Origin of the sequence: Clostridium sp. MB05, from assembly GCF_046581255.1 — a bacterium.
Lineage (GTDB): Bacteria > Bacillota > Clostridia > Clostridiales > Clostridiaceae > Clostridium.
In genome coordinates this window covers 317,844-372,500 of record NZ_CP174370.1, presented here as the reverse complement: position 1 = coordinate 372,500, position 54,657 = coordinate 317,844, and the positions used below count along the sequence as shown (strand labels likewise).

Below are 54,657 nucleotides of genomic sequence, written 5' to 3'. Positions count from 1 at the left end.
TCATTACTTTTTCTATAGAAGTCCTTCTTTCATCGTTATATTTATTTTTTATTTCTGTTAATTCTTCTTTGATTACAGATAATAATTTTTCTTCGCTTGCTAGTATTGAATTTAGATATTCTATTAACTTCATTAGTTCAGAGTACTCTTCTTCTATTTTTTCTCTTTCTAATCCAGTTAATCTTCTTAATCTCATTTCTAAGATTGCTTGTGCTTGCTTATCACTTAATCCAAATCTATCTATTAATGTGTTTTTAGCAATTTCACCAGTTTTCGATGATCTTATTATGTTTATTACTTCATCAATATTATCAAGTGCAATTCTTAATCCTTCAAGTATATGAGCTCTTGCTTCAGCTTTATTTAATTCAAAAACTGTTCTTTTAGTTACAACTTCCTTTTGGAATTCTATATAATAATTTAATACTTGTTTTATATTTAATACTTGTGGTTCATTATTAACTAGAGCTAACATTATAACACCAAAAGTATCTTGCATTTTAGTATGTTTATATAACATATTTAGAACTACATTAGGATTTGCATCTTTCTTAAGCTCTATTACAATTCTCATACCTTCTCTATCAGATTCATCTCTTAGATCAGATATTCCAACTATTCTCTTATCCTTTACTAAATCTGCTATATTTTCTATAAGCTTAGCCTTATTAACTTGATATGGTATCTCTGTCACTATTATCCTATGTCTATTGTTCTCTTCTTCTATCTCAGCTTTAGCTCTAACTATAATTCTTCCTTTTCCAGTTTCATACGCTGCTCTAATACCAGCTTTACCCATTATAGTAGCACCAGTTGGAAAATCCGGTCCCTTAATTACAGTCATTAATTCTAAAATAGTTGTTTCAGGGTTATCTATAAGCATTATTGTTCCATCTATAACCTCGCCTAAATTATGAGGAGGAATATTTGTTGCCATACCTACAGCTATACCTGATGATCCATTTACTAAAAGGTTTGGATATCTTGATGGTAATACAACTGGTTCCTTTTCTTCACCATCAAAGTTAGGAATAAAATCTACCGTGTTTTTAGTTATATCTCTTAACATTTCGGCAGCAATTTTATTCATTTTTGCCTCAGTATATCTCATAGCAGCAGCGCTATCTCCATCTACTGAACCAAAGTTCCCATGACCATCTACCAGCATGTATCTCATTGAGAAATCTTGAGCCATTCTTACAAGTGCATCATAAACAGATGTATCACCATGTGGATGGTACTTACCTAAAACTTCCCCAACAATTCTTGCGCATTTTCTATATCCTTTTTCTGGAGCTAAACCTAGCTCATGCATAGAAAATAATATTCTTCTATGTACTGGCTTTAGTCCATCTCTAACATCTGGAAGTGCACGACCAACTATAACACTCATTGCATAGTCGATGTAGCATCTCTTCATTTCTTTGTTTATATCAATAGATATAACTTTTCCCTCGTTTAAACTCATGTACCTCACCTCGTTTTAGTACTAAATATCTAAATTGCTTACTTTCTTAGCATTCTTTTGAATAAATTCTCTTCTTGGTTCAACTTTATCGCCCATTAATATAGTAAATATTTCGTCTGCTGCTATAGCATCTTCTATAGTAGCCTTTAAAAGTACTCTTTTATCTGGATCCATAGTTGTATCCCATAATTGTGTTGCATTCATTTCTCCAAGACCTTTATATCTTTGTATAGCTGTTGAATTATCTTTTCCACCAACTTCATTTAATAATCTTTCAAGCTCTGAATCGGAATAAGCATAGTATTCTTTTTTATTTTTCTTTACTTGATAAAGTGGTGGTTGCGCTATATATACATGGCCTCCATCTAGTAAGCCTCTCATATATCTAAAGAAAAATGTTAATAATAGAGTTCTAATATGCGCTCCATCTACATCGGCATCAGTCATTATTATTATTCTACTATATCTTAATTTATCTTCATCAAAGTCTTCTCCTATTCCGGCACCAAATGCTGTAACCATAGACTTTATTGAATCAGCTGTTAGTATTCTATCTAATCTTTGTTTTTCAACATTTAATATTTTACCTCTTAACGGTAATATAGCTTGGAATCTTCTATTTCTTCCTTGTTTTGCTGATCCACCTGCTGAATCTCCCTCAACTATATAAATTTCACATTCTAATGGATCCTTAGATGAACAATCAGCTAATTTCCCAGGTAATGATGAACGTTCTAATACTGATTTTCTTGTTAATTCTCTTGCTTTTCTGGCCGCATCTCTGGCTCTTGCTGCCATTAATGCTTTCTCAATTATTATTTTTCCAACGTTAGGATTTTCCTCTAGGAATATTGATACTCCTTCTCCAACTATTGAATCAACTATTCCTCTAACCTCTGAGTTACCAAGTTTTGTTTTTGTTTGGCCCTCAAATTGCGGTTCAGATATCTTAATAGAAACAACTGCTGTTAAACCTTCTCTAATATCATCTCCTGATAAATTCTTATCATTATCTTTTAAATGATTAAACTTTTTAGCGTAATCATTTATAACTCTTGTTAAAGCTGTTTTAAATCCCGCTAAATGAGTTCCACCCTCTATGGTATCTATATTATTAGCAAATGAATATATATTCTCATTATAGCCATCGTTATATTGAAGTGATATTTCTGCTATTATTCCATCTCTTTCTCCCTCAACATATATTGGCTCTGCATGTAAAACTTCTTTATTTCTATTTAGATATGATATAAACTCCTTTATACCACCCTCATAGTGGTATATCTCTTCTTTGTTATCATCTTCTCTTTTATCAGTTAGTACTATTTTAATTCCTTTATTTAAGAAAGCTAATTCTCTTAATCTATGAGATAGTATATCGAAATCATATTCTGTTTCCTCAAATATTTCAGTATCAGGCTTAAATGAAACCTTTGTACCATGATTTTCTGATTCTCCTATTTCACATAAATCAGTTACAACAGCTCCTCTTGAATATTTTTGTTGCCATATGCTACCTTCTCTATTTACAGTTACTTCACACCACTCTGACAAAGCGTTAACTACTGAGGCACCAACTCCATGTAATCCACCAGATACCTTATATCCTCCACCGCCGAATTTTCCTCCAGCATGAAGAACTGTCATTATAACCTCTACAGTTGACTTACCTATCTTAGGATGTATTCCAGTAGGCATTCCCCTACCATTATCTATTACAGTTATAGAATTATCCTCATTAATAGTTACACTTATTTCTGTACAAAATCCAGCTAAAGCCTCGTCTATACTATTATCAACTATTTCATACACAAGATGATGAAGACCTCTTGAACTAGTACTTCCTATGTACATTCCTGGTCTTTTTCTAACAGCTTCTAAGCCTTCTAAAACCTGAATTTGACTTTCATCATAACTTTGCTTGTTATTTTCCAACCTAATCTCCTCCTAAAATGAAATTTTATTATAATCACATGAAGATTTAATATTGGAACTATGGATTATAATCTATATTAGTTCTTTTTGTTAAAGTTGAAGATGAAATTGGAGATAAATAAATTTTACTCTTTTTATTAACTTCAGCTATAACAAATGATTTTGGTTTTTCTTTAGAAATCCTCTCTACAAACCCATCTTCTTCTGCCATTCTTAGAAAAGCACTAGTATCTGAGCTGTACATCGTAGTTTTCAAATCAAAAATTCCAATTACATCTTTAATTGGAACAACTACATTTTCTCCTAAATGTAAAAACATAAGAATTCCTCCCTTAATTTAGGATTTCTCCATCTTTAACTTTAAAGACTCTGGAGCTACTATCTAAATAATTAGTCAAATCTTCTATCCCAGTACACGTTATTACAGTTTGAATTTCTCCAATAGTACTAAGAATATATCTCTTTCTATTAAAATCTAACTCAGATAAAACATCATCTAATAACAATACTGGATATTCTGATGTCATTTCCTTTATTATTTTTAAAGATGAAAATTTTATTGTAAGAACAGAGCTTCTCTGCTGTCCTTGTGATCCAAAACTCTTCGTATCTATGTTATTTATAAGAATAACAAAGTCATCTCTATGTGGCCCTACACTGGTTGTTCCTTTTTCAATATCCTTTTTTCTGTTCTTTTTTAAGATATCATAAAAGTTAGATTCTATATTTTCTAAATCCTTTATTGTACTTATATATTTAAATTCTATATTTTCTTTTCCTGAAGATATGTCTCTATGTATATCTTTTCCATAAAAATTTAATTTGTTAATATATTTAAGTCTATCTATTATTATATGATATCCATAATTTGCTAATTGTATATCATATACATCTAAAATTTCTTTATCTAAATTCTTATTTCTTAAAATAACATTTCTTTCATTCAGAACTTTATTATATTGAACTAGGTTATAGTAATACTTAGAATTTAACTGACATAACTCCATATCAATAAATTTTCTCCTTACTCCTGGAGAATCTTTTATAATCTTTAAATCTTCAGGCGAAAACATAACAACGTTAAAGTTCCCAAACAGCTCACCTATTTTAGAAACCTTAACTTTATTAATCCGTATTGCCTTTTTCCCATCCTTTAGTATATTTATATCAATATTTTTATCGAGTCTATCCTTGCCTACTAATAAACTTACATATGCGCTATCCGAATTCCAATTTATTAAATCCTTATCTTTTGATGTCCTATGAGATTTTGCAAACGCACAATAATAAATTGCTTCAAGAATATTAGTCTTACCTTGAGCATTATCCCCCATAAATACATTTACATTTTTACCAAGTGTTATATTTAAAGATTTATAGTTTCTATAATTTAACATTTGAAGTCTTTTAATATACATTTTTAACACCTATTTTAATTATAACATATTAGAGGAATAAAAGTAATTATAAGGTTAATACAAATAGAATATAGTTACTCTTTAAATAACTCTGTATTTTTCACCGTTAAATTCTACTATATCCCCTTGTCTGATTTTTTTTCCTCTCTGAACGCAAATCTCACCATTTACTTTAACCATTTCATCTAAAATATACATTTTAGCTTCAGAACCTAATGAGGCTGCTCCACACCATTTTAAAAAAGAATCTAATTTAATAAATTCTGTATTTATTTCTATATCAATCATTTCCAATTTCATGCATATTAATTCACAATTTATGCACGAATCTCCTTTCTTATCTTATTAACCTTACTGGTAAAACAAGATATTTTGAGTTATCTGTATTTTTACACTTTATAACACATGGGCTAACACTTGATGTCATTTCCATTTTAACTTCATCATCATCAATATTTTTTAATACATCTAATAAATATCTAGAGTTAAATGCAATTTGTATTTGATCTCCTTGCAGATTTATATTTAATTCCTCTCTTACTTTTCCCAATTGAGAATTAGACGTTATTATCATAGTATCTTCTTGAACATCTAATTTTATTAAATTACTATTACCATCCTTAGCCATTAAAGATGCTCTTTCTATACAATTCTGTAGTTGTTGTTTATTAACATCCACTAAAATTTTATATTCTTGGGGTAGTAACGAAGAATAATTAACAAATTTACCGTCTAATAATCTAGAAATAACTTTAGTATTATTTAAATTAAATAATATATGGTTATTTGTGAAAGTTATTTTAACTATATCTGATACATCTTCTAATATTTTTGAAACTTCATTTAATGTTTTTCCTGGTATTACAACTTCTATATTATTATCATTGCCTAAAAATTCACTTCTTACAGCTAATCTATAACCATCTAGAGCTACTAAATTTAATACTTTATTATTAACCTCAAATAAAATTCCTTGAAGTATCGGCCTTGTTTCATCTTGAGCTACAGCAAATGATGTTCCCTTTATCATATTTTTAAGTATATTTTGAGGAACTTCAACTGATAAGTTTTCATTTATATTTGGTAAAGCTGGATAATCTTCACCACTCATATATACTAAGTTAAATATTGATTTTTCACATGTAATTTGTATTATGTCATTTTCTAAAGTTTCTATTTTTATATCTGAATTAGGTAATTTTCTTATAATTTCTCCAAAGATTTTTGCATCTATAACAATCATACCTTCTTCTAAAACATTTGCTTCTACTTTTGTTTCTATAGATACATCCATATCAGATCCTATTAAAGTTAATCCATCTTTTTTAGCATTTATGTAGATACCTTCTAATATAGGCATTGTCGTTTTTCCTGTTATAGCTTTGTTAGCAATTGATATACCTTCTTGTATTTTTTGTTTTTCACAAATAAATATCATATAAAAACCTCCTTAAGTTATAAACATTTTGATTTTTTAAATATAGATAATATATATAAATATATAGATAAAAAATAATAATAGTAGTAGTAGGGGCTGTTAATATGTTGATAAGTGGCTTTAGCCGTTGAAATCACTAAATTGTTTATAAAAAAATATTGTGGATAAGTGAAGCAAAAATTACATGTCTTATCCACATTATTAACAAGTGATATTGTCTTACATAGTTATCCACAAATAATTCAATATATTTATGTACAGTTGTTAGTTAATTTTGAGTTAGTTTTTTTGTTATATCATTTACTGTGTGTTGTAGACTTTCATCTGTGTTTAAATTATCAGATATTTTTTCATAGGCATGTATTACAGTAGTATGGTCTCTACCCCCGAACTCTTCTCCGATTTTGGGCAGAGACATATCAGTTAACTTTCTACTTAAATACATTGCAATTTGCCTAGGATATGCTACATTTCTAGTTCTTCTTTGAGATTTTAAGTCTTCTATCCTAAGATTAAAATATCCAGCAACAACATCTTGAATAACATCTATAGTTACATTTTTATTTTGTTTATTTGATATTATATCCTTAAGAGCTTCGCTAGCTAATTCGACAGTTATTGGCCTATTCGTCAATGATGAATAAGCTACTATTCTAATTAAAGCACCTTCAAGTTCTCTAATATTAGATTTAATTTTTGTTGCAATATAAACCATAACCTCATTTGCAACATTTAATTTTTCTACATCAGCCTTCTTTTTTAATATTGCCATTCTTGTTTCAAAATCTGGAGCTTGAATATCAGCAATTAAGCCCCATTCAAATCTAGAGCGTAATCTATCCTCTAAAGTAGGAATTTCCTTTGGAGGTCTATCTGATGATAAAATTATTTGCTTATTTGCATCATGTAATTCATTAAATGTATGGAAAAATTCTTCTTGAGTTCTTTCCTTTCCAGCTATAAACTGAATATCGTCTATAAGAAGAATGTCAACATTTCTATATTTATTTCTAAATTCTTCATTTTTATCATCTTTTATTGCATTTATAAGCTCATTTGTAAACTTTTCAGAAGACACATATACAACCTTGGCACTAGAATTATTTTGCAGCACATAATGTCCAATAGCATGCATTAAGTGAGTTTTTCCAAGTCCAACTCCTCCATAAATGAATAAAGGATTATATGCCTTGGCTGGAGATTCAGCAACTGCTAATGATGCTGCATGAGCAAACCTATTACTATTACCGATAACAAATGAATCAAAAGTATATTTAGGATTTAATGTACTAGACATTTCATCATTTACGGTAATAGATACTTTATCATCAAAATTTGATTTTTTTTCTTCCCTTTCTTCAGCTTCCTGAACATCAGATGCTACAATAAATTCTACTTTATATACTTTGGCGCAAGCTGCCTCTATAGAATTTACAACCAAATCCTTATAACGTTTTTCCAGTATATCTTGAGTAAAGGAATTTGGAACACTGATTTTTATTGTATTGGAAGATATAGAAATAGGCTCGCAGCTTTTAATCCATGTATTAAAACTAACTTCGCTCATTTCACCTTTTATTATATTTAATGTTTTTTCCCATAATGATTTTAGATCATTATCCATCTTATATCCTCCATAAAATAAATTTTATATTTAATTATTAAATAGTTAATAACAATATATCAACACACTTATTAACAGATGAAATTTCGTGTTAATAAATAAGAATAAAATTATTCACATGTTAATAATTATGTTGATGCTAAAGATATATAAAAATTATCCACAGTATAAGTATGGACCTTTTTTAACATTATTAACATGGTATAAAAGCAATATTTTAGCTAAAAATATATATAATTATAAAAATAATAAAGAAAATGCAAACAAGTTATACACAATTTAATCCACAAGTGTGGATAAGTTGTTTTCTAAATAAAGTTATTCACATTCAATATTAATAATAACACAAGTCAAATAGAGTATTCAAGAAGTTATCCACAAAAAAATGTGGCAATATTTTTATATTTATCAACATAATTTGAAAATTATAGTGTATTGACATAAAATGCTGATGTATATATAATAATAAGGTAAATTTAAAATAGAGATTATAGTTTTTACTATAGAAATTACAATTTAAAGGGGGTGTAGTGAAATGTTCATGACATACCAACCAAAAAAGAGACAAAGAAAAAAAGAACATGGATTCAGAAAAAGAATGAAGACTTCATCAGGAAGAACTATTCTTAAGAAAAGAAGACAAAAAGGTAGAAAAAGATTAACAGCATAAGGGCCGCAAATAGTGGCCTTTTTTCTGCAATGCAGGAAAAAAAGGAGTAGAGAGTTTCCAATGGTGTACAGATTAAGAAAAAATAATGAATTTAAATTAGTATATAGAAGGGGAAAGTCTTTAGCTAATAATCTTTTGGTTTTATACATTTATAATAATAAGAAAAACAAATCAGAAGACAGGCTTACTTATAATAAGGTAGGAATTTCTGTTAGTAAAAAAGTTGGGAATAGTGTAGTTAGAAGTAGAAGTAAACGATTGATAACCGAAAGTTATAGACTTAATGAAAAAGACATTAAAACAGGTTATGACTTTGTGTTTGTAGCAAGAAGTGCTATAAAGGAGAAAAGTTTCGTTGAAGTTGAAGACGCAATGAAAAAACTTTTTTTAAAGGCAGGCTTATATAAGTAATGAAGAAATTAATGATAAAATCTATACATTTATATAGAAAATATATTTCACCAATGAGACCACCAACATGTATTTATGTTCCAACATGTTCACAATATGCAATAGATGCTATTAATAAATATGGAGCAATAAAGGGTGGTTTTTTAGCTATAAAGAGAATTTTAAGGTGTCATCCATTTTCTAAAGGTGGATATGATCCTGTAAAATAAGGAGGTTACGCATAAAATATGATGAAATTTTTATCGCCAATAACAGACTTTTTGACGGTTATATTTAATAATCTTCATAATGTTATTCTTACAGTATTTAATATGGAACCAAGTGGTGTTTCATATATATTAACAATTGCAATATTTACTATAATAATAAGACTGTTAATATTACCATTAAATATAAAATCTAGTAGATCAAATGCTAGAATGCAAGAGATTCAACCTGAATTAAATGCAATACGTAAAAAATATGCAAATGATCCTCAAAAGATGCAAATGGAATCATCAAGGGTTATGAAAGAAAATAATGTAAGTATGTTTGGAGGATGTCTTCCTACATTACTACCTTTACCAGTTTTATTTGCTTTATACTATGTATTTTATAATATAGACAAGAGCCTTGTAGTTGATCCATCATTTTTATGGATTCCAGATGTATTTGTAAAGGATCCATATTTCATATTACCTGTATTGGCTTTCTTAAGTACTTATTTACCAAGTTTACTTTTAACTAAGTCAATGCCTAAAAATGAAGATAGTCCAATGAATATGGGAAGTATGAATATTATGATGGCTGGTATGATGGGGATAATGGCAATTAACTTCCAATCAATATTAGTTATTTATTGGGTAATAGGTGGAGTTATACAATTAGCACAAACTTATTTTATAAATTACTTACCAGCTAAAAAGAAAAAAGAAGCAAAAGAAGAAGATGAAAAGTTAAAAACTATTCAAAATGCAAAAAAAGCAACACCAAAGACTAAGAAGAAAAATTAAAATATGTTATTATTGAGTATTTACTAGGTGGTGAATAGGGTATGAAAACATTAGAAATGACGGGTAAAAGTGTAAGTGAAGCTTTAAAAAATGCTCTAAAAGAGTTAAAGGTTACAGAGGATAAGGTCGAATATGAAGTTATAGAGGAAGGTTCTAAAGGATTTTTAAATCTCATAGGAACAAAGCCAGCAAAGATATTAGTTAAGGTTAAAAGAGATTATAAGGAAGATGTAAGAGTATTTTTGAGAAGTATTCTTGATAACATGGGAATACAAGCAGAAATAAGAATTAAAGAAACTGATGATATACTTTATATAAACTTAAATGGTCCTAAAATGGGATTAATAATTGGATATAGAGGAGAAACACTTGATTCTCTTCAATATCTAGCATCATTAGTAGTTAATAAAGAACATGATATTCCTTATAAAAAGGTAGTTTTAGATACTGAAAATTATAGAAAAAAAAGAGAAGAAACCTTAATAAGAGTGGCTGAAAAAACTGCATATAAAGTTAGAAAAACTGGAAGACCTTATAAACTAGAACCAATGAACCCTTATGAAAGAAGAGTAATACATTCTGCTTTACAGGACAATGACTATGTCTATACATTTAGTCAGGGGGATGAACCTCATAGAAGAATTGTAGTAGATATAAAGAAATAAAGGTGGGAAGGCCAATAGGCTTTCTTACCTTTATTTCTTTTGACTTAATTTAAATAGTTCTGTAAAATGAATATTAGTTAAAATGGGATATAATATAAATACAAAGTATATTGAACAAAAGAAATTTTATCTAATATACATTAAGGAGGATAGAAGATGAAAGAATTTGATACAATTTGTGCAATATCAACAGCCATAGGTGAGGGTGGAATTGCAATTATAAGAGTATCTGGAGATAAAGCTTTAAATATAGTATCTAAAATTTTTAAAGCAAAAAGTGGAAAAGATATAAGTGAAATGAAAACTTATACTATGAGATATGGACACATAGTTGATATAGATACAAATGATTTAATAGATGAAGTAATAATAAGTTATATGAAGGGGCCTAAAAGCTTTACAGCAGAGGATACAGTAGAAATAAATTGTCACGGTGGAGTAACATCAACAAACAAAGTTTTAGAAATGGTAATAAAAGCTGGTGCTAGGCTTGCAGAGCCAGGTGAATTTACTAAAAGAGCATTTTTGAACGGTAGAATAGATTTATCTCAAGCAGAAGCTGTTATGGACTTAATAACAGCTAAAACTGAATTAGCAATGAAGTCAGCATTAATGCAAAGTACTGGGTCGCTATCAGAAAAGATAAATAAGCTTAGAGAATATCTATTAAATGTATTAGCTTTAATAGAATATGCAGTAGATTTTACTGAAGATGATGAAGAGGTTGATCCAAGTATTCCTTTAAGAGTTAAGGATAGCCTTGAAAAGGCTTATGAAGATATGAATAAGCTTCTTAAGAGTGCTGATGAAGGTAAAATAATAAGGGATGGATTAAGCCTGGCAATAGTAGGTAAACCAAATGTAGGAAAATCATCTTTATTAAATGTACTTCTTAAGGAAAAGAGAGCAATTGTTACTGATATTGCTGGTACAACTAGAGATGTAATAGAAGAATATATAAATTTAGATGGAATACCAGTAAAAATAATAGATACGGCAGGCATAAGAGAAACGGAAGATGTAGTTGAAAAAATAGGTGTAGAGAGATCTAAAGAAAAAATAAATGAAGCTGATTTAATTTTATTAGTATTAGATTCATCTAGAGAATTAGATAAAGAAGACAAAGATATAATAGAGGCTATTCAAAATAAAAAATCTATAGTTTTATTAAATAAAATGGATTTAGAAAGCAATTTAGATTACAATTTATTAGATAACTTTGAGAATATAATAAAAATTTCAGCCAAAGAAGATGTTGGAATAGATGGATTAAAAAATGAGATTAAAAATATGTTCTTTGATGGTAAAATAGATAGCGAAAGTTTAATAATATCTAACTCAAGACATAAGCAAGCTTTAATAAGAGCTAGGGAGAATTGTAGTGATGCTCTTATAAGAGTTAAAAATAATGAATTCCTTGATTTAATTTCTATATATGTTACTGCAGCATTAAAAGCTTTAGGAGAGATTACAGGTTCAGAATTAGAAGAAGATTTAGTTAATAAAATATTTAAAGAATTTTGTTGTGGAAAGTAGGAGAAATAAATATGAAATATAATGCGGGAGAATACGATGTAGTAGTTGTAGGTGCTGGTCATGCTGGTTGTGAAGCAGCACTAGCAACAGCTAGAATGGGATTAAAGACATTAATTTGTACAACTAATCTTGATTCAGTAGCTATGATGCCTTGTAATCCTAATATAGGAGGTACTGCTAAAGGTCATTTAGTAAGAGAAATAGATGCATTAGGTGGAGAAATGGGAGTAAATATAGATCATACCTATATACAATCAAGAATGCTTAATACATCTAAAGGACCAGCAGTTCATTCTTTAAGAGCACAGGCAGATAAGAAAAAGTATCAAAATAGAATGAAGAATGCTTTAGAGAATCAAGAAAATCTTAGTTTAAGACAACTAGAAGTTATAGAATTAGATGTTGAGGATGGAAAAGTTAAAGGTGTACTTACTAAAAACGGAGGCTATTTTCAATGTAAGGCTGTTATATTAACAACTGGAACTTACCTTAGAGCGAGAATAATCATAGGTGATGTTACATATAACAGTGGTCCAAATGGATTAGCAGCAGCGAATGAATTATCACAATCATTAATAGATCTAGGAATATCATTAAGAAGATTTAAAACTGGTACTCCAGCAAGGATAAACAAAAGATCAGTAGATTTTTCTAAAATGATAGAACAACCTGGTGATGAAAAAATAGTTCCATTTTCATTTATTAGTGGAGACATTTCAAGAGATCAAGTTTCTTGTTGGTTAACTTATACTAGTGAAGAAACTCATAAGATAATACAAGAAAATATATCTAGATCACCAATGTATAATGGATTAATAGAGGGGGTAGGACCTAGATATTGTCCATCTATAGAAGATAAAGTTATGAGGTTTCCAGATAGAGAAAGACATCAATTATTTATAGAACCAGAAGGTGAAGATACTCAAGAAATGTATATTGGAGGAATGTCATCATCATTACCAGAAGATGTACAATTACAAATGTTAAGAACAGTTCCAGGTTTAGAGAATGTAGAGATAATGAGGACTGCATATGCAATAGAATATGACTCAATTGATCCAACTCAATTAAAGCCAACTTTAGAATTTAAAAACTTTGAGGGTTTATACGGTGCAGGACAATTAAATGGAAGCTCAGGGTATGAGGAAGCAGCAGCTCAAGGAATAGTTGCTGGCATAAATGCTGCATTAAAAATTAAAAATAAGGAATCAATGATATTAACTAGATCAGATGGATATATGGGTGTACTTATAGACGATTTAGTTACTAAGGGAACAAATGAGCCTTATAGAATGATGACCTCAAGAGCCGAATATAGGTTATTATTAAGACAAGACAATGCAGACTTTAGATTAACTGAAATCGGATATAAAGTAGGACTTGCAACAGAAGAAAGATATCAAAAGTTTTTAACAAGAAAAAACAATATAGAAAATGAATTAAAGAGATTGAAAGAGCTTCAAATAACTAACAAAAAAGAAGTAAATGAGTTTTTAGTTTCTTTAGGATCAACAGAGCTTAAAAAGCCTATTAGTTTTTATGAGCTTATTAAGAGACCTGAGTTAGATTACTTTAGCTTAGTAAGTCTGGATATAGACAGATATGAATACGAAGATGATATTGGTGAACAAATAAATACAATTGCCAAGTATGAAGGGTATATAGAAAGTCAATTAGATCAAGTAAAACAATTTAAGAAGTTTGAAAAAAAATTAATTCCTGATGAATTAGATTATAAGGATGTAAAGGGCTTAAGAACTGAAGCAATACAAAAATTATCTAACATTAGACCTGTAAGTATAGGTCAAGCATCAAGAATATCAGGTGTTTCACCAGCAGATATATCTGTTTTACTGATTTATTTAGAACATCAATATAAGAAATAAATTTCTTTGGAGGAAATTATGGAATATTTTCAATTAATGAAAGAAGCTTCTTTAGAAGTTGGATTAGAATTATCAGAACATCAGTATAATCAGTTCATAAGTTATATGAAATTACTTCAAGAGTGGAATGAAAAGATAAATCTTACGGCAATAACACAGGATGAAGAAGTAATTAAAAAACATTTTATAGATTGTATTAAAGCTTTTAAGTCAGAAGCAATCAAAAATGCCAAGACTATAATAGATGTAGGAACAGGAGCAGGGTTTCCTGGGCTTCCTATAGCAATAATGAATCCTAATGTACAAGTAACATTATTAGATTCATTAAATAAAAGAATTAACTTTTTAAATACAGTTATAAACAATTTAGAGTTAAAGAATGTAACTACAATTCATTCTAGGGCAGAAGATGGATCAAGAAAACCCGAATTAAGAGAGAACTTTGATGTAGCTACATCAAGAGCTGTAGCTAATATGGCAGTATTGTCAGAACTTTGTATGCCTTATGTAAAAATAAATGGCCATTTTGTTGCTTTAAAAGGACCTGCTATAGAAGAAGAACTTAAGGAGGCCCAAAAAGCTATAGCTGTTTTAGGTGGAGAACTAAATGGTATAATAGAAGTTAATATTGAAGAGTCTGACTTAAAACATAATATAGTTGAAGTTAAAAAGATAAGTAAATGCCCTAAGGCATATCCTAGAAAAGCAGGAACAGTAAACAAAAAACCTATTAAATAAAATTATATTCTACAATATATATTAATGAAAAAAGTCGATTAATAAATTTTTAAAAAAGTATATAAATTCATTTGTAAATAATTAAGTTTTAATAAATAAATTTGTCTTATAATATTAAGGAATAAAAAGAAGGAAATTAGAGAAGAAAATAGAATTTTTAATTTATTGAATAAAAGTAATTTAATTGAATAAATGGTAACTTATAATAATAGGGGATGGTTGGGTGCATATGAATAGAGAAATTAATAATATTAGCGTAGATAAGATATTTCCAAATACTTATCAGCCGAGAAGATTTTTTAACGAAGAAGCATTAGAGGAGTTATCTCAATCTATAAGAGAGCATGGAATAATACAACCTATTACTGTTAGAAGAAGAGGAGAAAATTTCGAGTTAGTAGCAGGTGAAAGAAGATGGAGAGCTGCTAGAATGGCAGAGCTAGAAAGTGTACCATGCAATATTATTGAGATTACAGATACACAATCTGCAGAAATTGCTTTGTTAGAGAATTTACAAAGAGAGGATTTAAATTTTATTGAAGAAGCAGAGGCTTATTATAATCTTATAAATGATCATAAATTTACTCAAGATGAATTGGCTAAGAGAATGGGTAAAAAACAATCAACTATAGCTAATAAACTCAGATTACTAAAGCTTAGTTCAGAAGTTAGAGAGTCTTGTATAAAGAACAAACTAACAGAAAGACATGCTAGAGCGTTACTATCTTTACCTAACGAAGATTTGCAGTTAATAGTTATAGAAAAGGTTGTTAAAAATTCACTTAACGTTAAGGCCACTGAGGAAGCTGTTAATAAGGAATTATTAAAACTAGCTGGAGAAGAGTTAAATAATAAAGAAAAGAAAAAAATAAAAAGTGTTTTTCCAGCGAAACTATATGTGAATACTATTAAGCAAGTATTTGATAAATTTAATATACCAGCTGAGTATAAATTTAAAGATGAGGAAGAATTTATACAAATAACGGTATCTATACCTAAGAAATAATGAAAATAAGTATATTCTTAAATTTATTAAGAGTATACTTATTTTTTTGAAAAATAAAATAGTTAATTTAATTACTTTTTATTATGTTAATCTTTTAATATTAAGGAAAACTATATATAATATTATTATAAGAAGGGGGGTGAAGCTCTAAAGTAGAGCTTTTATATGAAGAAGGTTTGCATATTCAATCAAAAGGGTGGGGTAGGGAAAACTACCACAAATATAAATTTATGCGCATATCTAGCTATGGAGGGTTATAAGGTACTAACAATAGATATAGATCCCCAAGGAAATACAACAAGTGGGTTAGGCTTAGATAAAAGAAATTTAGAATTATCAATGTATGATGTATTAACCTCAGATGCCTCATTAAGAGAAGTGATTTTGAAAAGTGAGTTAGTACAAAACCTGTTTATAGCGCCATCAACCATGGAATTAGCAGGAGCAGAGGTAGAAATTATAGGAAAAGAAAATAGGGAATTAATTTTAACTAATAAAATAAAAGAAATTGAAGATGAGTATGATTTTATTTTTATAGATTGTCCACCATCGTTAGGGGTTTTGACAATAAATGCATTAACATCAGTTGAATCAGTTTTAATACCAATTCAATGCGAATTTTATGCGCTTGAGGGAGTAGGTCAGCTTATTAATACTGTTCAATTAGTGAGAAAATCTTTAAATAAGGATTTGGAAATTGAAGGTGTTGTAATGACTATGTATGATTATAGAACAAATTTAAGTAATGAAGTTTTTAATGAAGTTAAGAATTTCTTTAATGATAAGGTTTATGAAACAGCAATATCAAGAAATATAAGGCTAGCAGAAGCACCAAGCTTTGGGTTGCCAATAATGCTATATGATGAAAAATGTAAGGGTGCAGAATCTTATAAGTCTTTAACAAAAGAATTTTTAAGTAGGCAATAAGTAGGTGATTAAATATGAATAAAAAATCAGCTTTAGGTAAGGGGTTAGGTGCACTAATACCTAACGATGTTACAACTAAGGAAAATAATAAGCCATCTGTTATATCAATAAATTTAATTAAAAGTAATAATGATCAACCAAGGAAATCTTTTGATGATGAAAAGATAGCTGAATTATCGCAATCAATAAATGAACATGGAATAATACAACCAATAATATTAAATAAACAAGATAATTATTACATGATAATTGCTGGAGAAAGAAGATGGAGAGCGGCAAAGTTACTAGGATTAAAGGAAGTCCCTGCAATAGTAATGGATTTAACAGAAAAAGATGTATTAGAAGTATCATTAATAGAAAATATTCAAAGACAAGACTTAAACCCTATAGAAGAGGCAATGGCTTACAAAAAACTATTAAGTGATTTTAACTTAACTCAAGAAGAACTTAGTAAAAGAGTAGGTAAATCTAGAGTTGCTATAAGTAATACTATAAGATTAACTAATCTTTGTGAAACAGTTAAACAATATTTAATAGATGAAGTTATATCAGAAGGTCATGGAAGAGTATTATTGTCAATAGAAGATGCTAAAGTTCAATGTGAAGTTGCACAAAAGGTAATAGATGAAAAACTTTCAGTCAGAGAGTTAGAAAGATTAGTAAAGAATTTAAATACTGAGAAAAAAGAAAAAGAGAAAGCTAGAGACATGAATCCATATTATAAAGATGTAACTGAGAGATTGCAGAATTACTTTGGAACTAAGGTTAACATAAGTAATAAAAATAACAAGGGAAAAATAGAAATAGAATATTATTCAAATGAAGATTTACAAAGGATACTAGAAATAATTAATTTATAGATGTTTCACGTGAAACATTTGTAAGTTAATTAAATTGGATGTTTCACGTGAAACATTAAAATTATACTTTATTATGAATTCTAGAGAGGAGCATTTAATTTGGAGAACATTATAAGTATGATAAATGACTATTCATCATTTATTGTTATTGGACTATTAATTATAATGTTATTACTTTTCATAATAGTAATTTCATTAGTAAGATCTATAAATAAACTTGAAAAAAAGTATAGAAGAATTATGAGAGGTTCTAATAATAAAAATTTAGAAGAACTTATAAATTCAAAATTAGAAGAAATAGATGCATCTATTGAGAAGTCTCAAGAAGCTCTTAACAAATGCGAAGTAATAAAAGAGGAAATGAAGGGTTGCGTAAATAAAATAGCTATAATGAGATATAAGGCATTCCCTGATGTCGGAAGTGATTTAAGTTTTTCAATAGCAATATTAGATTCACATAATGATGGAATTTTATTAACTGGAATTTACTCTAGACAAGATAGTACTACCTATGCAAAACCTGTAGATAAAGGAATTTCAAGGTATGAACTATCAGAAGAAGAAACATATGTATTAAATGAAGCTATTAATAAGAAATAATATATTAAAACAAAAAATGAGAGTTTAAAAGCTCTCATTTTTTTGTAGGTAATTTACCTTTGATGATTTATTAAGATATTTAAATTCTTTAGATACTTTTAATATAAAGTGGTATATTCCTTTAGATATACAGTCAGCTAGAGCCATTACTGTATATAATCTAGTATTTTGTAAAACTATAAATTCAAAATTTCCTCCAATATTAACAATTCCAGTTATACTTAAATCACCTATAGGTGGTAAGTCTTTATTTACAGCTAAGCCTGGGCGAATGGGTTCTTTATTCATAAAAACTTTACCTATATTACTAATTTTCCCTAAACAAGAGTCGATTGCTACTATATATGGATTATCAAAATTACAATTTATCTTATTGATAATGCCATTAATATTCTTAGAGTGGACGGGGCTTTCTAGAGAGCCGTAAATATGGATTTTATTATTAGAAATAAATTTTAATTTATATCCAATTAGTGGACCTAATGAATCCCCAGTACATCTATCTGTACCAATACAAACAAATATTATATCCCTATTATCAGCAAGTACATTTTTTAAATTTTTATATAAATAATCTCTAACTTCTAAATAAGCATTAGAAGATAATGAATCAATTGAAAAATTTTTATTCATAATAAAACCTCCCTCATTGAAATTATTGACAATAAGGAAGGTTGATATTCATAAAAAGCTATTTAGCTTTATTTATTTTATTTATAGAGTTTATAGTATAGTCTATTTCAGATTTCGTATTAAAGTAGCTAAGACTTAATCTTACTGTACCCGATGGAAAACTTCCTATAGTTTTGTGTGCGAGTGGTGCACAGTGTAATCCAGATCTATTTTTAATACCAAAGTCATTGTCAAGTGTGAAAGAAAGTTCTGCTGTATCCATATCCTTAATATTAAATGAAATACAAGAAGTGTAGTTATCACTATATATATCCTCATAAACAATGATATTATTCATATTAATAAGTTCATTAAGCAAGTATTTTCTTAAGAATCTATTTTTTTCATATATAGTATTTATACCTTCATCATTTATAAACTTAATTCCCTCAGTTAAGCCAACTATTCCAGGCATATTAATGGTTCCAGATTCAAACTTATCAGGTAAGAAATCCGGTTGAAATAATGAGTGAGATAAGCTTCCTGTTCCACCCAAAGTGTAAGGTTTACATATGTTGTTAAGTTTATCATCAATTATAAAACCACCAATGCCCTGAGGTCCAAATAAGCTTTTATGACCTGTGAAAGCTAAAGCATTTAAATTAAAATCTTTAAAATTTATATCTAAGACACCAGCCCCTTGAGCCGTATCTAATACAAATAAGATATCATTATTTTTACAAATAGCACCAATGTCCTTTATAGGCTGAATACTACCGACTACATTAGAAGCCTGATTTAAAACAATCATTTTAGTATTAGGTCTTATAAGTTTTTTTATGTCAACAGGAGAAATAAAACCGAATTTATTAGCATTAACTATATCTAGATCTATAAATCCATTTTCTTTTAAGTTATATAATGGTCTTAAAACTGAATTATGTTCCATTGAAGAGGATATAACATGGTCACCTAAAGAAAGTGAGCCATTAATTAGTATATTTAATGATGTAGTAATGTTATTAGTAAAAATAACATTTTCTATAGAATCAAATTTAAAAAAATCAGCAATTATGCTTCTAGCATCAAATAGAAGCCTATTAGTTTGAAGCGCATTATCATGATTTGATCTGCCTGGATTACCTCCAATATTTGTAAGGAAATTATATATAGAGTCAGCAACATTCTTAGGTTTAGGAAATGTTGTGCTTGCGTTGTCTAAATATATAGTCATAATTTACTCCTTTTATATGTAGTTATAACTAAATTATAAAATACTTTAATAGTATTTACAAAGTATTAAATTACATTATAAATATAATACTATTTAAATATAAAAATATATATAATATAATTAAAGGAATTAAAACTTACAAAATAGGAGGACACTATGAAATATTATATTATAGTTTTTAAAAATACTCTTGATGCTATGAGCGCAGAAAAGATATTGAAGGATGAAAATATTATTTTTAAAATGATGCCAACACCTACTGCAATAACTCAAAGTTGTGGTATTTGTGTTAGAATTGAGGAAAAAACATACATAGATAATATTATATCAAGAGATATTATAAGATATAAAAATATATACGAGAAAGATAAAAATGAATTTCAAGAAATTATTTAATATTTTTTTAGAGGTGAATTATGCAAAATTTCATGACTTTCGTTAGCCCGGTAATAGATAAAAATGGAAAATTAACTTTAAATGTAGATTGGGAGGCTGCGTGGGAAACTTCAATAAACACCTTAGAGTTTATATTAAACAAAGGTATAAGGCTTATATTGCTGATTGTTGTTATGTACTTAACTATAAAAATCGGTAATAAAATAATTGATAAGTTTGTGCAAAAACAAATCAAAAGCAAATTAAGTTTTTCTATGAATAGTCAAAAGGCTATTACTGTTGGTGCAATTTTAAAAAGCTCATTAAAATATGCAGTGTATTTTTCAAGTGGGGCAATAATAATTGGTAGTACATTTAAAGTATCAGCGGCTGTATTAAGTGCAGTAGGATTTGTAGTTGGTATAGGAGCTCAAAGTTTGGTAAAAGATATAATTAATGGGTTTTTCATACTGTTTGAAGATCAATATGGGGTCGGAGACCATGTAACAATAGGAAAGCATAGTGGTATAGTTGAAAACATAGGAATTAGATCTACTGTTTTAAGAGATTTTAGTGGGGATACTCATATTTTACCTAATGGAGTTATATTAGAAGCAACTAATCATTCAAGAGGAAATATGAGATTTATGGTGGATATTGAAATTGCATATGAAGAAGATGTAGATAATGCAATAAAATTAATAGAAGATACATGTAAGAAGTTTAAGAAGAAAAATAAAGATGAAGTTACAGATGATATTGAAGTACTAGGAGTAACTTCCTTAAATGCTTCAAGTGTTACAATAAGAGTAGTAGGAAAAGCAAAACCATTATCTCAATGGAAAATGGAAAGAGAATTAAGAAAAGATATAAAGAAAGCATTAGATGAAGAAGGGGTAGAAATACCGTATCCTAAGACTCAAATAGTAAATAATATAAATGATAATAAATATATTTAGCTTTAATTTAAATGGTTGGAGGTTTGAAATGGTAGAGACTTTTGATTTAGGGGATCTAGTAGAAATGAAAAAGCAGCATCCTTGTGGAAGTAAAGAATTTGAAGTAATAAGACTTGGAGCAGATATTAAGATAAAATGTACAGGTTGTGGAAGAATAATAATGTTACCAAGAAGTAAATTTCAAAAAGAAGCAAAAAAAATAGTTAATTTGTAGTAATTTAAATTTAAAACTTGCAAAAAAAAATGAATAATGCTACAATATTTAATTGTAATCCCTGCTGTGCAAAGCACAGCCAAGGTCCGAGGGGAGGAGGTGAAAATGATGAGAAAGTACGAAACTATATTCATACTACACCCATCATTAGACGAAGAAGCTTGTAAAGCTGCTATCGAAAAGTTTAAGGGTGTAATAGAAAACGGTGGAGGAACTATAGAAAATGTTGACGTTTGGGGTAGAAGAAAGCTTGCTTACGAAATTTCAAAAGTTAACGAAGGTTTCTATACATTAATCAACTTTAATGCTGATTCAGAACTACCTAAAGAATTAGACAGAGTATTCAGAATTACTGATGGTGTTTTAAGACACATCATAGTTAAACAAGAAGCGTAAGAGGTGATATTGTCATGAATAAGGTAATACTTATTGGAAGACTAACAAAAGATCCAGAGCTAAATTTTGCTGCTGGTAGTGGAACTGCTGTAACAAGATTTTCTTTAGCAGTAACAAGACCTTTCAAGAAGGATGAAACTGATTTTATCAACTGCATTGCTTTTGGTAAAACTGGTGAAACAATAGCACAATATCTTACAAAGGGCAGACAACTAGCTGTTACTGGAAGCATTAGAACTGGAAGTTATGATGCTAAGGATGGAACTAAGAGATACACTACTGATGTAGTTGTAGATTCTTTTGAGTTCATTGGATCAAGTAACAATGGTGGTGCTGGAAGAGATCAAGGTTCATTTAATAATAATGGATATGGCTCTTCAAATACGGGTTCTGATTATTCCAATCCATCAGGTAACTTTGGTGGAATGAATTTTGAGGAAGACATGACTCCTGTAGATGACGGAGATATGCCTTTCTAATAGTCTATTAAGAAGGAGGAAATTAGCATGAGAGATATGAAAAGATCTGGAAAAATGAGAAGATCTAAGAGAAAAGTATGTGCTTTTTGCGTAGAAAAGGCTGAAGCAATAGATTACAAAGATATTACTAAGCTAAGAAAGTTCGTTACAGAAAGAGGTAAGATATTACCAAGAAGAATTTCTGGAACTTGCGCTAAGCACCAAAGAGAATTAACAAGTGCTATAAAGAGATCAAGAAATATAGCATTATTACCATTCACAACTGAGTAATATAATAAACCCCTGACATATCAGGGGTTTTTTGTTATATTCATATAGAAAAGTTTTACAAATATTGTAATTGAGCTGATAATTTGTTGCATTAAGGGCAAATTATAATTAAAATATATATACAAGGGTTTAGTATAGGGGTGAGCATTGTGAAGAGGGATGATTTAAATATAATGGCTAATATAAAAATGATAGAAAAGTTAAAGGCAAATTTATTATGCATAATAGGGGAGTTCTATCATTTACTTACTAAGGGAAGTAATGTAGCTCAGGATGCAATTCTAAATTGCATATCGGGTGCTATACTTGTATTATATGTATTAGCTCAAAAATTAGGTTATTCATGTCAAGATGTAGATGATGACATGAAGAAAAAATTACAAGTAGGCATAGCAGAAGGTCATGAATATGAAAAAGATGGTAAGAGTTTAAGTAAACTTCAATTATATTTAAAGGAGCACCATTAATCTTATGATATGGAATGATTTAATTAAAAAAAGGCTTAAAACTATTATGGCTATAATTACACCACTGATGTTTGTAGGAGCTTGCATAGGATTTTATTATATAAAAAGTACTCTTTTAGGAACCATATTACTTCTTATATTCATTATATTCAATATAAGTGAGTATATGATTAAGGGAAAAAATGAAGATCATATTGAAGAAATAAAGGAAAATATAAATAGAGATATAAGTAGTAATATACTAAATTTGATATTTCCAGTTGCTTTAATAAAAGAATCAGGAGAAATTTTTTGGTGTAATAAAGAATTTGAAAAGTTTATACCAAATGAGGATCCTATAGGATTAAATGTAGTAAGCATAGCAAGAGGATTAAATTTATCTAGACTACTAACCTGTGATAAAGATTTACATCAAAAAATAAAAATAGTAGATTATTTATATAAGGTCTATGCAAGTAAAATAGAAAATTATGATATAAATGAAGATTTATATATAGTTTATTTTAACGATATAAGCAATTTGAAAAATATAGATAATACTAAAGAGAGTATAATGCTTATAGAGGTAGATAATCTTTCAGAATCCTTAGAAACTACAATAGATAGCGATAGACCTATGTTAGTTGCAGAAATTGAAAAAACAATAAACCTATATGCACAAAGACTTAAAGCTATGATAACAAAATATGATTCTAATAAATATGTACTCTCAGTACAAGATAAGTACATAGATGAAGAAATAAATAATAAGTTTAATATATTAGATGAGATATCTAATATTGATAGAGGAAATAAATTTGAAGTTACTTTAAGTATAGGAATTGGAAGAGGGGGCACTTGTCCTCTTGAAAATAATAATTTTGCAGTAACAGCAAAAGAGCTAGCCTTAGGTAGAGGTGGAGACCAAGTTGTTATTAAGAGTAATGAGAAAATAAAATTCTTTGGTGGTAATACAAGGGAAATAGAAAAAAGAACTAGAGTAAGAGCAAGAGTTATAGCACATGCATTAAAAGAATTAATATATGAAAGTAGCAATGTTTTTATTATAGGACATAAAAACCCTGATATGGATTGTTTTGGGTCATCAGTCGGTCTATCTTCTGTTGTAAAACAACTAGGTAAACCATGTAATATTATATTAGGTAATGAAACAACAGCAATCGATTATTTTATATCTAAATTAAAGAAAGATTCAAAATATGATAAATTGTTTATTTCACCAGAGGAAGCTTATGAACAAATTAATGAAAAGACACTTCTAATAATAGTTGATGTCCATAATAAGGGTTATATGCTAGATTTAGATATAGTAGAGAAGGCTCAAAGGAAAATAATAGTAGATCATCATAGAAGAAGTCCGGACATAGTAGAAGGTTCAATATTAAATTATATAGAAGTATATGCATCTTCTACATCTGAGATGGCAACAGAATTAATTCAATATATGGTTCAAAAGCCTAATTTATCAAGATTAGAAGCAGAAGGGTTACTAGCTGGAATATTTATGGATACAAAAGGTTTTTCAACTAAAGCTGGTGTCAGAACATTTGATGCTGCATCATTCTTAAGAGGATTGGGAGCAGATACAATTGAAGTTAAAAAGATGTTTATGGATGATCTTGATGATTACTTAATAATAGCAGATACTATAAGGTCAGCAGAAGTAACTAATGGATTAGCCATTGCAGTTGCACCTAAAAGAATGAAAAAGGGATTTATGGCAGCTAGGGCAGCAGATGAGCTTTTAAATATATCGGGCATAAATGTATGCTTTGTATTAGCAGAAATAAATGGAGATATAATTATAAGTGGAAGATCTATTGGAGAGGCCAATGTACAGGTAATATTAGAATCTATGGGTGGCGGTGGTCATATGAATATGGCAGGAGCACAATTAAACAATATATCAATAGATAATGCTATAAAAATACTTAAAAAATCAATAGAAAAACATTTAAAGGTGGGTGAATAACATGAAAGTAATTTTATTACAAGATGTTAAAAAGTTAGGAAAAAAAGGCGATGTTTTAGAGATATCAGATGGATATGCAAGAAATTTCTTATTTCCAAGGAAATTAGCAGAAGAAGCAAATAATAATAATATGCACATATTAAATACTAAAAAGGAAAATGAAAGAAAGAAAAAGTTAGCTGAGATAGAAGCCGCACAAAAGTTAGCTTCAGAGTTAAAAGGAAAAGAAGTTAAAATTGAAGCTAAAAGTGGTGAAAGTGGAAGATTATTTGGAGCAATAACAAGTAAAGATGTAGCAGAATTAATAAATAAGCAATTTAATTTATCAATAGATAAGAAAAAAATAGTTATGGATACAATAAAGGTTGCAGGTGGTTATGATATAGAAATAAAACTATATCCAGAAGTATCAACTAAGATGAAGTTAATAATTGTACCGCAATCATAAGGAGGACTAAGTTTGAAGACTTATGACGAAACAAATATAGAAAGTATATTAGATAGTGAGTTATCTTTAGATGCACAAGTAAATGTTATAAATCAAATATTAAAGAATGTATTAGATGAGGGCGCAGTAAGAGCAAGAACAGTTAGGTTTAAGCTTCAGAAGTATGCGAATTCTCCTAATATATGTGAAAGAGTATATGCTCTTAATGTAATAGCTTCAGATGGAAAAGGAATAAAGGCTGTTCCAAGTGAGAGTGAATTAAGAGGTGTATTAGAAGATACAATTTATTATATATCAGAAAATATAGCGAGAAAGTATGTTCAAAACAAGGTTGAAACCCAAGTTGAAAAGGCACTTCAAGAAAGACAAGACAAATTTATGGATGATATTAAATTATCTATAATAAAAAAACAAAAGGGGCCTGAAAGTGCTAAAACTACTAAGAAGCTAGAAAGATTAGAAGAGTTAGATTCGAAGAAGATTAATAAAAACGTAATGAGTCTTTTAAGACCAGAAAACTTTGAAGAAATAGTTGGGCAGGAAAGAGCTATAAAATCTCTAATATCAAAAATGTCATCACCATATCCACAACATATAATTTTATATGGACCACCTGGAGTTGGTAAGACTTCAGCAGCTAGATTAGCTTTAGAAGAAGCTAAAAAGTTAAATTTTACACCATTTGATAATGATTCAGAATTTGTTGAAGTTGATGGAACTACATTAAGATGGGATCCAAGAGAAATAACGAACCCATTATTAGGATCAGTTCATGACCCTATATATCAAGGTAGCAAAAAAGATTTAGCTGAAATTGGTGTTCCTGAGCCAAAAACAGGATTAGTAACAGAAGCTCATGGCGGAGTTCTATTTATAGATGAAATTGGTGAGTTAGACGAAATACTTCAAAATAAACTATTAAAAGTTTTAGAAGATAAAAGAGTTGAATATTCATCATCTTACTATGATCCAGATGATGAAAATACACCTCAATATATAAAATATCTTTTTGAAAAAGGAGCACCAGCTGATTTTGTTCTAATTGGTGCAACTACAAGAGAACCTGGCAAAATAAATCCAGCATTAAGATCAAGATGTACTGAGGTTTACTTTGAACCATTGTCAGCGAAAGATATTAAAGGCATAATAGAAAATGCAGCTAAAAAATTAAATGTTGAATTAGAAGATGGAATAGCTGAGTTTATTAGTAGATATACTATAGAAGGAAGAAAAGCAGTTAATATATTAGCTGATGCATATGGCTATTCATTATATAATTCAAAAGAAAATAAAAATAATATAATTACACTTAAAGATGTAGAAGAGGTTATTTCTATAGGAAGATATGTACCATATGAAATAATAGAGGATATAGATAAATCTGAAATAGGCCATACTTATGGATTAGGAGTTAGTGGCTTTATAGGATCAACATTAGAAATAGAATCAGTTGTATTTGAATCTAAAAAGCCAGGAATGGGTACTGTGAAGTTTAATGATACAGCAGGATCTATGGCAAAGGATTCAGTTTTCAATGCTGCATCAGTTATTAGAAGAATAACTGATAAAGATATAAAAGATTACGATATACATGTAAATGTTGTCGGTGGTGGTAGAATAGACGGACCATCAGCTGGTGCCGCTATTACTATTTCAATAATAAGTGCATTATTAGAAAGACCTATAAGACAGGATATAGCAATAACGGGAGAAATATCTTTAAAAGGAAATATAAAGCCGGTAGGTGGAATATTTGAAAAGATATATGGAGCAAGAAGAAAAGGTATAAAACTAGTAGTAATTCCTAAGGCTAATGAAAAGGAAATACCATTAGAATTAAATGATATAGAAGTTAAAGCTATAAGTAATATAGAAGAATTAATGGATATAGTATTTGAAAAATAAACTAATTAATTAAGCTTCCTTTATTGGAAGCTTAATTTTATTTTATATAATCTAAAAGTTTGATATAATATATTATTATGAAGAGGAAGGAGGTTACATATGGAAGCACCAATAATGAGAAGTTTACCTCAAAGTTTAGAGGCAGAGCAATCAGTAATAGGATCTATGATAATAGATAAAAGTGCTATTGCAAAATCATTAGAAAAATTAAATGAAGATGACTTCTATAGAGATGGGCATAAGGTTATATTTAAAGCTATTAGAGAAATGTTTTCGCAAGATATGGCTGTTGACCTAGTAACCTTATTAGAATACTTAAAATCAACGGATAAGTTAGATAAGGCCGGCGGAGTTACATACATATCAGAAATAAGTTCATCTGTAATTACTACAGCAAATCTCGAAGCCTATATAAAAATAGTAGCAGACAAATCATTACTAAGAAAACTAATAAAATCATCTACAGCAATTATAGAAGAAAGCTATAACAAACAAGATAAAGTAGATGATGTGCTAGATTCTGCTCAAAAAAAGATTTTTGATTTAGCAGAAAAGCAAGGATCAAATGATTATGAACCTCTATCAAATGTATTAGAAAGAGGATTCTTAGAGATTGAAAGGCTATTTAATAATAAAGGATCTATAACTGGAGTTGGATCAGGAATAAGAGACTTAGATGCTAAAACATCAGGTTTTCAGAAGGGGGATATGGTTCTTATTGCAGCTAGACCTTCTATGGGGAAAACTACATTTTCACTAAATATAGCTGAAAATGCTGCATTAAGGGAAGGAAAAAGTGTAGTTGTATTTTCTCTGGAAATGTCTAAGGAGCAGTTAGCTTACAAATTGCTTTGTTCAGAGGCTAATGTAGATATGCTAAAGCTTAGAACAGGTAATTTAGATGATGAGGATTGGGAGAGAATAGCAAGGGCAACAGGACCTTTATCTAAAGCAAAGATATACATTGATGATACTGCAGGTCTAAGTGTAATGGAAATGAGATCTAAGTGTAGAAAAATAAAAATGGAACATGGCATAGATATGATACTTATAGACTATCTACAGCTTATGAGCGGTAGTTCAGGAAGTGAAAGTAGGCAACAGGAAGTTTCAGAAATATCTAGGTCTATAAAAGCATTAGCTAAAGAGATGGAATGTCCTGTAATAGCCCTATCACAGTTATCACGTGCTCCTGAACAAAGAGCTGACCATAGACCGATGCTTTCGGATTTAAGAGAATCAGGGTCAATAGAGCAGGATGCTGACGTTGTTATGTTCCTATATAGAGATGAATACTATAATAAAGAAACAGAAGAAAAAAATATAGGAGAATGTATTATAGCAAAACAGAGAAATGGTCCAGTAGGAACTGTTAAGATGGCATGGATAGGTGCTCATAGTAAGTTTGCTAATTTAGAGTTAGTTTATAAAGACTAAATAAAGCTATGCAAATGCATAGCTTTATTTTATAAATTTAATTTTAAATTTTTGGAATTTTAAAGTAAATTAAATTAGCGCAAACGATGTTTTTAATTTTGTCTATATCTACATTTTCCAAATAGAATACTCTTTTTAAATTTACTTTATTATTTTTATTTTTTAAGGAGAGATTTAATATAAGAAAATTATTTACATATTTTATTAAAATTTCTTCCTTAGTTAAATCTCTAAGATAAATATAGATATCATAAAACTTATCTTTATTGACTAATTTAATAATAGGTTTTACATTTTCCTCTAAAGGATTAAAGTTTAATAAGTTATCTATTTTACTTTCTAGATCAATAAGCAATAAAGTATCTTTCATAACTAATCCCTCCTTACAAATAGTTTGTAACTATAATATAAAGCTATTCTATGAGTATAATGGGGGAATTTATAAATAATAATTAATTAAGAAAATTATTAACAATGATTTTAATAAGAAGGTGAATATATTGAATAAAAAAATAGGATTTATAGGCTGCGGAAACATGGGAAAAGCAATGCTTAAAGGGCTTTTAAGTTCAGAAGAGATAAGCAGTAAAGATATAATTATTTCAACAAGAAGTGAAGAATCTAGGGATAAAATATTAAAGGAGTTTGAAGTAAAATGTACCCTTAGTAATATAGAAGTAGCAAAAGAGTCAGAAATATTATTTTTAGCTGTAAAGCCAAATATGTATAAGCAAATCATAGAAGAAATTAAAAACTTTCTAAAGGATGATGTTATCATAATATCTATAGCAGCAGGAATAAGTATATCAGATATAGAAAATTTCTTAGATAAGGATTATAAAATTGTAAAAACTATGCCAAATACTCCAGCATTAGTAGGTGAAGGAATGTCTGCTATATGTCCAAATTCAAATTTAAAAAAAGAAGAACTTAAATATATATGCAATCTTTATGAAAATTTTGGGGAATATGAAATTTTAGAAGAAAAATATTTTGATGCATTTACAGCTTTATGCGGATCTTCGCCAGCCTATGTATTTATGTTTATAGAAGCTATGGCTGATGCTGCTGTAAAGCTTGGGATACCAAGAAATAAGGCATATAAAATGGCTGAACAAAGTATATTAGGATCAGCAAAATTAGCATTAGAAACAGGAAAACACCCAGGTGAACTTAAGGATATGGTTTGCTCACCAGGAGGAACAACTATAGAAGCGGTAGCAGAATTAGAGAAAAGTGGATTTAGAAGTTCAGTAATAAAAGCTATGGAAGTATGTGCTGAAAAATATAACAATATGTAAGTTAAAGGGAGTAATTTAATTACTCCCTTTAACTATAAAAAATTATATTTCGGAAAATTTACTTTTGTAGAATAATTAAATTCATTTTAATAGAAACTAAAGATTGATAGACAATTATACAAATATTAATACGAATTATATAAATAAAATATAAAAAAATATTCGCGAAATGGTTGAAACTTTATTTTTACTTTGCTAATATGGTAGGTGGAAATTAATATTAATTAATTTATAAATAAAGGACTTATGAGTCCTTTTATAAGGAGGCAATATAAATGTCAGCATTTGTTGTTCTAGGAGCTCAATGGGGAGATGAAGGTAAAGGTAAAATGACTGATTACTTAGCAGAAGAAGCAGAGGTAATAGTTAGGTTTCAAGGTGGAAATAATGCAGGGCACACTGTTGAAGTTGGAGAAAAGCAATATAAACTTCATTTAATCCCTTCAGGAATATTATATGATAATAAATTAAATATTATAGGAAATGGTGTTGTAGTAGATCCAAAAGCTTTATTTACAGAAATAGATTATTTAGAAGGTGAAGGAGTTAAAGTTACTCCAGAAAAACTTATAATAAGCGATAGAGCACATGTTATAATGCCATATCACAAAGTTTTAGATAAACTAAAGGAAAAAGCAAGAGGAAAAAATGATATAGGAACAACTGGTAAAGGTATAGGACCTTGTTATACAGATAAGTTTGAAAGATGTGGAATAAGAATTTGTGATCTTATAAATGAAAGAATATTAAAAGAAAAATTAAAAGAAAATATAGAAGTGAAGAATGAATACATAACAAAGGTTCTAGGTGGAGAAGCTTTAAATTATGATGAGATTCTTTCAGAATATTTAGAGCTAGCAGAAAGATTAAGAGCATATGTACAAGATACATCTGTTAGATTATATGATGAAATAAAAGAAGATAAAACAGTACTATTTGAAGGAGCACAAGGAATGCTTCTAGATATAGATTATGGTACATATCCATATGTAACATCATCAAATACTACAGCTTGTGGGGTTGCTAGCGGGTCAGGGATAGGACCTACTATGGTAACAAACGCAGTTGGTATTGCAAAAGCATATACTACAAGAGTTGGTAAGGGTCCATTTCCAACAGAATTAGATAATGAAATAGGGGAATGGATAAGAGAAAAAGGACATGAATATGGTGTTACTACAGGCAGATCAAGAAGATGTGGATGGTTAGATGCTGTTATATTAAAAACTACAGTAAGAGTATCAGGATTAACTTCTTTATGTGTAACTAAAATTGATACTTTAGCAGGATTAGAAAGCCTAAAAATATGTGTTGGATATAAGTTTAATGATAAAGTTATAGACTATTTTCCAGCAAGCTTAGAAGACTTAGCTAAATGTGAACCAATATATGAAGAATTCGAAGGTTGGGGAGATGAGGTAGCTGAGGCTAGAAGTTATGAAGAGTTACCAGAAAATGCGAAAAAGTATTTATGTAGAATAGAGGAACTTACTGAAACTAAAATATCTATAGTTGGTGTAGGTCCAAGAAGAGATCAAACTATAAGAGTAACAAAAGAATTATAATATATAAGAGATTACTATAAATTTTTTGTAGTAATCTCTTCATTTATATTCAAATAAAAAATAATAGTAAATAATTTGAAATAAATTATTAATTATAATAAAATATAATGTGTAAAAAAATATATTTACTTAAAATAATGTAAATAATTCTAGTCTAAGTTAATATATTAATATGGAATTATAAAATATAAAATATAAAAGAGGTGAAATTGTGGAAGAGAAAAGAAGTTATTTATCAGTTTCTGAAATACTATCAAAAGCTTTTTATATATCTAAAAATAATATTACAGAAATTTTAAAAGTTATAGGAATATTTATTTTACCTACAATGGTAATACTTATTGGAACGATATTCGCTATCGCTTTATCGAGTTTTCTTAAAATATCTTATTCATATTCGTATTCATATTTTGATAGAGATATTCCTTTCATTGGGATAGGAACAATTCTAATAATACTCCTTTTAACTACATTAGCTAGTTTAATAATGATGTATGCAAATGCCGTCATTATTAAACTTTTAGATGATGCAAATAAAGGAAAAGAAGTAAGTTGGAGAAGTGCTAATATATATGTTTGGCAAAGAAAGTGGAGTATAATAGGATTAAATATTTTAATATACCTAATGCTTTTGGCAGCAATGGTAAGCCTGATTTTAGTTACAGTATTATTAGCCTTTTTAACTATAGGTATTGGATTAATTATATTAATTCCATTATTTATTGCTATAGTGGTTATAATGAGACCATTTGTATTTTTGTTTAACTCTATGCTAATAGTAAGAGATTTAACAATTACTGAATCTATAGGAGAAACCTTCAGATTATTTAAAAAGGGATACTTCTGGACAACTATAGGAAAATTAGCAGCGATATCGGGAATAATAATTGGATTTGGAATAGTTTTAACAATTGGTAATATTATTATACCTATTTTAGGAATGATATTAGCACTTATAGGTCAATTTTTAATTCAAGCATATACAAGGGCATATTTAAATATATTAGTATGGGATAGAAATGAAGAGGTAGAGATTCTTATAGATCCTATATTATAAACAAAGGTTTTGAGAATTAAATAAACTTAAATAAACTCTGTAGAATTACAGAGTTTTAAATTTAAAATTAGGAGCAACGAAATGGGAAAAATTTATAGTAAAGAATATGAATTACATTATTATGATGTGGATAGTAATTTAAAATGCTCTATAGCAACAATATTAAATATTTTATCTGATATAGGTACGAAACAGTCAGAAGAATTAGGATCAGGAATGGAAGGACTATTAAAAAATAATATGACTTGGGTATTTTATAATTATAATGTAAGAGTTAATAGATATCCTATGTACGGAGAAAAACTTCTAGTTAAAACGGAGCCAGCTGGATTTAAAAAGTTTTATGCTATAAGAAAGTATGAAATAAAAGATGAAAGTGGGAATTTAGTAGTAGAGGCTAATGCTATATTTTTACTTATTAATTTGGAAAAAAGAAGAACTATGAGAATCCCCTTAGAACAATATGAGATATATGGATTAAAGGGAGATATAGACGGAGAATTTAAAATACCTAAGTTAGAAAAGCTTAAAGAGGTAACGTATGAAAGAAAATTTAGCGTTAGATATACGGATATAGACTTTAATAAACATGTAAATAATACAAAGTATGTAGAGTGGGCTATAGAATCTTTGCCAGAGGATATAGTTAAAAACTATAAGTTAGAAGAAATTAAGGTTACTTTTGAAAAGGAATGTAAATATGGAGAAGAAATTAAGTCATTATCAAGTTTTATAAAAGAAGAGGATGGTTCTTTAACTACTATACATAGAATAGAAACCTTCGATAATAAAGAATTAACCAAGTTAATAGCTCATTGGAGAAAATATTAAAAAGGTTAATAAACAGATAAAATTCTGTTTATTAACCTTTAATTTTATATTAGGAATTTGCAATTGTTTTTGCAACAGAGGATCCTGAGCTCCAAGCCCATTGAAGATTAAAACCTCCACAATCACCATCTACATCTAGGATTTCACCACAAAAATATAGATTTTCAACTAATTTAGATTCTAATGTTTTAGGATTAACATCTTTAGTATCTACTCCACCTATAGTAACTTGAGCTTGATTGAATCCATTAGTATCTGTGCATTTAAACTTCCAATATTTCAATAAATTAATAAGCCTTTTTTTTTCATCCCAAGCTAAATCGTAGCAAGGAGAATGTAAATTTAATATATTTGCTTCTTTTAAAAGTGTAGGAATTAATTTTTTATTAACTATTCCAATAAGAGCATCTATAATTGGTCTATGAGAAAACATAGCAAAGTGTCCTTCTAGGAAATCCTCAACTTCACTAAGTGATTGGTTAGGCATCATATCAACAACTATTTCAACTTTTTTTGTTTTTAGTAATGCTTTTGAAGCATGCCCTGAAAGTTGTAAAATTGGAGGTCCTGATATACCATAATCAGTAAACAATATTTCTCCAAACTCTTTTCTTACAGGTTTACCGTCAACTAGTAATATTGCATATCCATCAAACTTTACTCCTGTTATTGATTTTAGATAAGGGTTATCTAATTTTAGTTGAACTATTCCAGGAATAGTTTTAATTATAGAATGACCAAAAGATTTAGCTAAATTATATCCGGAGCCATCAGAACCAGTCTTAATTGCAGATTTTCCCCCACAGGCTAAAATTAATTTATTACATGTGAATAACTTATTCTCTTCATTGCCTGTGGATAATTTAAAGATTTTCTTCTTGTGGATATCTTTTACTTTGCAGTTTGTGTATAAGGGAATATTCCTATCTTCTAACGCTAATTTTAATATATCTACAACTGATGAAGCTTGTAGCGACCTAGGATACACCTTGCCATTTTGTAACTCTATTATTGGAAGACCTAATGATAAAAAGAAATTTTCTGTATCATTTATATCAAAATTAGATAATACATTAGAAAAAAATCCTGTATTTTCACTATGATAAGAAAGGAAAGGGAAAGAAATAGTTCTATTAGATATATTACATCTTCCATTTCCAGTAGTGAGTATTTTTTTGCCTATCCTATCAGTTCCTTCAACTATGGCGACGTCTAAACCAAAATCTTTAGCTGTAATTGCAGCAACTAATCCAGAAGCACCACCACCAACTATAATTAAATCATGATGTATCATAATTAAAATCTCCTTAAAATAATATAATAAATATAATTCTATCATAGTAATATAACTTATCAAATATGGGATACTAAATTAGAGGACTAGAATGTATATAAATGCTTTAAATATAAGCAGTATATTTTTATTAATATAAAAGTGTCTAAAAAATCAAAATAAGCTAACAAAAGTCTTAAATTACTAGTATGAAAATATAGATAACCAAAGTATTTTAAAAATAAAAAAAAAAGTTGTTAAAAAGTGTTGACACTATATTAAAATTTAGGTATTATAGTTTATGTGCTCGCCGAGCGAATAGCGAGTAACAATAAGCTAAAAACAAACATGGCTCCTTGGTCAAGCGGTCAAGACACCACCCTTTCACGGTGGTAACAGGGGTTCGATTCCCCTAGGAGTCACCATTTATGGAAGCATAGCTCAGCTGGGAGAGCATCTGCCTTACAAGCAGAGGGTCACAGGTTCGATCCCTGTTGTTTCCACCATAATCTGGCTCAGTAGCTCAGTTGGTTAGAGTGCCGGCCTGTCACGCCGGAGGTCGAGGGTTCGAGCCCCTTCTGAGTCGCCACTTTAAAGTGATACAAAATAAATATGGCTCCTTGGTCAAGCGGTCAAGACACCACCCTTTCACGGTGGTAACAGGGGTTCGATTCCCCTAGGAGTCACCATTCATGGAAGCATAGCTCAGCTGGGAGAGCATCTGCCTTACAAGCAGAGGGTCACAGGTTCGATCCCTGTTGTTTCCACCATAATCTGGCTCAGTAGCTCAGTTGGTTAGAGTGCCGGCCTGTCACGCCGGAGGTCGAGGGTTCGAGCCCCTTCTGAGTCGCCACTTTAAAGTGATAAATATATAATAAATGCTGGCATGGCTCAACGGTAGAGCAGCTGACTTGTAATCAGCAGGTTGTAGGTTCGATTCCTATTGCCAGCTCCATTATATGGCTCCTTGGTCAAGCGGTCAAGACACCACCCTTTCACGGTGGTAACAGGGGTTCGATTCCCCTAGGAGTCACCATTCATGGAAGCATAGCTCAGCTGGGAGAGCATCTGCCTTACAAGCAGAGGGTCACAGGTTCGATCCCTGTTGTTTCCACCATAAATTTTGGCTCAGTAGCTCAGTTGGTTAGAGTGCCGGCCTGTCACGCCGGAGGTCGAGGGTTCGAGCCCCTTCTGAGTCGCCACTTTAAGTGATAAGAAATATATAATATGTGCTGGCATGGCTCAACGGTAGAGCAGCTGACTTGTAATCAGCAGGTTGTAGGTTCGATTCCTATTGCCAGCTCCAGAAGCTTTGGAATATTTTCCAAAGCTTTTTGTTTTTTTAAAATATTTTTGTAAGATAGATAAAAAATAAAAGAAGATAGGAATAGTAAATTCCTATCTTCTTTTTAAGTTTAATTGAATTCTTATGTCTTCAGCGTAAAACTTATATAACTTAAAATTACCAAGTAATCTAGAAGAAATTCTTTCCGTATATGTTTTTCTAATATCAAATAGAGTTAAATTTGTTGATATTAGCATTTTCTTCTTCTTTAATAATTTTTTATTTAATAGATTAAAAAATTCAGTAGCTGAAAAATCAGTTATTTGCTCTGCACCTAAGTCATCTATAATTAATAAATCACAGTTAATTAAAAAATTTTCTAATTCCATATTACCATTAAATCGTATATCCCTTAGGTTTTTAATTAACTCATCTATAGTCCTGTAAACAACTAAATATCCTTCATCAAGAAGCTCCTTAGCTACACAGCAGCTTAAAAAAGTTTTTCCAGTTCCAGAATCACCATAAAATAGTATATTATCATTAGTATTATTAAAATTATGAATAAAATCTCCTTTTAAATATTGAATAATATTTTCAATATTTTTTCTAGGTGTAAATTTATCATCACTTATTTTATGATTAGAAAATAAAGAAATATCAAGAGCATTAAAGTTAATTTCTTTTAAGGTATCTTCTAAATCAGAGTCTTTATAGTATAATTCTATTAACTTTTTCTTATAACAAGAGCATTTGTTAATTCCAATATACCCTTCATCTTTACATTTTGGACATCTATAATGAAGACTTAAATATTCTTGACTATATCCTCTAGAGACTAAAGCTTCACATTTTTTAAATCTTAAATCTGTTATTTCCTCTTTAATTTTCTTTAAAGAATTCTCATCTAAGCCCTTTAATATAGACAAAGATAAATTTAAAGACTTTTTTTGAATTAAATTATCTAGCTGTAAAATCTCAGGATATTTTTCTTCTATTTCTTTTCGTCTATTATTTAAATTTTTTTGTTCCTCAATCTTTATATTTTCATATATTGAAGTTAAATCTTTTTCATATCCTTTAATCATCATTATCCCATCCTAACAGTTTCTTTTCTAAAGAATCATAATCATAGTCACGGCCTTTAAAATTATCAAATCTTAATTTAGGCTTGTTAAAATTATTTGAATTAGAATTAGCATAATTTTTCTTTGAAGATAGATTCTTATAAGAGACCTCTTTTTCTTCGATCTGCTTTAGGCTTCTTAAGTTATCTTTGTTCCAACTTGATAATATTCCATCTATATATTTAAAATCCGCTCTATTTAGCCTTTGAAAACAAATATCACAAGCTTTTTTTATTATATCTAATGAAAAACCATAATTTGTAGTCCATTTTTCTAACATATCTTCCTGAGGCTTCATTATATCTGTATTTCTAATTCCTAAAAATTTAAGTATTTCTCTGTAGGTTCCCCATTTATCTTCTGTTTTTCTTATATAATTTTGTGCATCATCAATAGTTTTTATTTTCATTTCGTTCCATGCTAGTGCTACTTTTTCTATATATCTATGGTTAGTTTTACCCTTAGAAACACAAAATTCAATTATTAGAAGGATTAATTCAGAAGAAAAATTAAAATCTTTTTTCCATCCTATATAAGTTGTAAACTCGCTAGGGGATAGAGGTCTACCCAGTAGTCTTTCTATATCCTTCAACATACCATTATTAGTTTCATCTGAAAGTTCTGCTAATAAGTTAATTTCACTTTTATCAACATTATTATCAGAAGATAGATCTATAAATTCTATATCAAAGTTTCCCATTTTATCAATTGGGATTAGCCTTATAACACCTTCATCATTCCAATAATTAAGTGCATTTATTATATCAGACTCTAATAGATTTAATGATGTAGCTAATATTGAGGCATTAACTCCAATTTCACCAGTAAAATTATATTTAAGCATTAAAAGATATACTTTAATAAATTCTCCTCGAGCTTTAGGCATATATTTTTCAATAAATATATTACTTATAGGAGTAAATTTTAAAGGCTTTGATTTAAGCATGAAAGTGCTCATAATTACAACCACCTTTCTAACAGTAATATTGCAATAACATAATTATAACAAAGTGGAGTAATAGGCTCAACAAAACTATAGAATATATAAAAAGAATATTATTTCTAAAATTGGGAAAACTAATAGATGTGTTGCTTAACATTATTAAAATGAAAGGAGATTTTATGGATATAAAAGGAGACTCGATAAAGGTAGCTAAAAAGGCTACATTATCAATATTTGTTATAGGGCTTATTTTAAATATTAGTTTTACTAAGGTAAAGGCTCAAACAGATGAAAGCTTCAGCAATATAAATCTAAATAAGCAAACATATTCTATATCAAATAAAGTATCAAGTGGAAATAATATACTTGATAATCTAATTGTGGCTTTAACAGGAAGAATAAACGGGTATGAAGTAAGGTTAGATGATAAGATTATAGGATATACTTCAATAGAGAATGATATTAGTAATATAACAAATTTAGTTTTGGAAAAATATATAAGCGAAAAGAAGATTAAAGGAAGTTCAATAGTATCTTTTCAAATAAATGGAGATATAAAACTACAAGAAAATAAATTTGATGTAGCTTTATTACAAACAAATGAAGAACTGACTAGTGCTATATATGATTTATCAAAAGAAAATTCAAGTAACTTAAAGCTAAGTATAAAATATGTAAATGAAGATAATATAAAAATACAACCTAACACAATAATAATACCAAGTGATTCTATGTATTTAGGAGAAACAAAGGTTGAAGATGGAGAAGTAGGTCTGAAAAAGCAAGTAAAAGAAGTTACATATGAAAATGATAAACTTATAAGCACTAAAATAGTTAAGGAGGAAAAGATAAAAGAAGCAATAAGCAAAAAAGTTTATAGAGGAACTAAAAATCCATATAATTATGGAATCGCTTTTTTAAAAAGTCCAACTAGAGGAGGAGATATGACGTCTGGATATGGCGAGAGATGGAACTCTTTCCATAAAGGAATAGATATTGCAGGGAACACAGGAGATGATGTTTTAGTTGCAATGGATGGGGAAGTTATATATGCTCAATATAATGATGGTGGCTATGGTAATTTAATAATGGTTAAGCACGAAGATAATATGATTACATATTATGGACACTTAGATGGATTTTATGTTAAGGTAGGAGATAAAGTTAAAAAGGGAGCTGTAATTGGAGCAATAGGAAACACTGGATTTAGCACTGGACCGCATTTACATTTTGAACTTAGAGTAAATAATGAACCAGTAGATCCAACTAATTATATAGTTCAATAAAATATATATTAAAGAGATATAAAATGAAAGGTGCTTTTATTAGTACCTTTCATTTTATTATAGAGTTAATATTTATTTTACCATCGCCTTGATAGTTTTTAGGAATATCTAGTAACTCACATGATACCTTTAAAAGAGATGATATATCTTTGGGGGTTAAATCCGGATTGCTTTCATAAATTAAAGCACATACGCCTGATACATAAGCTGCAGCTAGGGAAGTACCACTAAAGGTTTTATATGAACTATCTAGCTTTGAAGGATATAACTTAATTCCATCTCTTTCAGAAATATAACTGGTATTAGAGTTTAAAGAAACTATATCAACGCAGGCAGCACATAAATTAGGTTTTGAGTCCTTTTTTAATGTACCAACTGATGAATAAGTATAAGGTTTAATTTTTGATGTAGAGTCATAACCTGAAACGGTTATACAATCATTGCATAAAGCAATTCCTGTAATTGACCCTTCTAAATTTTTATTACTACCACTTGGGACTATACAAGTTATGTTTTTACTATTTGCTGATAATACCATTAAATTGAAACACTTTTGGAAAAATACATTATAATGTAATAATTCAAATGGTAAACATAAGATTTTTATATTATGCTTTTCATTTTCTTCAATAATCATCTCTATTGCATTAAGTACATCAGATATAAACCCCTTTCCACTTTTATCAAAGGCTTTATAGCAATGAATATTACATTCAGGAGCAATTCCACTATACATTCCATTGGATTTTCCTCCGCTTCCAGCAATTATTCCGGCGGTACAAGTTCCATGTCCATTATCATCATAAGGATATTTTAATCCATTTATTAAATCTATAAATGTAATTATTCTATTATAAGGAGTAATTAAATCAGGATGGGGATAAACGCCAGTATCTATAATTGCAACACTAACATTTCTACCTTTAACTTTGGTTTTACTAGATATTCTAATTTTATTTGCAGTACTAACGCTCATACCACATAAAGAGAAGTATTCGTCAAAGCAAATATAATCAACCTCTGGATATTCTAGTAATCTTTGAATACCATTAGAATTTAGTCTGGCACATATTAATTGACAATGCTTTATATTACTTATAAATTCACCTTTATAAGAGGGAATTTTTTTTATTAAGCTATCATGAAATTTTTTATATTTAATAAGTACTCTATAATTATTATAGGGTTTTGATAACATACAATTTTTTAAGTTTGAATCTAATTTTTTATTAAGTGAAAACATACTATACTCCTAAAATTGATCACAATATATAGTATATTAAAAGTATGATTTTTGTTAATAGTATAATTTTCTAAAGAGTAAAAAAGAAGAGAGCTTACACTCTCCACTTAAATATAATAATTCCTAATATCATTATAGCTATTCCAATAAACTCTCTAAGATGAAAAGATATTTTTTCAACACCAAATAAACCAAAAGCATCAACAACTCCAGCAGAAGCAAGTTGTGCAACTAAAATTATAGCGATACCACATGTAGCACCCATTGCGCCAATACTTCTCATAACAGTAAAAATAATTATTACGCCAAGGACTCCACCTAGTAAATAGATTTTATTTACATCTTTTACATTCTTGAAACTTCCTTTGCCAAAAAACATTACAATAATTAATGTTACAATAAGTGCGGTTCCTTGTACTATAACGTTTGTTTCCCAGGTTCCAACTTTTTCTTCTAACTTAGTATTAAAAACACCTTGAAGTGTCATAGATATCCCCGAGATTATTGCATATAAAATTGCTAACATATAAAATCACCTCTAAGATAGTATTACACTTATGATAAAGAAATATTAAAAAACCTCCTAGAAATCTAGAAGGTTTTTTATTATCTACTAATAAATGATTCTTTAATTTTAGATTCTGAATAGCCTAAAGTAATTCCTAGACTTATAAAATCTTCAATAAGAGTCATGTAATGATCATCAGAAGGTGATATTATTAAGTCATTTAAATCTATAAAAAGATTTAAAAATTGATCACTTAAGCAATAATCATTTGGCTTTATAACAACTTCCTTAATATGATCATAGTGCCTATCAATTCCAATATTAATGATATGGTCAAAGCAATCTAAGTATTTTTCGAACAATACTGATTTATTTATTGGATTATCATTATCTATCCAATATTTATAACACTTAGTTTCATCAGCTAATGAGCTAAGTTTTGTATGTAGTTCTAGATGTTTTCTAGCCCAAATTTTATATTCACTTAGAGTACTATCAATAATGATTTGTTTGTTTTTTTCTCTTTGTGATTCAAAGAAAGCTATAATTTCCATAAATATCCCCCTGTTTTTAAGGATTTACTATAATATATTTTACAAAAAGATTTCATAAATGAAAAGTGTGGTAAACGAATACAAAAAAATAAATTTTTTATATATTATGAAAATATAAAAAAGTGCTTAAAAAATTAAGCACTTTTCAATATTAAAGATATAAATTCTTTTTTAAAGGATAACTTTTTACTAATGTTTCTCTTTTATTAGTAGAAAATTTCCATATTTCAATTCTATCAACTTTAAGAGTTTCACAATTAGATTTAAAGTTAACTTCACCATCAAACTTTTTCATATCTTTTGGAATATAATTAAGACTAGCTAAGGATATATGCATTGATGGCTCACTACTATAATTTTGTGTGTTAAATCCATATAGCTTTAAGGTATCGCTCATTAGTCTAGTAAGTCTTTTTATATACCCAACATCCTCTATTCTCATATTTAGAGTTTTGTTAGTTTCTGAAATTGAAACTTCAGTAGATAATTGAACCTTAAAATTCTTATAAGGCTTCACTATTTTATCTATAACAACATCTAATTTCTCTATATTAGGATTTTCAATTACTTCTAAAGGAATATATGGTGTTGGAGAGCTCCTATTAGCTCTAAATCTTTTAGAAAGATTTTTTTGAATAGGATTTAAATTTTTATAAGATTCATCATCAAATAATGCTACTAAGTAATATTTCATAGATTTAGCCTCTCATATTAAATTAATTTATATGTATTTAAAATTACATATAAACGTTTTTATAAATTATAACATATTACAAAAAATTAAAAAAGATATATAAAGAAAAGTTTGAATATTATAAAGGTAGTAAAAAAGGTTATTAAAAAAGAGTTTTGGAAGAAAAAACTCTATTTCCTTAAATTATTTTTATGTTATAATGAGTATTGTAAGTTTTTAAGAAAACTAAATTATTACAGAATAATGATGGATAATAGTTGAAATATTAGGAAAGATTAATAGATATATATAAATTATGATAAGGGTGAAATGGATGGAAAAGTTAGTTATAAATGGAGGAAAAGTTTTAAATGGTTCAGTTGATATAAATGGTGCTAAAAATTCAGCTGTAGCTATATTACCAGCAGCAATAATGGCTAGTGAAGGAAAGTGTTTAATAGATAATGTACCAGATATAGAAGATGTTCATTGTCTTGAAAGAATTTTAGTTAGCCTTGGATGCTCAGTAAATAAAATAGATAATAACACTTTAGAAATAGATGCAAGTGATGTAATAAGTGTAGAGGCATGTACTGATGATGTAAGAAGAATGAGAGCATCATATTATTTTATAGGAGCTTTATTATCAAGATTTAAAAAAGCAAGGGTAGAACTTCCAGGGGGATGCCCTATAGGAGTTAGACCAATAGACCAACATATAAAAGGATTTGAAGCATTAGGTGCAAAAGTAAGTATAGAGCATGGAGCTGTTACTGTAGAAGCTGAACACTTACATGGAGCAAATATATTCTTTGATGTTGTTACAGTTGGAGCAACTATAAATGTTATGATAGCAGCGACTTTAGCAGAAGGAACAACTATACTTGAAAATGTTGCAAAAGAACCGCATGTAGTAGACGTTGCAAACTTCTTAAACTCTATGGGCGCAGATATAAAAGGTGCAGGAACGGATGTAATTAGAGTAAAGGGTGTTGAAAAGTTATCAGGATGCAATTATAGTGTTATACCAGATCAAATAGAAGCAGGGACCTTTATGATTGCAGCAGCAGCAACAAAAGGTGATGTTACTATAAAAAATGTTATACCAAAGCACTTAGAATCAATTGCAGCAAAACTTACTGAAATGGGAGCAATAGTTGAAGAGGGCGATGATAGTGTTAGGGTTTATGTTGAAGGAGATTTAAAGGGAGTTAATGTAAAAACAGCTCCATATCCAGGATTTCCAACAGATGTACAGCAACCAATGTCAGCTTTATTAAGTGTTGTTCCAGGAAAAAGTTTAATAGCTGAAAGTATTTGGGAAAGTAGACATAAGCATATAGATGAATTAAAGAAAATGGGTGCAACTATAAAGGTAGAAGGTAGAACTGCTATAGTAGAGGGAATTGATAAATTAGTAGGATCTAAAGTTATAGCGACAGATCTAAGAGCTGGAGCTGCTATGGTTATAGCAGGATTAATTGCAGAAGGCGTAACCGAAATATTAGAAATAGAGCATATAGATAGAGGATATCCGCATATTGAAAATAAATTTACTGCTTTAGGAGCAGATATAGTAAGAGTAGTAGAATAGTATCTACGTGAGGGATGGAAAAATGAAGTTTTGCTCATTATATAGTGGGAGCAGTGGCAATAGCATGTTTATCGCTTCAGAAAATGCTAAGATATTAATAGATGCGGGGTTACCAGGAAAAAAAATAGATGATGCCTTAAAGAGTATAGGAGAAAATCCTAATGAGATAGATGGAATATTTGTAACTCATGAGCACTCAGATCACATAAAAGGAATAGGTGTATTATCACGTAAATATGATATTCCTATATATAGCAATGCAGATACGTGGGCGGTTATGGAAGGGAATATAGGAAAAATAAAAGAACATAATATAAGGATAATGGATAGAAGATCTACCTTATCAATAAAAGATTTAGATGTAATATCATTCAATATACCTCATGATGCAGCTGCACCAGTTGGATACACTATGCATTCTAAAGGAAAAAAAATTAGTGTTACAACGGACTTTGGAATATATACAGAAGAAATAAGAGAGAATATAAGAGACTCAGAGATTATTTTGTTAGAAAGTAATCATGATGTAAATATGTTGAAATTTGGGCCATATCCATATAACTTAAAAAGAAGAATATTAAGCGAGGTTGGTCATTTATCTAATGAGGATTGTGGCAAAGCAATTGTTGATCTAGTTAGATATAAATTACATAAAAAGATAATATTAGGTCATTTAAGTGGAACTAATAATCATCCTGATTTAGCTTTACAAACAGTTAATTCAGTACTTCATGAAAATAATATAGTCCAGCAAGAAGATATTTTCTTAACTATGGCAAGCAGGCATGCTCCAAGCAACTTAATAGAAATTTAGTTATAAGGAAGAAGATGAATTATAATGGATAGTAAAAAAATATATGCATGTGAAGTTCATATTGATGATGCAATGGATGATTTAATTAATTACGAAGAAACATTTCCTATTATAGAAGAATTAAAAGGGAATAAGTGTAGTTATTGCAATGAAGAAGCATCTTATATTGTTAAGACTAATGAATAAAAATTTATTATAATTAATATAAAAACCGTTTAAGAAGGAGAATGAGATATGAGTTTATATAAACAATGGACAGATATGGTAGTTGAATATGTTAAGACAAAAGGGGAACAAGCTTTTTGGGATGAGTATATGGAAATAGAAAAAGCTTTATACAAAGAGTTATTAGCAAAGCATAAGGAGAAGTTTACTTTTACAATAGATGAACTAGCTAATAATAACAATACAACTCCAGAATTTATTATGGGATTTATTGATGGAATAAATGATAGTCTAAAAAATACACTTGATTTAGAAGCTGTAACAGCTACTGATGAAATATCATTAGAAGTAGATTTAGAAAATTTATACTTTAATATGTTAGATGCTAAGGCAGAATATCTATACACATTACCACAATGGGAAGGAATATTCTCACCAGAAAAGAGAAAAGAAATTCAAAAGAAATATAGAGATTCTGCAATGGTAAGAAATGATAACAAAATAGGAAGAAACGACCCTTGCACATGTGGAAGTGGAAAAAAATATAAGAAGTGTTGCGGAAAATAATTTTACAAGGACCTATTAAATATAGGTCTTTTTTTATTCTTTAGGAAATCATATTTCTAATTTAATTGTAGATAATTTAATCACTTTCTTTAATTAAAGCTTATGGGCCTAAAGAATAAAAAATAGAATATAGTGCGCGTGCAAGATTTTCCTCAGGCAAGCTTCGGAAATGCACATGCGCTAAAAAAAGTCGACGGCTCCACAGTTGCCTTGGCGACTTTTTTATTACAAAAATGAAAGGTTAATGTAATTGTTATAAATATGAGTTTATGAATAAAGCATATATAATTTATTTAAAGTAAATTTTAAGGAGAGTAATAATATGAAAAAAGCAATAGGAATTGTTGTTTTTATACTAATTTTAAGTGGTGTTTTATTATTGATAAATTCTAATAAGTTAATTACATTAGGCTCAACAAAGTATTATATTAAAACAGTAAATGAATATGAGGATATAACAACTGATCCAAGATACAAAACATATGAATATAAAATAAATGGGTACGATAAGAATGGCAGCGAAAAGCTAGTTACATTTACAGCAAATAAAGTTTTAAAGAGTGACAGATATCTAATGATATATGTAAAAGATGATAAAGCAAAAAGCTATGAAGAGGTGGAAACTAGCAAATTGCCAACAAAGGTAAAAGAAATATATAATGAAAAATAAAAATGAGTAATTTAATTATTCACTTTTATTAATATATTTAAAATTTATAAGAAAAAGTTTTATATTTACAAAAGCTTTTAAAGTCAAAGTTAATTTATTATAATAAGACTATTATATAATTAATGGAGGAGCTTATATGGATAGTAATCTTAATTTGGTTAATGAGCAAAAGATAATTAAAACAATAGAAGCATTAAAATCTAATAATATGAATGGTTATTTAGTGAAAACAAAGGAAGAGTTAATATCAAAAATAGAGGAATTAGTTGCGGATAAATCTACAGTATCTTGCGGAGGATCTATGTCCTTATTTGAGTATGGAGTTATAGATCACTTAAGAAGTGGAAGGTATAAATTCTTAGATAGATATGAAGGTGGATTAACTCAAGAAAAAATCACACAAATATTTAAAGAAAGCTTTTTTGCAGATGCATATTTTGCTAGCAGTAATGCGGTAACAGAGGATGGAAAATTATATAACGTTGATGGTAATGGAAATAGAGTTGCAGCTATGCTATATGGTCCAGAAAAAGTTATTCTTTTAGTTGGAGTAAATAAGATAGTTAAGAATATAGATGAAGCTATTAAAAGAATTAGAGAAGTGGCAGCACCAGCGAATGCTAAGCGATTAAATAAACATACTCCATGTGCTAAAGTCGGATATTGTATGGATTGTAAGAGCAAAGAAAAAATATGTAGAGAGTTTACTGTTATTGCAAGCCAAAGTAAAAAAGATAGGATTCATGTAATTTTTATAAACGATAATATAGGTTATTAGATTAATTAAGCTAGTAAATTTGTAGAACACTTGAATTTACTAGCTATTTTTTGTGTCAAAAATTCTTATATAAAATAATTATATTATATAAGAATTTATAAGGCAGGAGATAAAAAATGTTTGAAATGTTCCCTTTTTTAATAAATAATATGATGAGTGGGATGTTTAGTGGAAGCATGAATAATAACAATAATAATATTGATTACAATCAGAAAAGTTTTAGTAGTGGAAATGATATAATTAGTATATTTGGTGGAACATTTAATAGTGTATTTAATCAGGTTTTCACAACATTAATCACAAATGAAGAGCTAATGAATAATATAGTAGATACAGTTTTAAATAGTGATGTTGTAGGTTCTGTTCTGGATAGCATTGAAGATGAATCAAACTTAGACTTTATAGATTATGGTGATAGATATCTAATAGAAGGAAAGCTAATAGGAATAAATAAGAAGGATATAGATATAGACTATGAAGAGGATCATATAACAATTAAAGTTAAAAAAAATAAAATTTTTAGTAATGAAAATTCAATGGTTGCAGTTTTTCAAGAGGGATCAAGTTTTCAAAAGAGTTTCTATGTACCAAATATAGAATCAAATAGAATAAAGGCTGTATATAACGCTGACGTACTTAGAATATATTTAAAGAAAAGGCCTCTAGTTGAAAAAGGAACAACAATAATTGATGTAGATAACTTTACAAATGCAGATAGCTTCATAGAAGTAGGTAATTTTAATGAGATATCTGATAAGGATAAATCTACTGAATTATATAATCAAAGATATATAGAATAAAGCAATATAACCTAGAACATATGAGGAGAGAATAATATGAATATAACAATAATTTCTGTAGGAAAGCTAAAAGAAAAATATTTAAAGCAAGCAATAGATGAATACTCTAAAAGGTTAAGTAGATACTGTAAACTAGAGATAATAGAACTTCCAGACGAGAAAACTCCAGATAATGCATCAGAAAAAGAAGAACTACAAATAAAAGATAAAGAAGGAGATCTTATATTATCAAAAATAAAAGATAATATGTTTGTGGTGGCAATGGACTTAAAGGGAGAAAACTTAACATCAGAGAAGTTTGCAGGTTTCATAGAGAACTGTGGAGTGATGGGTAATTCTAATATAGCATTTATAATTGGGGGAAGTTTGGGATTATCACAAAGTGTTATTAAAAGAGCAAATTACAAGCTTTGTTTTTCAAAAATGACTTTCCCCCATCAACTATTTAGAGTTATGCTTTTAGAGCAAATTTATAGAGCATTTAGGATAATGAAGAATGAACCGTACCATAAGTAAATGCGGTTTTTACAAAAAATAGATATTATATTTGATAGGAACTATACGGATAATTTTGGTATAGTTCCTTTAAATTCAATAGAAAATATGAATAGAACAAATGTTTGAGGGAAGAATTAAAAAAGTAGTGGACCGATTTCAAAAAAAATGTTATAATTACAACGACATAATATTTCAAGAGGTGTAAAAATGAGTAGAATTGCAATTTCATTTTTTGCAGGAGCTGGCGGATTAGATATAGGGATACATGAAGCAGGCTTTGATGTAAAATTGAGTGTAGAATTAGAAGAAAAATACTGTGTAACATTAAAACAAAATAATCCTACATTTAATGTAGTAAATGGAGATATTATGGAATACTCTAAAGAAAAAATATATCATGATGCTAATTTAAAGCATGATGATGAGGTAGATTTAATCTTTGGAGGAAGCCCATGTCAAAGTTTCAGTACGGCTGGAAAAAGAAAGGCTTTTTCTGATGAAAGAGGAATGGCTATGTTAAAATTCATAGATTTAATTGAAGAGGTAGAACCTAAAGCATTCTTATTAGAGAATGTAAAAGGATTACTTTCAGCACCATTAAAACATAGACCATTAAATGAAAGAGGAAAAGATTTTCCACCATTAGAAAAAGAAGAGCAGAATGGTAGTGCATTAGAATATCTATTAAATCAAGTTAAGGACTATGATGTTAAATATAAGGTAGTAAATTCTGCTGAGTATGGTGTTCCACAGAAAAGGGAAAGAGTAATATTTGTAGGTATAAGAAAAGATTTAAATAAAGTATATACATTTCCAGAGATAACACATGGGAAGAATACAGAAAATCCATTTAATACTGTGGGTGATGTTATAAAGAGCTTAGGAAATATAGAACATAATTATGTTAGGTATTCAGAAGAAAGATTAAAGTATATGAAGTTAATACCTTTAGGTGGAGGAAATTGGAGAGATTTAGATGAGTCTATAGTAGAAAAAGCTATGGGTGGAGCATATAAGTCAGGTGGAGGAAAAACAGGTTATTTTAGAAGAGTAAAAGCTAATGAACCAAGTCCTACATTACTAACATCTCCTATACAAAAAAGTACCAATATAGGTCATCCGTATGAAGATAGACCATTAAGTATAGAAGAGTATATAGCTATTCAAGGATTTCCTAAGGGATATAAAATAAATGGAACTATAAATGACCAATATACTCAAATAGGAAATGCAGTACCAGTAAAGGTTGCAAAAATATTAGGAAGTAAATTAATAGAAATATTAGAAAAGTAGGGGATTAATCTTCTACTTTTTTTTATCTTATTAAATAGTTTTAATGTATAATATAATTATATTGAATAATAGGGATGGGATAAATATATGAACATTGAAACTAGAAATAAAATTGAAGAACACTTAAGAGGAGTAATGAAGAGAATTGTTGAAAAAAGGACAGTTCAAGAACCGTTTAATGAAGAAGAGATAAAAAATAAAAATCCATTTGGGTATAGATTAGTACCAATAGAAGTATGGAAAGGTTCTAAATTTGAACGTTCCTTTGTTACATCTTTAGGACAAGGTATCTTTGAACAGATAGCTAAAATAATAGCAGAAGGTTCGGGAGCTATTGCAGAAAATCAATATGTAAAGACAATAAGATTAAATTCATGGCAAATAGAAAAGATAGATAATATATTAGAAAATCAAAGAAAGCAAAAAAACACTTCAAAGACTAAAGCTAAAGGGAGTACTGTAAAAGTAAAAACTGTAAGTGAGGAATTAGAATTCCTAAGAGAATTAGAAACGGACAGATACCAAGATGTTAATGTATTATTTGATTTATACATTAAGCGTGAAGATAGAACAGAAGAATACTATTCTTTAAAAACTGTAAAACCTAATTTAGACCAAACAGAAACTGCTAAAAAGGACATGTTAAGATTAATGACAGCAGAACAAAATTCAGAAGCATTTTTTGCTTTACCATATAATCCTGCTGGTGAAGGTGAGATTTATAAATCGGCACATGCAATACCATATAAGTTATTTGATATGGATAATGATAATAATGTTCTAATTGGAAAAAGTTTATGGGATAAAATAGGTGCAGATAGAAATACTTATAATGAATTATTAGATATTTTCGATAAGGTTGGAGAAGAATATATAGCCAAGATTAGAAATGAGTATTTTGGAATTAAGTAAAAAATATATATGAAAAATTAGATTAGAACTCTTACTTAGAATTTAAGTAAGAGTTTATTTTGGTAGAAAATAGTTTTTATATGGACCTTTATTATTTAGTATGATAAAATTGTTATTGTAGTATAAATATTATAGGGAGTGAGAACTAATGAAGTTATGTAAACTCATTATTAAAAATTTTAGAGGATTAAAAGGAGATAAAAATATAATAGATTTTGAGAATTCTAATATTATATTTTTAATAGGACAAAATGATATAGGAAAATCCACTTTTTTAAAAGCATATGAGTTTTTTGTTAACTCTAAGCAAAAAGCTGAAAAATCAGATTTTAATAACTATAATACTAATAATCCTATAGAAATTATAGGAGAGTTTTTAAAGGAAGATTTTGATACAGACAATACAGATTTTTCAGCAGTAGAGCCAGAGTGGATTGATAAATGGGTAAATCCTAATACAAATAAAATCATAATAAAAAAAGTATGGAATGAAGTTGATAAATCATTCAAAAAATATACATATAATCCAGATAATAAAGTTAATGATTTTGTGATAAATGGATTTGGAGGGTTAGATACTTTATTTACAAAATATGCTCCAGAACCGATATTTATTAATGCTCTAGAGACACCAGAATCATTTGAAAAAAAAGTTAATGATATAATTGAGAAGGACTACTTGAAAAAAATACAGGATAAGTTTGGAGAAGAGTATAAATTAGCCTTTGAGAAAATTAGTGATTTGCAGAAGAAAATTACAGAATCAGATGATGTTTTAAACTATAATGAAAGAATAAGTAAGAGATTTAATAATATTTTTCCAGATTTAACATTAAAAATAGAGCAGAAAGATGAAAGTGGAATAGATGTTATAAAATCATTTAAAGGGAATCATTCTGTTAACGTTAAAAAGGAAGGCGTAGATAGAATTGAAAATGTAAATCAGCATGGTCACGGAATAATAAGACAAGCGTTATTTAATTTTATAGCATTTCTAAAAAATGATACTAATACAAACAAGAAGAAATATATAATATTATTTGAAGAACCAGAACTGTTTATGCATCCAAAAGCATCAAGAGCGTTAAGAAAGGAACTATATAGTTTGGTAGAAGATAGTCCTTTTCAAATAATCTGTGCTACACATTCACCTATAATGATTGATATATCTAAACCACATTCATCGTTAGTGAGAGTAGTAAAATTGAATGATGAAACAACAGAAACTTATCAAGTTGGACATGATATATTCCAAGCTAATGAAAATAAAGATTATGTTCAGATGATAAATAGATTTAATCCATACGTTTGTGAAGCCTTTTATGTAGATGAAGTAATATTGGTAGAAGGAGATACAGAAGCTATAGTTTTTAGGCATATATTAGATAAATATTACGATGATAGAACTATATATGTATTAAATACAGGTTCTAAAAATAATATGGTATTCTATCAAAAGATATTAACTCATTTTAATATAAAGCATCATGTAGTTCATGATAGAGATGATATTTTTGATAAAAATGGGAATAATAATTCAGCATGGACTTTAAATAATACTATATGGGAGCAAATACAAAGGTCTAATAGTAGTAATTATAATGGGATTGCACGAAGATATGTACATAATAAGAATTTTGAAACTGCACATCCAGCATATAAGTTGAATATATCAAAGGGAAAACCATTAAGTGCATATGAGTATGCTAAGACATTGAAAATAGATGATAATGTACCTTGTATAAATATAATAAATGATATAATAGGAGCTCAAACAATATTACATGATAATGTTTATGTAAATTCATTAGTAGCAGTTGCATCAAATGAATAGTAAATAGTATTTAAATTAAAGGATAAATATATATAATAATAATGAATAAAAAACATGGCATTAAGAAGGGTGATATATTGAGTCAAGAGATTAAAAGAATTAGAATAACTGAATTTCTACAATGGAATGATAGAAATGGATGTTATACAGATAAAAATTGTGATTTAGAAGATATACCAAGAATGAACTATGAGGATTCAGTTAAGTATTTCTTTGGAGTGATTAATGATGATTTTTACTATAGTATAACGGACAATATTTTTGAGTTATCTTATGATGAAGTAATTAAACTTGCTAAAGAGAATAACTTATATGATTCAACATATGAAAAATTAAATCTATTAACAAATAATGATAAGCCAACAATAGAATTTTATAAGAGCTTAATTTAGTAGAACTCTTACTTGTATTAAATATACAGGTAAGAGTTTTTTATATTTAGAAGGGAGAAATAAATAATGAAAAAGGTTTATAAAGAAAGTCAATTAATTGAATTTAATAATTTACGAGTAGAGGTTATTGAAAGTATAAGAGGAACAATTTCTATACTCAATGAGAATTATGGATATGAAAGAGATATTGATAATGATTTAGGTGGGTATGTACTTATAGTAGAAAATATCGTAGATATCGAAATATTGAAACAAGATAAATTGAAAGGAGTATTACCAGAATATACTGATGTAATTAAATGTAGTGAAGGAGTTAATTGGACTTCTTCCTTATTTTTGATTTCAAGTGATTATGCAATTGTAGTAGTAACAACAGAAGAACTTTCTAAGTTCCTATTAGAATAAATGGAGGTTAATTTAATGTGAATAAGAAGAATTTAAAAGAAGAGAAGATAATCAAGGAAACTAAGTATTGTAAGATAATAAATCAAGGCAAAGTTGGAGATGATGAATACACATATACAATAGAAAAGATATATATCAAGGAGCTAAAAAGAAATGAGGTAAGGTTTTGTGTATATAAAGCAACTAGAAGAGGTGATGAGACTTATATTCCAAGAAGCCTTGATGTAACGGAATTAGAATTAATAGACCTAATAAAAGAATCAATAAAGAATAAAGTATTTTCAGAGGAATTTATAACAATGTTAAAACAAGAAATAAGTAAGGTATAAAGCCTTAGTTGCTATTGATGTAGTGATTAAGGCTTTTACTATTTTAAGGAGGTAAAAGGGTAATGAAAAGAATTTTATGTGTAGGTGTAATAAGAAATGGAAAGATGACTATAAAAACTTGTAATGATAAGGAGAGAAAAGGGAATGTTTAAGAAAAATAACAGATTTATTACTAGAGGAATTAATGAGGAAGTAGATATAAGATTACAGCTAATTATGTGGAGTATGATTGATAAGTTAAGAGATGAAGGAGTTGTTGAATTAGACCACTTACAGGTTTTTAAGATAAGAAAACAAGGAAGCAAGATAATAATTGAACAGAGTCAAGAAGTTCCAGAGTATAAAGAAATATACTCAATAGAATTAGAAGATGTTGAATTAGTTAGTGAAAAGAAAATCTATGTAATAGATAGTGGAGACTATTCAACAATGATTCTTCCAGAAGAATATTAGGAGGTTTAACCAATGATTAAATTAAGTAAAGAAGCTTCAATATACATTAATTTAGAAGTTGATAAGTACGTAATAAAAGATAGTTATTCAGATATGTATACTCACTTTAAAGGAGGTAGGATAGATGGATGCTCTAACCATAATTAAAATTGTTGGTACTATACTCACAGTTGTGGCAACATCAATAGAATCAATAAATAATGATAAGAAGTCTTGATAGATGATAAAATCACTTAAAAATAAAAAAGTTAAAAAAATAAAACATATAAATAATGGAACTTGGAGATAGGAACTCGGGACTAGAACAGAGTAACGGGGGGATAGGGGGGCATAAGGACTTAGATAAAAATAAGAATTGAAATAGATAAAAAAATATATTTCAATTAAAAATAATAATAAAGATAAATTGATAAATAAGAAGTAATGAATACTAAATAACCAATTAATATAATATAACTAATCAAGGAATGTAATAAAATCATTCAATAAAATAAATAGTTGGAAATAAAGTACATCAATTAAGATAAATATATCAAAAAACAACAATAACACATCAGAAAACAGA

At 28.6% G+C, this 54,657-nt stretch carries 61 protein-coding genes and 11 tRNA genes (1 of these 72 cut by a window edge); 55 read left to right on the top strand and 17 right to left on the bottom strand.

The annotated features are described in order from the left end of the window. The 7 genes from gyrA to dnaA form a co-directional block, all read right to left on the bottom strand. A protein-coding gene (gene gyrA, locus ACH36K_RS01870; RefSeq protein ID WP_411169326.1) for a DNA gyrase subunit A crosses the window boundary here: on the bottom strand, positions 1–1,468 show its 5' portion. 1,085 nt of this gene lie to the left of the window's left edge; the window shows 1,468 of its 2,553 coding nt (coding positions 1–1,468); the start codon lies at positions 1,466–1,468; the stop codon falls past the left edge of the window. A 21-nt stretch (positions 1,469–1,489) separates the two neighbouring features. Beyond that, a complete protein-coding gene (gene gyrB, locus ACH36K_RS01865) occupies positions 1,490–3,403 on the bottom strand; it encodes a DNA topoisomerase (ATP-hydrolyzing) subunit B (RefSeq protein ID WP_411169325.1) in 1,914 nt (637 codons plus the stop codon). 58 nt (positions 3,404–3,461) lie between these two features. Then, complete coding sequence (gene remB, locus ACH36K_RS01860; protein ID WP_411169324.1) at positions 3,462–3,722, bottom strand: extracellular matrix regulator RemB; 261 nt, start codon at positions 3,720–3,722, stop codon at positions 3,462–3,464. A gap of 13 nt (positions 3,723–3,735) precedes the next feature. After that, positions 3,736–4,821, bottom strand: coding sequence for a DNA replication/repair protein RecF (recF, locus tag ACH36K_RS01855; RefSeq protein WP_411169323.1), 1,086 nt, complete (start codon positions 4,819–4,821; stop codon positions 3,736–3,738). 81 nt (positions 4,822–4,902) lie between these two features. Then, complete coding sequence (yaaA, locus tag ACH36K_RS01850; RefSeq protein WP_322545445.1) at positions 4,903–5,109, bottom strand: S4 domain-containing protein YaaA; 207 nt, start codon at positions 5,107–5,109, stop codon at positions 4,903–4,905. A 49-nt stretch (positions 5,110–5,158) separates the two neighbouring features. Next, positions 5,159–6,259, bottom strand: a complete 1,101-nt coding sequence (gene dnaN / locus ACH36K_RS01845) for a DNA polymerase III subunit beta (RefSeq protein WP_411169322.1) — start codon at positions 6,257–6,259, stop codon at positions 5,159–5,161. A 268-nt stretch (positions 6,260–6,527) separates the two neighbouring features. Further along, the gene (gene dnaA / locus ACH36K_RS01840) at positions 6,528–7,883 is read right to left on the bottom strand and encodes a chromosomal replication initiator protein DnaA (protein ID WP_411169321.1); all 1,356 of its coding nucleotides are present in this window, start codon (positions 7,881–7,883) and stop codon (positions 6,528–6,530) included. Between the two features lie 535 nt (positions 7,884–8,418). Between dnaA and rpmH the strand changes: the two genes are divergently transcribed. The 12 genes from rpmH to ACH36K_RS01780 all read left to right on the top strand — a co-directional run bounded on the left by rpmH (position 8,419) and on the right by ACH36K_RS01780 (position 18,174). Further along, complete coding sequence (rpmH, locus tag ACH36K_RS01835) at positions 8,419–8,553, top strand: 50S ribosomal protein L34 (RefSeq protein WP_411169320.1); 135 nt, start codon at positions 8,419–8,421, stop codon at positions 8,551–8,553. 60 nt (positions 8,554–8,613) lie between these two features. Further along, positions 8,614–8,964, top strand: a complete 351-nt coding sequence (gene rnpA, locus ACH36K_RS01830) for a ribonuclease P protein component (RefSeq protein ID WP_411169319.1) — start codon at positions 8,614–8,616, stop codon at positions 8,962–8,964. Further along, a complete protein-coding gene (gene yidD / locus ACH36K_RS01825; protein WP_322379464.1) occupies positions 8,964–9,173 on the top strand; it encodes a membrane protein insertion efficiency factor YidD in 210 nt (69 codons plus the stop codon). Before rnpA ends, yidD begins: the two co-directional genes overlap by 1 nt. A gap of 18 nt (positions 9,174–9,191) precedes the next feature. Further along, the gene (gene yidC / locus ACH36K_RS01820) at positions 9,192–9,956 is read left to right on the top strand and encodes a membrane protein insertase YidC (RefSeq protein ID WP_322412541.1); all 765 of its coding nucleotides are present in this window, start codon (positions 9,192–9,194) and stop codon (positions 9,954–9,956) included. A 41-nt stretch (positions 9,957–9,997) separates the two neighbouring features. Then, positions 9,998–10,621, top strand: a complete 624-nt coding sequence (gene jag, locus ACH36K_RS01815; RefSeq protein WP_411169318.1) for an RNA-binding cell elongation regulator Jag/EloR — start codon at positions 9,998–10,000, stop codon at positions 10,619–10,621. A 156-nt stretch (positions 10,622–10,777) separates the two neighbouring features. Next, complete coding sequence (gene mnmE / locus ACH36K_RS01810) at positions 10,778–12,157, top strand: tRNA uridine-5-carboxymethylaminomethyl(34) synthesis GTPase MnmE (RefSeq protein ID WP_411169317.1); 1,380 nt, start codon at positions 10,778–10,780, stop codon at positions 12,155–12,157. 11 nt (positions 12,158–12,168) lie between these two features. Then, complete coding sequence (mnmG, locus tag ACH36K_RS01805; RefSeq protein ID WP_411169316.1) at positions 12,169–14,043, top strand: tRNA uridine-5-carboxymethylaminomethyl(34) synthesis enzyme MnmG; 1,875 nt, start codon at positions 12,169–12,171, stop codon at positions 14,041–14,043. 18 nt (positions 14,044–14,061) lie between these two features. After that, entirely contained in the window at positions 14,062–14,781 is a 720-nt protein-coding gene (gene rsmG, locus ACH36K_RS01800; RefSeq protein WP_411169315.1) for a 16S rRNA (guanine(527)-N(7))-methyltransferase RsmG, read from the top strand. Positions 14,782–15,010: 229 nt separating this feature from the next. Then, positions 15,011–15,787 carry a nucleoid occlusion protein gene (gene noc / locus ACH36K_RS01795; RefSeq protein WP_411169314.1) on the top strand — a complete coding sequence of 259 codons (777 nt, stop codon included), beginning with the start codon at positions 15,011–15,013 and terminating at the stop codon, positions 15,785–15,787. 165 nt (positions 15,788–15,952) lie between these two features. After that, complete coding sequence (locus ACH36K_RS01790) at positions 15,953–16,714, top strand: ParA family protein (RefSeq protein WP_411169313.1); 762 nt, start codon at positions 15,953–15,955, stop codon at positions 16,712–16,714. A 14-nt stretch (positions 16,715–16,728) separates the two neighbouring features. After that, positions 16,729–17,574: a ParB/RepB/Spo0J family partition protein gene (locus tag ACH36K_RS01785; RefSeq protein WP_411169312.1), complete on the top strand. Its 846-nt coding sequence runs from the start codon at positions 16,729–16,731 to the stop codon at positions 17,572–17,574. Between the two features lie 99 nt (positions 17,575–17,673). Next, positions 17,674–18,174: a DUF4446 family protein gene (locus ACH36K_RS01780; RefSeq protein ID WP_411169311.1), complete on the top strand. Its 501-nt coding sequence runs from the start codon at positions 17,674–17,676 to the stop codon at positions 18,172–18,174. A gap of 24 nt (positions 18,175–18,198) precedes the next feature. Here the strand turns inward: ACH36K_RS01780 and yyaC are convergent, their stop codons facing one another. Both yyaC and ACH36K_RS01770 read right to left on the bottom strand, forming a co-directional pair. Further along, positions 18,199–18,807, bottom strand: a complete 609-nt coding sequence (yyaC, locus tag ACH36K_RS01775) for a spore protease YyaC (protein ID WP_411169310.1) — start codon at positions 18,805–18,807, stop codon at positions 18,199–18,201. A 58-nt stretch (positions 18,808–18,865) separates the two neighbouring features. Next, positions 18,866–20,020, bottom strand: a complete 1,155-nt coding sequence (locus tag ACH36K_RS01770; protein ID WP_411169309.1) for an aminotransferase class V-fold PLP-dependent enzyme — start codon at positions 20,018–20,020, stop codon at positions 18,866–18,868. A gap of 156 nt (positions 20,021–20,176) precedes the next feature. Between ACH36K_RS01770 and ACH36K_RS01765 the strand changes: the two genes are divergently transcribed. From ACH36K_RS01765 to ACH36K_RS01715, 11 genes are all read left to right on the top strand, one after another. After that, complete coding sequence (locus ACH36K_RS01765) at positions 20,177–20,416, top strand: DUF3343 domain-containing protein (RefSeq protein WP_411169308.1); 240 nt, start codon at positions 20,177–20,179, stop codon at positions 20,414–20,416. A gap of 20 nt (positions 20,417–20,436) precedes the next feature. Beyond that, the gene (locus ACH36K_RS01760; protein WP_411169307.1) at positions 20,437–21,354 is read left to right on the top strand and encodes a mechanosensitive ion channel family protein; all 918 of its coding nucleotides are present in this window, start codon (positions 20,437–20,439) and stop codon (positions 21,352–21,354) included. A gap of 28 nt (positions 21,355–21,382) precedes the next feature. After that, the gene (locus ACH36K_RS01755; RefSeq protein WP_322382136.1) at positions 21,383–21,568 is read left to right on the top strand and encodes a DUF951 domain-containing protein; all 186 of its coding nucleotides are present in this window, start codon (positions 21,383–21,385) and stop codon (positions 21,566–21,568) included. Positions 21,569–21,676: 108 nt separating this feature from the next. Beyond that, on the top strand, positions 21,677–21,964 hold the full coding sequence (rpsF, locus tag ACH36K_RS01750; RefSeq protein ID WP_322458532.1) for a 30S ribosomal protein S6: 288 nt from the start codon (positions 21,677–21,679) through the stop codon (positions 21,962–21,964). Between the two features lie 14 nt (positions 21,965–21,978). Further along, positions 21,979–22,443 (top strand): single-stranded DNA-binding protein, encoded by a 465-nt coding sequence (locus tag ACH36K_RS01745; RefSeq protein ID WP_322382190.1) that lies wholly within the window; start codon positions 21,979–21,981, stop codon positions 22,441–22,443. 27 nt (positions 22,444–22,470) lie between these two features. Further along, the gene (gene rpsR, locus ACH36K_RS01740; protein ID WP_322412549.1) at positions 22,471–22,713 is read left to right on the top strand and encodes a 30S ribosomal protein S18; all 243 of its coding nucleotides are present in this window, start codon (positions 22,471–22,473) and stop codon (positions 22,711–22,713) included. 149 nt (positions 22,714–22,862) lie between these two features. Further along, entirely contained in the window at positions 22,863–23,180 is a 318-nt protein-coding gene (locus tag ACH36K_RS01735; protein ID WP_322545412.1) for a MazG-like family protein, read from the top strand. 4 nt (positions 23,181–23,184) lie between these two features. Further along, positions 23,185–25,152 (top strand): DHH family phosphoesterase, encoded by a 1,968-nt coding sequence (locus ACH36K_RS01730; protein ID WP_411169306.1) that lies wholly within the window; start codon positions 23,185–23,187, stop codon positions 25,150–25,152. 1 nt (position 25,153) lies between these two features. Then, the gene (rplI, locus tag ACH36K_RS01725; RefSeq protein ID WP_411169305.1) at positions 25,154–25,600 is read left to right on the top strand and encodes a 50S ribosomal protein L9; all 447 of its coding nucleotides are present in this window, start codon (positions 25,154–25,156) and stop codon (positions 25,598–25,600) included. A gap of 12 nt (positions 25,601–25,612) precedes the next feature. After that, entirely contained in the window at positions 25,613–27,505 is a 1,893-nt protein-coding gene (gene lonC, locus ACH36K_RS01720) for a Lon family ATP-dependent protease (protein ID WP_411169304.1), read from the top strand. A 99-nt stretch (positions 27,506–27,604) separates the two neighbouring features. Beyond that, positions 27,605–28,942 carry a replicative DNA helicase gene (locus tag ACH36K_RS01715; RefSeq protein WP_411169303.1) on the top strand — a complete coding sequence of 446 codons (1,338 nt, stop codon included), beginning with the start codon at positions 27,605–27,607 and terminating at the stop codon, positions 28,940–28,942. Between the two features lie 43 nt (positions 28,943–28,985). On the opposite strand, the gene ACH36K_RS01710 is transcribed toward ACH36K_RS01715, so the two are convergent. Then, the gene (locus ACH36K_RS01710; protein ID WP_411169302.1) at positions 28,986–29,312 is read right to left on the bottom strand and encodes a hypothetical protein; all 327 of its coding nucleotides are present in this window, start codon (positions 29,310–29,312) and stop codon (positions 28,986–28,988) included. A 130-nt stretch (positions 29,313–29,442) separates the two neighbouring features. Here ACH36K_RS01710 and proC point away from each other — a divergent pair, with 130 nt between their 5' ends. From proC to ACH36K_RS01690, 4 genes are all read left to right on the top strand, one after another. After that, complete coding sequence (proC, locus tag ACH36K_RS01705) at positions 29,443–30,243, top strand: pyrroline-5-carboxylate reductase (protein ID WP_411169301.1); 801 nt, start codon at positions 29,443–29,445, stop codon at positions 30,241–30,243. 275 nt (positions 30,244–30,518) lie between these two features. After that, entirely contained in the window at positions 30,519–31,808 is a 1,290-nt protein-coding gene (locus ACH36K_RS01700) for an adenylosuccinate synthase (RefSeq protein ID WP_411169300.1), read from the top strand. Positions 31,809–32,019: 211 nt separating this feature from the next. After that, a complete protein-coding gene (locus ACH36K_RS01695; RefSeq protein WP_411169299.1) occupies positions 32,020–32,865 on the top strand; it encodes a hypothetical protein in 846 nt (281 codons plus the stop codon). An 81-nt stretch (positions 32,866–32,946) separates the two neighbouring features. Beyond that, entirely contained in the window at positions 32,947–33,696 is a 750-nt protein-coding gene (locus tag ACH36K_RS01690) for an acyl-[acyl-carrier-protein] thioesterase (protein ID WP_411169298.1), read from the top strand. A 49-nt stretch (positions 33,697–33,745) separates the two neighbouring features. Here the strand turns inward: ACH36K_RS01690 and ACH36K_RS01685 are convergent, their stop codons facing one another. After that, a complete protein-coding gene (locus ACH36K_RS01685; protein ID WP_411169297.1) occupies positions 33,746–34,990 on the bottom strand; it encodes an NAD(P)/FAD-dependent oxidoreductase in 1,245 nt (414 codons plus the stop codon). A gap of 329 nt (positions 34,991–35,319) precedes the next feature. Between ACH36K_RS01685 and ACH36K_RS01680 the strand changes: the two genes are divergently transcribed. The 11 genes from ACH36K_RS01680 (at position 35,320) to ACH36K_RS01630 (ending at position 36,275) form a co-directional block, all read left to right on the top strand. Next, a tRNA-Glu gene (locus ACH36K_RS01680) sits at positions 35,320–35,394 on the top strand. A gap of 5 nt (positions 35,395–35,399) precedes the next feature. After that, positions 35,400–35,475, top strand: a tRNA-Val gene (locus ACH36K_RS01675). Between the two features lie 6 nt (positions 35,476–35,481). Next, positions 35,482–35,558: transfer RNA gene (locus tag ACH36K_RS01670), tRNA-Asp, on the top strand. Between the two features lie 25 nt (positions 35,559–35,583). Beyond that, positions 35,584–35,658, top strand: a tRNA-Glu gene (locus tag ACH36K_RS01665). 5 nt (positions 35,659–35,663) lie between these two features. Further along, positions 35,664–35,739 (top strand) — tRNA-Val (locus tag ACH36K_RS01660). A 6-nt stretch (positions 35,740–35,745) separates the two neighbouring features. Beyond that, positions 35,746–35,822: transfer RNA gene (locus ACH36K_RS01655), tRNA-Asp, on the top strand. Between the two features lie 27 nt (positions 35,823–35,849). Beyond that, a tRNA-Thr gene (locus ACH36K_RS01650) sits at positions 35,850–35,924 on the top strand. A 6-nt stretch (positions 35,925–35,930) separates the two neighbouring features. After that, a tRNA-Glu gene (locus ACH36K_RS01645) sits at positions 35,931–36,005 on the top strand. A gap of 5 nt (positions 36,006–36,010) precedes the next feature. Then, positions 36,011–36,086 (top strand) — tRNA-Val (locus ACH36K_RS01640). 8 nt (positions 36,087–36,094) lie between these two features. After that, a tRNA-Asp gene (locus ACH36K_RS01635) sits at positions 36,095–36,171 on the top strand. A gap of 29 nt (positions 36,172–36,200) precedes the next feature. Then, a tRNA-Thr gene (locus ACH36K_RS01630) sits at positions 36,201–36,275 on the top strand. 92 nt (positions 36,276–36,367) lie between these two features. On the opposite strand, the gene ACH36K_RS01625 is transcribed toward ACH36K_RS01630, so the two are convergent. Further along, complete coding sequence (locus ACH36K_RS01625) at positions 36,368–37,342, bottom strand: ATP-binding protein (protein WP_411170641.1); 975 nt, start codon at positions 37,340–37,342, stop codon at positions 36,368–36,370. Beyond that, on the bottom strand, positions 37,335–38,339 hold the full coding sequence (locus ACH36K_RS01620; RefSeq protein ID WP_411169296.1) for a DnaD domain protein: 1,005 nt from the start codon (positions 38,337–38,339) through the stop codon (positions 37,335–37,337). The genes ACH36K_RS01625 and ACH36K_RS01620 overlap by 8 nt, the downstream gene beginning before the upstream one ends. Before the next feature lie 164 nt (positions 38,340–38,503). On the opposite strand from ACH36K_RS01620, the gene ACH36K_RS01615 reads away from it, so the two are divergent. After that, positions 38,504–39,610, top strand: coding sequence for a peptidoglycan DD-metalloendopeptidase family protein (locus ACH36K_RS01615; protein ID WP_411169295.1), 1,107 nt, complete (start codon positions 38,504–38,506; stop codon positions 39,608–39,610). Positions 39,611–39,659: 49 nt separating this feature from the next. Here ACH36K_RS01615 and ACH36K_RS01610 read toward each other — a convergent pair whose 3' ends face one another. The 4 genes from ACH36K_RS01610 to ACH36K_RS01595 form a co-directional block, all read right to left on the bottom strand. Next, the gene (locus tag ACH36K_RS01610) at positions 39,660–40,853 is read right to left on the bottom strand and encodes a S8 family serine peptidase (protein WP_411169294.1); all 1,194 of its coding nucleotides are present in this window, start codon (positions 40,851–40,853) and stop codon (positions 39,660–39,662) included. 94 nt (positions 40,854–40,947) lie between these two features. Beyond that, positions 40,948–41,379, bottom strand: coding sequence for a DMT family transporter (locus tag ACH36K_RS01605; RefSeq protein ID WP_322458883.1), 432 nt, complete (start codon positions 41,377–41,379; stop codon positions 40,948–40,950). Positions 41,380–41,459: 80 nt separating this feature from the next. Continuing rightward, on the bottom strand, positions 41,460–41,915 hold the full coding sequence (locus ACH36K_RS01600) for a dUTP diphosphatase (protein ID WP_411169293.1): 456 nt from the start codon (positions 41,913–41,915) through the stop codon (positions 41,460–41,462). Positions 41,916–42,066: 151 nt separating this feature from the next. Then, positions 42,067–42,609: a hypothetical protein gene (locus tag ACH36K_RS01595; RefSeq protein WP_411169292.1), complete on the bottom strand. Its 543-nt coding sequence runs from the start codon at positions 42,607–42,609 to the stop codon at positions 42,067–42,069. A 313-nt stretch (positions 42,610–42,922) separates the two neighbouring features. Between ACH36K_RS01595 and ACH36K_RS01590 the strand changes: the two genes are divergently transcribed. From ACH36K_RS01590 to ACH36K_RS01515, 16 genes are all read left to right on the top strand, one after another. Further along, positions 42,923–44,182: a UDP-N-acetylglucosamine 1-carboxyvinyltransferase gene (locus ACH36K_RS01590; RefSeq protein ID WP_411169291.1), complete on the top strand. Its 1,260-nt coding sequence runs from the start codon at positions 42,923–42,925 to the stop codon at positions 44,180–44,182. 22 nt (positions 44,183–44,204) lie between these two features. Then, positions 44,205–44,996: an MBL fold metallo-hydrolase gene (locus tag ACH36K_RS01585; RefSeq protein WP_411169290.1), complete on the top strand. Its 792-nt coding sequence runs from the start codon at positions 44,205–44,207 to the stop codon at positions 44,994–44,996. Between the two features lie 24 nt (positions 44,997–45,020). Further along, complete coding sequence (locus tag ACH36K_RS01580) at positions 45,021–45,182, top strand: CxxH/CxxC protein (protein WP_411169289.1); 162 nt, start codon at positions 45,021–45,023, stop codon at positions 45,180–45,182. A gap of 48 nt (positions 45,183–45,230) precedes the next feature. Beyond that, positions 45,231–45,728, top strand: coding sequence for an SEC-C metal-binding domain-containing protein (locus tag ACH36K_RS01575; protein ID WP_411169288.1), 498 nt, complete (start codon positions 45,231–45,233; stop codon positions 45,726–45,728). A gap of 322 nt (positions 45,729–46,050) precedes the next feature. Continuing rightward, positions 46,051–46,398, top strand: a complete 348-nt coding sequence (locus tag ACH36K_RS01570; RefSeq protein ID WP_411169287.1) for a YxeA family protein — start codon at positions 46,051–46,053, stop codon at positions 46,396–46,398. A 136-nt stretch (positions 46,399–46,534) separates the two neighbouring features. After that, entirely contained in the window at positions 46,535–47,176 is a 642-nt protein-coding gene (locus ACH36K_RS01565; RefSeq protein WP_411169286.1) for a lactate utilization protein, read from the top strand. A 116-nt stretch (positions 47,177–47,292) separates the two neighbouring features. Next, complete coding sequence (locus ACH36K_RS01560; protein WP_411169285.1) at positions 47,293–47,976, top strand: Hsp20 family protein; 684 nt, start codon at positions 47,293–47,295, stop codon at positions 47,974–47,976. A 36-nt stretch (positions 47,977–48,012) separates the two neighbouring features. Then, on the top strand, positions 48,013–48,492 hold the full coding sequence (gene rlmH, locus ACH36K_RS01555; protein ID WP_411169284.1) for a 23S rRNA (pseudouridine(1915)-N(3))-methyltransferase RlmH: 480 nt from the start codon (positions 48,013–48,015) through the stop codon (positions 48,490–48,492). 189 nt (positions 48,493–48,681) lie between these two features. Beyond that, on the top strand, positions 48,682–49,767 hold the full coding sequence (locus ACH36K_RS01550) for a DNA cytosine methyltransferase (RefSeq protein ID WP_411169283.1): 1,086 nt from the start codon (positions 48,682–48,684) through the stop codon (positions 49,765–49,767). Between the two features lie 87 nt (positions 49,768–49,854). Further along, positions 49,855–50,679: a TdeIII family type II restriction endonuclease gene (locus tag ACH36K_RS01545; protein ID WP_411169282.1), complete on the top strand. Its 825-nt coding sequence runs from the start codon at positions 49,855–49,857 to the stop codon at positions 50,677–50,679. A gap of 148 nt (positions 50,680–50,827) precedes the next feature. Further along, entirely contained in the window at positions 50,828–52,513 is a 1,686-nt protein-coding gene (locus ACH36K_RS01540) for an ATP-dependent nuclease (protein ID WP_411169281.1), read from the top strand. Positions 52,514–52,554: 41 nt separating this feature from the next. After that, positions 52,555–52,905, top strand: coding sequence for a hypothetical protein (locus ACH36K_RS01535; RefSeq protein ID WP_411169280.1), 351 nt, complete (start codon positions 52,555–52,557; stop codon positions 52,903–52,905). Between the two features lie 66 nt (positions 52,906–52,971). Beyond that, positions 52,972–53,310: a hypothetical protein gene (locus ACH36K_RS01530; protein ID WP_411169279.1), complete on the top strand. Its 339-nt coding sequence runs from the start codon at positions 52,972–52,974 to the stop codon at positions 53,308–53,310. 17 nt (positions 53,311–53,327) lie between these two features. After that, positions 53,328–53,639: a hypothetical protein gene (locus tag ACH36K_RS01525; protein WP_411169278.1), complete on the top strand. Its 312-nt coding sequence runs from the start codon at positions 53,328–53,330 to the stop codon at positions 53,637–53,639. A 144-nt stretch (positions 53,640–53,783) separates the two neighbouring features. Continuing rightward, complete coding sequence (locus ACH36K_RS01520) at positions 53,784–54,092, top strand: DUF960 family protein (RefSeq protein ID WP_411169277.1); 309 nt, start codon at positions 53,784–53,786, stop codon at positions 54,090–54,092. Positions 54,093–54,104: 12 nt separating this feature from the next. Further along, the gene (locus ACH36K_RS01515; RefSeq protein ID WP_411169276.1) at positions 54,105–54,239 is read left to right on the top strand and encodes a hypothetical protein; all 135 of its coding nucleotides are present in this window, start codon (positions 54,105–54,107) and stop codon (positions 54,237–54,239) included. The last annotated feature ends 418 nt before the right edge of the window (positions 54,240–54,657 follow it).

Excerpts from the sequence above, each read along its gene's own strand:
- yaaA (WP_322545445.1), bottom strand. The coding sequence starts at position 5,109 with ATGATTGATATAGAAATAAATACAGAATTTATTAAATTAGATTCTTTT.
- ACH36K_RS01580 (WP_411169289.1), top strand. The coding sequence starts at position 45,021 with ATGGATAGTAAAAAAATATATGCATGTGAAGTTCATATTGATGATGCA.
- ACH36K_RS01605 (WP_322458883.1), bottom strand. The coding sequence starts at position 41,379 with ATGTTAGCAATTTTATATGCAATAATCTCGGGGATATCTATGACACTT.
- ACH36K_RS01745 (WP_322382190.1), top strand. The coding sequence starts at position 21,979 with ATGAATAAGGTAATACTTATTGGAAGACTAACAAAAGATCCAGAGCTA.
- rlmH (WP_411169284.1), top strand. The coding sequence starts at position 48,013 with ATGAATATAACAATAATTTCTGTAGGAAAGCTAAAAGAAAAATATTTA.
- ACH36K_RS01545 (WP_411169282.1), top strand. The coding sequence starts at position 49,855 with ATGAACATTGAAACTAGAAATAAAATTGAAGAACACTTAAGAGGAGTA.
- ACH36K_RS01755 (WP_322382136.1), top strand. The coding sequence starts at position 21,383 with ATGGTAGAGACTTTTGATTTAGGGGATCTAGTAGAAATGAAAAAGCAG.
- ACH36K_RS01685 (WP_411169297.1), bottom strand. The coding sequence starts at position 34,990 with ATGATACATCATGATTTAATTATAGTTGGTGGTGGTGCTTCTGGATTA.
- ACH36K_RS01700 (WP_411169300.1), top strand. The coding sequence starts at position 30,519 with ATGTCAGCATTTGTTGTTCTAGGAGCTCAATGGGGAGATGAAGGTAAA.
- ACH36K_RS01730 (WP_411169306.1), top strand. The coding sequence starts at position 23,185 with ATGATATGGAATGATTTAATTAAAAAAAGGCTTAAAACTATTATGGCT.
- recF (WP_411169323.1), bottom strand. The coding sequence starts at position 4,821 with ATGTATATTAAAAGACTTCAAATGTTAAATTATAGAAACTATAAATCT.
- ACH36K_RS01710 (WP_411169302.1), bottom strand. The coding sequence starts at position 29,312 with ATGAAAGATACTTTATTGCTTATTGATCTAGAAAGTAAAATAGATAAC.
- rplI (WP_411169305.1), top strand. The coding sequence starts at position 25,154 with ATGAAAGTAATTTTATTACAAGATGTTAAAAAGTTAGGAAAAAAAGGC.
- ACH36K_RS01610 (WP_411169294.1), bottom strand. The coding sequence starts at position 40,853 with ATGTTTTCACTTAATAAAAAATTAGATTCAAACTTAAAAAATTGTATG.
- ACH36K_RS01565 (WP_411169286.1), top strand. The coding sequence starts at position 46,535 with ATGGATAGTAATCTTAATTTGGTTAATGAGCAAAAGATAATTAAAACA.
- ACH36K_RS01615 (WP_411169295.1), top strand. The coding sequence starts at position 38,504 with ATGGATATAAAAGGAGACTCGATAAAGGTAGCTAAAAAGGCTACATTA.
- ACH36K_RS01625 (WP_411170641.1), bottom strand. The coding sequence starts at position 37,342 with ATGATTAAAGGATATGAAAAAGATTTAACTTCAATATATGAAAATATA.
- ACH36K_RS01530 (WP_411169279.1), top strand. The coding sequence starts at position 52,972 with ATGAAAAAGGTTTATAAAGAAAGTCAATTAATTGAATTTAATAATTTA.
- dnaN (WP_411169322.1), bottom strand. The coding sequence starts at position 6,259 with ATGATATTTATTTGTGAAAAACAAAAAATACAAGAAGGTATATCAATT.
- yidD (WP_322379464.1), top strand. The coding sequence starts at position 8,964 with ATGAAGAAATTAATGATAAAATCTATACATTTATATAGAAAATATATT.
- rpsF (WP_322458532.1), top strand. The coding sequence starts at position 21,677 with ATGAGAAAGTACGAAACTATATTCATACTACACCCATCATTAGACGAA.
- yidC (WP_322412541.1), top strand. The coding sequence starts at position 9,192 with ATGATGAAATTTTTATCGCCAATAACAGACTTTTTGACGGTTATATTT.
- ACH36K_RS01515 (WP_411169276.1), top strand. The coding sequence starts at position 54,105 with ATGATTAAATTAAGTAAAGAAGCTTCAATATACATTAATTTAGAAGTT.
- ACH36K_RS01570 (WP_411169287.1), top strand. The coding sequence starts at position 46,051 with ATGAAAAAAGCAATAGGAATTGTTGTTTTTATACTAATTTTAAGTGGT.
- ACH36K_RS01590 (WP_411169291.1), top strand. The coding sequence starts at position 42,923 with ATGGAAAAGTTAGTTATAAATGGAGGAAAAGTTTTAAATGGTTCAGTT.
- ACH36K_RS01690 (WP_411169298.1), top strand. The coding sequence starts at position 32,947 with ATGGGAAAAATTTATAGTAAAGAATATGAATTACATTATTATGATGTG.
- ACH36K_RS01620 (WP_411169296.1), bottom strand. The coding sequence starts at position 38,339 with ATGAGCACTTTCATGCTTAAATCAAAGCCTTTAAAATTTACTCCTATA.
- ACH36K_RS01535 (WP_411169280.1), top strand. The coding sequence starts at position 52,555 with ATGAATAAAAAACATGGCATTAAGAAGGGTGATATATTGAGTCAAGAG.
- ACH36K_RS01560 (WP_411169285.1), top strand. The coding sequence starts at position 47,293 with ATGTTTGAAATGTTCCCTTTTTTAATAAATAATATGATGAGTGGGATG.
- ACH36K_RS01600 (WP_411169293.1), bottom strand. The coding sequence starts at position 41,915 with ATGGAAATTATAGCTTTCTTTGAATCACAAAGAGAAAAAAACAAACAA.
- mnmE (WP_411169317.1), top strand. The coding sequence starts at position 10,778 with ATGAAAGAATTTGATACAATTTGTGCAATATCAACAGCCATAGGTGAG.
- ACH36K_RS01575 (WP_411169288.1), top strand. The coding sequence starts at position 45,231 with ATGAGTTTATATAAACAATGGACAGATATGGTAGTTGAATATGTTAAG.
- rsmG (WP_411169315.1), top strand. The coding sequence starts at position 14,062 with ATGGAATATTTTCAATTAATGAAAGAAGCTTCTTTAGAAGTTGGATTA.
- ACH36K_RS01765 (WP_411169308.1), top strand. The coding sequence starts at position 20,177 with ATGAAATATTATATTATAGTTTTTAAAAATACTCTTGATGCTATGAGC.
- ACH36K_RS01520 (WP_411169277.1), top strand. The coding sequence starts at position 53,784 with ATGTTTAAGAAAAATAACAGATTTATTACTAGAGGAATTAATGAGGAA.
- remB (WP_411169324.1), bottom strand. The coding sequence starts at position 3,722 with ATGTTTTTACATTTAGGAGAAAATGTAGTTGTTCCAATTAAAGATGTA.
- ACH36K_RS01785 (WP_411169312.1), top strand. The coding sequence starts at position 16,729 with ATGAATAAAAAATCAGCTTTAGGTAAGGGGTTAGGTGCACTAATACCT.
- dnaA (WP_411169321.1), bottom strand. The coding sequence starts at position 7,883 with ATGGATAATGATCTAAAATCATTATGGGAAAAAACATTAAATATAATA.
- ACH36K_RS01715 (WP_411169303.1), top strand. The coding sequence starts at position 27,605 with ATGGAAGCACCAATAATGAGAAGTTTACCTCAAAGTTTAGAGGCAGAG.
- mnmG (WP_411169316.1), top strand. The coding sequence starts at position 12,169 with ATGAAATATAATGCGGGAGAATACGATGTAGTAGTTGTAGGTGCTGGT.
- yyaC (WP_411169310.1), bottom strand. The coding sequence starts at position 18,807 with ATGAATAAAAATTTTTCAATTGATTCATTATCTTCTAATGCTTATTTA.
- ACH36K_RS01760 (WP_411169307.1), top strand. The coding sequence starts at position 20,437 with ATGCAAAATTTCATGACTTTCGTTAGCCCGGTAATAGATAAAAATGGA.
- noc (WP_411169314.1), top strand. The coding sequence starts at position 15,011 with ATGAATAGAGAAATTAATAATATTAGCGTAGATAAGATATTTCCAAAT.
- jag (WP_411169318.1), top strand. The coding sequence starts at position 9,998 with ATGAAAACATTAGAAATGACGGGTAAAAGTGTAAGTGAAGCTTTAAAA.
- ACH36K_RS01595 (WP_411169292.1), bottom strand. The coding sequence starts at position 42,609 with ATGAAATATTACTTAGTAGCATTATTTGATGATGAATCTTATAAAAAT.
- ACH36K_RS01585 (WP_411169290.1), top strand. The coding sequence starts at position 44,205 with ATGAAGTTTTGCTCATTATATAGTGGGAGCAGTGGCAATAGCATGTTT.
- ACH36K_RS01790 (WP_411169313.1), top strand. The coding sequence starts at position 15,953 with ATGAAGAAGGTTTGCATATTCAATCAAAAGGGTGGGGTAGGGAAAACT.
- ACH36K_RS01540 (WP_411169281.1), top strand. The coding sequence starts at position 50,828 with ATGAAGTTATGTAAACTCATTATTAAAAATTTTAGAGGATTAAAAGGA.
- rpsR (WP_322412549.1), top strand. The coding sequence starts at position 22,471 with ATGAGAGATATGAAAAGATCTGGAAAAATGAGAAGATCTAAGAGAAAA.
- rnpA (WP_411169319.1), top strand. The coding sequence starts at position 8,614 with ATGGTGTACAGATTAAGAAAAAATAATGAATTTAAATTAGTATATAGA.
- ACH36K_RS01550 (WP_411169283.1), top strand. The coding sequence starts at position 48,682 with ATGAGTAGAATTGCAATTTCATTTTTTGCAGGAGCTGGCGGATTAGAT.
- ACH36K_RS01770 (WP_411169309.1), bottom strand. The coding sequence starts at position 20,020 with ATGACTATATATTTAGACAACGCAAGCACAACATTTCCTAAACCTAAG.
- rpmH (WP_411169320.1), top strand. The coding sequence starts at position 8,419 with ATGTTCATGACATACCAACCAAAAAAGAGACAAAGAAAAAAAGAACAT.